We start from the raw sequence: 41,625 nt of genomic DNA, 5'->3' as shown, positions 1-41,625 counted from the left end.
GCGCGGTGGAGGCGGCGCGTCGGACCACACGTCGGGGGCGTACCAGACGTAGGGCAGGCGGCGCAGGGCGCAGATGGTGCGCGCCACCACGCCGGTGGTGGGCGGTGGCTCGACCAGGACGATATCGGGTCGGGAGGCCAGCCCCAGACGCAGCGCCAGAGGCATGTCGAAAGAGAGATAGGGTAGGTATCCGCGCAGGTATCCGCTGGCATCCCGCAGGGCCGGCCAGCGCGAGACGCGCACGCCCTGCGGGTCGTCGATCTGCGGGGCGGGTTGCCCGTCGCGCCCGGGCACGGTCGTGGTCAGGACCCGCACCGGCACGCCGTGACGGGCCAGGGCGCGTTCGACGCCATCGAGGCGGAAGGAGGCGGCGGCGGCCTCAGGCAGGTGGATGCGGGTGGCCAGTAGCGCCCCGCCTCGTGGGAACCGGGTCATGGCTTCCTCTCTGTTGCGCCCAGCACGTGGGCGACAGTGCGGGCCCGGGCCTGCCAGGTCTGTCCGGGCAGGACCCGACGCATACGGCGGCGCACCGCCTCGATCTCCCCAGGAGCCTGCCGCAGGCGGCGCAGCAGGTCGCTCAGGGCACCGGCGTCATAATCCAGGACCCAGCCGATCCCCATCTCCTCGACGAGTCGGCCGGTCTGGGTCCCGCGCACGGCGATGACGGGCAGCTCATGGGCCAGGTACTCGTAGAGCTTGTAGGGGACGGCGAAATCCCAGTAGGGGTTGGGCTCGGTGAACAGGACCCCGAGGTCTGCCCGCCGGTACAGGGGCTCCAGCTCGGCCCCCGAGCGGTGGACGACCTGCGCCCTGCCCGCCGGCAGGAGCGGGCCGTAGTGGTCGCGGCTGGCCTCCCAGGTCTCCTGGCGCACGCACAGGGTGATGCGGGTCCCGGGCGTGGAGGTCACGGCCCGGAGGCAGGCGTCCATCCGGTAGTTGTCCTGCAGGACGCCGACGAAGAGCAGCTCGAGGCCGCCTCCATCGTCACCATCATCATCACCGTCATCGTCCTGGCCGCGCGCGCCGCGGGGCTCGACATCGGGTGCCCCGGGCGGCAGAGGACTCATGCGGGCCGGGTCCACGTGGGGGACATGGCGGGCCATGGCCTGACTGGGCAGGAAGAGGTGGAGGCCCACCCTCTCGAAGGCCATGAGCTCGCTGCGGTAGGCGGCCTGGAGCCCGGCCTCCAGGATCGGATTGATGCCTTCGCGGAAACGGGGAAAGCGCCAGTAGACGTCGCGGTAGAAGACGCCTACGGGCACGCCGGAGCGCTGGCAGTGGTGGAAGAAGGCGGCGTCGAGGGCGGGGTGAACGGGGAGGTGACGTGGCTCGGTCAGCGCGTTGGGAATGGTCGCGTTCTCGCTGTAGACGAACTCGATCCCGGCTCCTGCGGCGATTGCCGCTCGCACCCGGGCCATCGCCCGACGTCGCTGCGCGGCGTAACCGGTGACGTCCATGACCCGGTAGCCGAGATCCGCGAAGGCCCGCCGCATCGCCAGGGGACGCAGCATGGAGGCGGCCACCCGATCCGGCTGAAGCGGAAAAGGAGCGTGGAAGACCATGAGCTTGTCTGCGCTCATGACGTCACCTCCGTCTTGTGCATGGGTCCCGGCGACCCACAGTGGGTAGGACTTCCGACCCGCAGGATGCTGAGCGATCATCTCACGCCTCACGAGAACCGATGAGGCGCTTCTCTATTGTCGGACAACGCTGAAGCCCAGTGGAATCCGCTGGGCGTCATCCGCGTCACGTGTCACAACTGTGACACACTGAGCGCCGGCAGACGGCGTAGGCACACCGGGCCGCCGAGGCTACTCGGCGCCGCTGACCGATCAGAGGATTTCAAGGGATTGAGGGCAACGGTGAGTGTTATCGACGTCGAGCTTCGGCTGACGAGTCCGCAGTGGCAGCAGACCGTGCCGTCGGGCGACACCACCGAGTCCCTGTGGGTGCGTTGCGACACACCCTGCCCTGATCCGACCGATCCGAAGGTCCTCGTCTCCCACCCCGGGCGTCTGACCGCCATCCGGATCAGCGACGATGAGGTGGTTCTAGCTCAGGATCGGCTGCGCTCCTGGCCCCTGTTCTGGGCCCTTGAGAACAGGGCCGACGGCGGCCGGCGGCTTGTCGTCAGCGATAACGCCACCGCCATGCGCGGGGCACTGAGCGCCCCCCGGCTGGATCCGCGAGCCCGCCGGGAGTTTCTGGACGCCGGTTTCGTCTCCGGCACCGACACGCTGCTGGTCGGCGTCCACCAGACCGAGCAGGGCGCGATCGTGCGCATCGACCGCGCCACTGGCCGGGTCCGCGCGGTCGACTACGCCCTGGCGCGGTTCTGCGAGGAGTCCGACATGGTCACCGACCCCGAGGAGTTCTCTGACCTGCTGCTCGCGGCGCTCGACGCCGGCATGGGCCGGGTTCTGGAGGACTTGTCGGACCGGCCGGGCTCGCCGCGACTCGTGCTGCCTCTGTCGGGCGGGCTGGACTCGCGGCTGCTGGTGGCGTGGCTGACGCTTCACGGCGCCCTGGACAGGGCGGTGGCCTTCACCTATGGGCGTCCCGGAACACGGGAGGTCGAGGTCTCGCGCAAGGTGGCTGAGGCGGTGGGCCTGGAGTGGCACGCCGTCGACTACGTCCCCGCCGAGCTGCGCGAGGCCTGGCAGACACAGGACGCGGCCGATTTCCTGGAGTACAGCTACGCCCTGGGGGCGCTGCCGCACGTGCAGGACTGGTACGCCCTGCGCAACCTCCTGGAGCAAGGCGTGGTGCGTCCGGGCGACGTCGTCCTGCCGGGGCACACGATCGTGGGCAACATGCACGACGAGCACCTCCTGGAGGAGCCGCACGTCACCCGCGGTCGGGTGGCCAAGGCGATCCTCATTCACCACCAGGAGCTCCAGGGGGACCAACGGCGCGCCTACGCCGACCCCTACCGGGCCGCCAAGGTCCGCGCCTTCCTGGCTCTGCGGCCCTTCACCGGCAGCCCTCGAGACGTGCAGAGCATCCTGGAGTCCTACAACGTTCGCGAGCGCCAAACCAAGTACATCAACAACTCCATGCGCGCCTATGAGCACCTGGGGCTGGAGTGGGCGCTGCCCATGCTGGACGCGGAGTTCTGGGACGCCTGGCACCGCGGCGCCGTGGAGCTGACGGCCACGCGGGACTTCTACGCGGTCTTCATCGGGCGCCTGTGGGCCCGGGCGACCGCACTGGCCGCCGGGACTGAGGCGGACGCCGCCGAGCGCGCCGACCGCGCCGAAGAGGCGGACCTGCCCTACTTCGCCGCCACCGAGGTCAGCGAAGAGACGCGCTCGCGGCTCAAGACCGCGCTGTCGCGCCTGCATCTGCTGGGCCTGGCCGAGCGCACCTTCTCGGCGTGGGCGACACTGCACTCGACTATGGCCTTCGAGGCGTTCATCACCGATGCCTCTCTACCGGTGGCGGCCGCCCAGCTCATGGGCGGGCGCAAGCTCCTGGGCTTCTGGACGCGCGCCTTCGTGAACGACACCTGGTGCCGGCGGTGCCGGCTGTTCACCGACCTGCCCGTGGCCACTCCCGCCGAGCTAGAGGCGATGGCCCCGGAGGAGTGAACCGACGTTTTCTTCATAGACGACGCGGCTACGTGTCGTCTATGAAGAAAACGTCGATGTGCGATCAGTGTGTGAGAGAACCACCGGCGACCTCCTCGTGGAGGCGGCGGTAGGCGGCGCCCACCTGAGCCGAGGAGAAGCTGTCCCCAATGGTGGCGGCGATGGCGGCCGCACCACGGGGGGCGAGACGCTCCACAGTCTCGACGACGGCGTCGGCCCACTGCCGGCTGCCGGCTCCCAGGGGCAGGACCGTGCCGTTGGCATCGGTGACGTACTCGGTCTGGCCCCCGGCGTCGGAGACGACGACGGGCCGCCCGCTCGTGATGGCCTCGGCCGCCGAGACGAAGAAGTTGTCTCCGCGGGTGGGGCCGATGAAGACGTCGGCGCGGGCGAGCTCGGCGCGCACGCCCGCGGCGTCGAGGTTGCCAGTCAGGCGGGTGCGCTCACCCAGGGCGGGGTCGGCGGCCAGACGCTCCTCAATGTCGGCGCGCAGCGGCCCCTCCCCCACGAAGGTCATCGTGGCCGGGACTCCCCGGGCGGTCAGCTCGGCCAGGACGTCGAGGCAGGCCATGGGGTCCTTGCGCTCCACGAGTCCGCCGACGGTGACCATGTTGATGCCGCCGGTGTCCTTGCCGCCGGGCGGCTCGGTCACCGCGTCCTGGGGCTCGACGATGCAGGGGACGACCGCGGTGGGCAGGCCGCGCCGCAGGGCGCGGATCGGGGCGGCCAGGTACTCGCAGACGGCGGTCACCAGGTCGGGGCGGGCCAGGCCGTGGCCGACGACGGGGATCGCGGCGCGCAGGGCGGGGCCGAGTGTGTCGGGGTTGGTCAGGCCGGACCAGTGCTCGGTGTGCACCCAGGGCAGGGTCAGGGCGCGGGCGTGGTCTAGGGCGGTCAGCGGCAGGAGGGAGCTCATCGCCATGGAGTGCAGGACGTCGGCGCCCTCGAGCGCGGGACGGAGCCGGTCGGCGACCCGGGCGACGGACAGCGGGTTGGAGGGCTTCATGGGGATGGACAGGACCCTCATGCCCTCCAGGGTGCGGTGGCGGGCGCCGTCGTCCTGGTGGGGCGGAACCAGGTGGATGATGCGCACGTCCTGTCCGGCGTCGCGGATCGCGGCGCTGTCGCGCAGGACGAAGGAGCCCGAGCTGGGTGCTCGATCGGTGGGGAGCCAGGTGGTGACGACGGTGACGCGCATGTCCCCATGCTAGGGCCTGTCTCGACGCGGGGAGTGCGGCCGTGTGGCATGAGTCCTCTGCTCCTGCACTCTGGTGGCGCGCGGCCGCGCATGGCCGCTGCGGCCCGTAGGATCGGCTCATGCGCGTTGTCTCCGTCGTCGGGGCCCGGCCCCAGTTCGTCAAGCTCGCCCCGGTTGCCCACGCCATGGCTGCGGCCGGGGTGGAGCACGTCATCATCCACACCGGGCAGCACTACGACCCGATGCTCTCCGACGTCTTCTTCACCGACCTGGGTATCCCGGCGCCCGACGTGCACCTGGGCGTGGGCTCGGGCGGGCACGGCGCCCAGACCGGGGCGATGCTCGCTGCGCTCGATGAGGCCCTGCCGCCCCTGTCCGCGGACTGGGTCCTGGTCTACGGGGATACGAACTCGACGCTGGCCGCGGCCCTGGCGGCCGTCAAGCTGCACATCCCGGTGGCCCATCTGGAGGCGGGGCTGCGCTCCTTCAACCGGGCCATGCCCGAGGAGATCAACCGGGTCCTGACAGACCATGCGGCCGACCTACTCCTGACGCCCACCGCGGTGGGGGCAGAACACCTTGCCGCCGAGGGGCTGGCGGGCAGCACCGTCGTCGTCGGCGATGTCATGACCGATGTGCTCCTCCAGGTGCGCGACCGGGTCTCGGGCTCCCCCAGCCCGGTCATGGAGGAGCTCTCGCTGGCTGAAGGCTCCTACTCCCTGGCCACGATCCACCGGGCTGAGAACACCGACGACGCCGGACGCCTGGAGGCCGTCCTGGACTCCCTGGCCCGGGTGGACCATCCCGTCGTCATCCTGGCCCACCCGCGCCTGGTGGCCAAGTGCGCCGAGCACGGCGTGGCCTTGGAGAGCCGGGGGTCGCTGCTGATTCATCCTCCGCTGGCCTATCCCGACCTCATCGCCTCGGCGCTTCATGCCCGCGGGGTCATCACCGACTCCGGTGGCTTGCAGAAGGAGGCTTTCCTCCTGCGGGTGCCGTGCACCACGGTGCGTCCTCAGACCGAGTGGGTGGAGACGGTGGAGCTGGGGTGGAACCGGCTGGTCGAGCCCGGTGAGGCGCTGGTGGAGGCGGCCTCGCGGCCGCGGCCGACCGAGCCCCGGGAGGCCGATGCGCACCCCTACGGCGACGGTCACGCCGCCGAGCGCGTCGTTGCAGAACTCACCGCCCACCTGCCCGGCTGACGGCCGGGGCCGACGGCGCACAGCGGGAACTCTCCCGGAGCACACTGGAGCCGGACGGCCGAGTTTGGGTTTTTGCATATTTCTGTATGCCTCGAGAACTGCGATTTATTGTGGGGACGTACTTTCATCATTGGTTACTGCTGACCGACATCAGTCACCAACATCAAAAAGTTGCGTTCCCAAGCTTTTCACCAAACATCGTAGAGTCTGAAACACAACACCAGATCATGCAGACAATCACGTTGTCACAAAATTTGCTTCTCGCCTATCCAGCCGACCACTAAGGCTGCTTGTTCACAAGACACACTTGCCGTGCGACAATACCGTCCAGAAATTTCTGAAACGAAACCACAGGCAGCATTAATCCGATATTTGAAAATAAATAGAATCTCAGAAAAACATTTCCTCTGATGGATCCCTCCACAACATATCCCTGAGGAATCACTAAATCAGCGACAACTGCGAGCTCATCGGAAACCTGAGCAGCATTATTTCTATATGAGAAAGTCGATTCTTTACTTAGAAGTAACCTCTGGTCAACTTCAGCACTCATCGCATCACGCAAACCAGACACATTCTCAAGACATCCACGAATTTTCGAAATTTTATTTTCGCGCGGTTTTATTGTTAACGATAAATATATTCTTACAATCCACCAGAATAACAACAGGAGACCTATCGTGACCAAAATAGTAGAACGAGAAACCACTACAAAAAAAGCAATCCAAGCCATTATCGAAGCAGCAAACCCTTGCATGCACATAATGACTGCATCAAAATTTATCCTTCCCACAGAAACGAAACTTGCCTTCACGTTAACAGCCACCAGCACTGCAAATTCAACGCCCAATGCCACCAACAGCAAACATGCATACACCCCAACAACGACCAGCACGGCTTTATATTTAACTTCGGAAGCTAGGTACCTTTGAATTAATGCTGCAAATAAAACCATCACCGCCACAACAACTCCACGATATCTACCAACAAAACACCTCAATCCCTTAATCTGTTTCGACAGAAATATTCTCGATGCCCCATAGAGGAAATGATATTCTCCACTAAGAACACCCTCACTGCCATTCCTACACCTCCACTCCGCAAGATTAGCCAACCGAATTAGGGTCCGCGCATAGCCACTTATCTTCCCAGCATCACTCTTTAAAAACAATGCAGGCCACACAGAGACAAACAAATACAACACAAGTAGGATAAAAAAATACATCATCGACACCCCCTTCCAATTTTTTGCCGCAACCACGAAACCCCAGCACACCACAATAACCCCGTACATACCGCAAAGCTGTAGCATCAGAAACATCGCAACATCTTCACAAGCAGAATTATCCAATACTTCCTGCAGCCAAGCACGATGCATCTGCACACCACCAGGAAGCTCCCGCATCGGCCAGAACATATTTCGCAGAGAAACAATCAACAAGGCCACTGCCGCTAAGAGAGAAAGCAGGGTCGAGAAGACAACACCATAGCCACTCTCTCCGATACACTTAAATAAATCTCTATACATCTTGAATATTTTTAACGGATTCGAATTAAAATCAGATTCAAGGCTGGCCCATAACTTCGGCCTCAACATCAGATGCGCGAAAACAGCCACAACGCACCACCACACCGTAGCCAGGAAAGTGGCCAACATACTTCCAAAGACCCCTGGCTTACGGGAAGACTTGAATGAACGAAACGGAGCGCTCTGCTTACCAGACAACACATCTTTGTCCACCATGCGTCATTTGTATCACCAGCACAAAGTCCAATCAACCTTGAAATAGAAACACCCTCAGAGCCCTCAGCAGAACTCGCTCGTCGATTCAACTATTGAAGGAGGTTTATTCACAGGATTCGCGGTCGGTTCCACCGTCCTCCTGTGACGCACGAGCGACTCGGTGTCCACACAGCGGATATAAGCGCCACAGTTACGTCATAGCACACACGAGAACCGCAGGATTCTAAGGCCTCCTCTGGGACACACTCTGACCGTGGAGTCAGTCATGTCCGCTGCGTGGACACCGAGCCGCTGACACACCGCAGGAGAACGGCAGATCCGACGACGGACCTCATGAATAGCCCTCGAGGCACTCTGAATTCAGCCCTCGAGGGCGATGAGGCCGTCGACGAATTCGCGGTACTGGCGCTGGGCGTCGGACATCTCGGCCCAGGTGGCGTGCGCGTCCTGGCTCATGGCCTTGTATTCCGCGTCGCCGAGATCCATGACAGACTCGATGGCGTCAGCGATCTGCTCGGCGGTGGTCTCCACCGGGATGAGTCGGCCGTTCTCGCGGTCGTGAACGATCTCCCCGGTTCCCCCGGCGGCCGTGGCCACCACCGGCAGCCCCGCCGCCTGGGCCTCCATGACAGCCACCGGCACGCCCTCGCCGTCGGAGCAGTTGAGGAAGCAGGAGAAGTCCGTCGTCGCATAGAGCTCACGGACCTCGGTGTTGGTCAGGTGCCCGGTAAAGGTGACCGGGGTCGAGTCGATCCTCTCCTTGGCCCGGGCCCGCATGGCGGCCAGGCGCTCGTCGTCGAACTCGCCGATATGGGTCCAGGTGACCTTCCGGCCGCGCTTCTCCAGCTCGGCGACGGCATCCACGATGAGGTGGACCCGTTTGTAGGGCGCCATGTGCGAGCAGGAGACAAGCTGGAAGGGCTCAGTCCGATGCCGCTCGTGGCGCGGTGCGGCCGGCACGCCCAGGCGGCGCACCTCGATGGTGTCCGCCTTCGGGAAGCGGCGACGCAGGAAGCCGGCCGCGTACTGCGAGATCGGGTAGACCCGGTCCACGGCCCGCATGACGAAGCGGCGCGAGGGGACGTAGCCGCGCGGTGCGTCGGCCTCGTCGACGTCGTAGGCGTGCGCCCGGGAGACGACCTTGACCGGTCTCCCCCTCAGCTCGCGGCGCCGCAGCATCCCGCCCAGAGCCGCCCCAGTGAAGAACCAGTAGGAGTAGATGGTCAGGTGACCTGCCCGCTCCAGGCCGAGGCCCGGCAGGAGCCGGCGCATCCGGCTGCAGGCGCTCAGGGCGATCGCCGCGAAGCGCACATCCATCCCGAAGCGCCCGAAGCTCTTCCACGGCGGTGTCTCCACCATCCGCTCCCGTCCCAGCAGGATCTGCGGGGCGCGCAGAATCGCGTGGAAGCGCCAGTCGGGTAGCCGGGAGGCCGGAAGCAGGGCACAGCGGGCGTTGGCCGGCAGCGCGCGGGTCTGACGGGCCCCCTCGCTCAGGCGAACCGGGACGACGACGACCTCGTCGTAGGCGGCGCACAGCGTCTCGATCTCCTGTTCGAGGAACTCCTCCCCCACCTCGTAGGGGTAGAAATCGGTGAGCAGGAGCAGACTGCGGGGGCCCTGTCGGCCGCTTCGACCGGTGGACGCACCAGTCGACTCCGTCCCGGATCTGCGGGGCGTGGTGGACGTCATCTCTCGCGTTTCCTTCCGGTTCGGCGGTTCCGGTCACGATCGGGCGCTGCCGCCCGATACCAGTGTGCCCGACGCGTCTTCAGCTCACGTCGCCTTCCGCCCCTCCGGAGGCGGCCGACGACGCGGCATCCTCCTGCCCGTCCTGGCGACTCTTGCGCTCCTCCCGGCTCTTGGACTCCTGGAAGCCGCCCACGCGCTCGCCGGCGTCGAACTGCTTGGCGGCGTGGTCCGCCAGAGCGGTGTTGGCCACCAGCAGTCCAGCCATCATTGCGCCCAGGACGTAGCAGGTGGCCAGCAGGTCCAGCGGGGACCAGTACAGCCAGGCCAGGGGCAGCGCCGTGTAGAAGACGTTGAACCCCAGCATCCAGTCCTGGTGCTCGGTGACGATGAAGAGATTCGAAATCGGAGAGGTGATGAGCATCATGAAAAGCCAGGGGGTCAGCGCGCGGGCGAAGCTCCCGGACTCGGCCCACTGCGCTCCGAACAGCAGCGGGAAGAACCACGGCGAAAGTGCGTAGATGAGCGCGAAGGGGAGGATCCCGATGAGCACCGCACGTCTAATGGTGACCCGGACCAGCGGGCGCATCTGCCCGGGCTCGATCGTGGAGAGCTTCTGGAAGAACACCCTGGCCACGGCGCCGTTGATGAGAATGAGCGGGGCATCGAGCACCCCCCACGCCATCTGGAACTGTCCCAGGGAGGCGACCGAGTAGCCCGAGATGAGCAGGGCGATGCCGTTGGTCCGCAGCGCATCGCCCAGGGCGTTAGGTCCGTTGAGCAGCGGCATGCGCCGGTAGCGGCGGGCCGCCCAGCGCAGGGAGGGCGCGTCCTCGGGGAGTCGGCGCCACAGGACTCTGGCCTGGCGTCCCAGGTTGGCGAAGGCGAAGAGCTGGCCCGCCGTGTGCCCGAGCACCAGCCCGGGCATCCCTCCCAGGCCCGCCACGCCGAGGATGAACTGGCCCCCGGTCAGGCCGATCTGCTGCTCGGCCTGGTTGACCGCGATCGTGCGGTAGTCGCTGTTGCGGTTGAACCAGTACTTGAACAGCTCCACGCCGGACATGAGGAAGGTGGTCAGCCCCACCAGGGGCATCCACAGGGCCACCTCGTGCCCCCACTGCCGGGCGATGACGCCGTTGAGCGGGAAGGAGGCCGCCGTGGCCAGCAGCGAGACCACGGTCAGGCACACCATGCCCAGGCGGGCCACGCTCAGCGCCTCGGTCTCCCGCTTGGGCAGCATGATCGCCATGTCATAGCGCAGCGCGGCAACCGCCACCAGGATCGAGGCCACCGAGATATAGGTGCCCAACAGCCCCATGTCATGAGGGGTGTAGACCCGGGCCAGGACGATCTTCATGAGGAAGGTGACGCCCTGGGCCACCGCCGTGCCCGTCACCAGCGTCAGGACGTGGCGCAGGAACGGCGAGGAGTCCATGACCGAGCGGACCCGGGCGAGCAGCCCCGCCACGGGCCCCACCGGTGCGGCCGAGCGGTTCAGAGCTCGACCGTCCGGTTCTCGCTCGCCGAGGTCAGGACCGCCTCGACGACGTCGAGCGTGGCCACGCCCTCGGCCATGGTGACGTGGCGCTGGGACACGCCGCGCACGGCGTCGCGGAAGCTCTCCTGCTCCAGGGCCAGCGGCTCGCGCTTGGGGATCGCGTAGCGGATGACGTCGCCCTCGCTGACCCCCCGGAAGACGGCGACCTGGTCCCAGGTGGAGGCCACGGTGCCGTTGGCGTGGAAGGTGAGGTCGCCGGTGAGGGTGTCGGCCACGAAGGCGCCCTTCTCCCCGGTGACGATCGTGATGCGCTCTTTGAAGGGGGTGAGCCAGTTGACCTGGTGGCTGACGACGATGCCGCCCTCCAACAGTCCGGTGGCCACCATCATGTCCTCGGTCTGGCGGCCGGAGCGGTGCGTGACCTGCGCGGCCACAGAGGTGTAGCGGGCGCCGGCCACCCAGGCGGTCAGGTCGATGTCGTGGGTGGCCAGGTCCTTGACGACGCCGACGTCGCTGATGCGGGCCGGGAAGGGACCCTGGCGGCGGGTAAGGACCTGGTAGACCTCGCCGAGCTCACCGGCGTCGAGGCGCTCGCGAAGCGCCCGCAGGGCGGGGTTGCAGCGCTCCACGTAGCCCACGGCTCCCACGAGCCCGCGCTCGGCGAAGGCGGCGGCCACGCGGCGGCCGGCGGCGGCGTCGTGGGCGATGGGCTTCTCCACCATGGTGTGGACGCCGGCCTCGGCCAGGGCCAGGGCGACGTCCTCGTGGTAGACGGTGGGCACGGCCACCATGGCGGCATCGAGTCCGGCATCGATGAGGGCGTGGACGTCGGGCAGGACCGGTAGTTCACCCGCCACGCCGAAGCGGTCGCCGCCGGGGTCTGCCACGGCCACGAGCTGCATGCCCTCGGTGGCGCGGATGACCCGGGCGTGGTGGCGCCCCATGGAGCCCAGGCCGATGAGCCCCACGCGCAGGGGGATGTCGGCCGTGCCCTTGTCGGGCAGGTGGTGGGCTTCGGGAAGGCCGGTCGTCGTGGCCAGGCCGTCGAGGGCGACGTTCTCGCACATGTCAGGCACCCGCCTTGACGGTGGCGGCCACGGCCTGGCCGATGCGCTCCAGGTCGGCCTCGTCCAGGGAGGGGTGGACCGGCAGGGACAGGCACTCGCGGGCGGCCTGCTCGGTTCCGGGCAGTTCCAGGCCCTCGGCGTAGTGGGCCAGGGAGGCCAGGCGGTGGTTGGGGATCGGGTAGTAGACGCCGCTGCCCACCTGCCACTCCTCTTTCAGGGCGGTCTGGACGGCGTCGCGCTCGGCGGCCGTGGCCCCCTCCAGGCGGATCGTGTACTGGTGGTAGACGTGCGTGTAGCCCTCGGGGACATGGGGGGTGACGACGCCGGCCACGCCCGCCAGCTCGGCGTTGAGGCGCGCGGCGTTGGCTTGGCGCGCGGCGGTCCAGCCGGCCAGCTTGGTCAGCTGGACGCGGCCGACGGCGGCGGCCACGTCCGTCATGCGGTTGTTGAGGCCCACGAGCTCGTTGGCGTACTGCTGCTCCATGCCCTGGTTGCGGATGAGGCGGCTGCGGCGGGCCAGCTCGGCGTCGGCCGTGGTGATCATGCCGCCCTCGAGGCTGGTCATGTTCTTGGTGGGGTAGAAGGAGAAGGAGCCCCACGCGCCGAAGGTGCCCACGGGCTTGCCGTCGATGGCGGCGCCGTGCGCCTGGGCGCAGTCCTCGAAGACGACCAGGCCATGTCGCTCGGCGATGGCCAGGATCTCGGGCATGTTGGCGGGCAGACCGTAGAGGTGGACCACCTCGATGGCCGCCGTGCGCTCGGTGATGGATGCCTCGACACTGGCCGGATCCAGGGTGAAGGTGACCGGGTCGATGTCGGCGAAGACCGGCACGGCGCCGCTGATGGCCACCGAGTTGCCGGTGGCGGCGAAGGTGAAGGAGGGGACGATGACCTCCGGGGCGCCCCCGGCGCGCGCTGCCAGCCGGCTGGCCAGGGTGGCCACGTGCTGGGCCGAGGTACCGGAGTTGACGGCCACGCACTCGACGCCGTCGACGACCTGGGCGGAGAACTCCTCCTCGAAGGCCTTGACCTGGGGGCCCTGGACCACCATGCCGGAGGCCAGGACGGCATCGACGGCGTCGCGCTCCTCCTGCCCGATGATCGGCTTGGCTGCTGGGATGAACTCGCGTGACATCAGTGGGTGACCTCTCGGATGGTGGTATCGGACTCAGAGCCTGCTTCTTGGTACAGGGTCCCGGAGACGGGGCAGCACCAGCGCGGGGCGCCATCGGGGCCGGCCTCGGCCGGGACCAGCGGCTCGCCGGCCCGCCCCACCCAGCCGATGCGGCGGGCGGGAACTCCGGCGACCAGGGCGTGGGCGGGTACGTCCTTGGTGACGACGGCGCCGGCGGCCACTGTGGCCCAGGCCCCCACGCGCACCCGGGGCCACGCACACGGCGCGGGCCCCGATCGAGGCGCCCTCGTCGATGGTGACCCCCACCGGCTCCCAGTCGGATGCGGACTTGAGGGTCCCGTCGGGATTGACGGCCCGGGGGAAGTGGTCGTTGGTCAGCGTGACGGCCGGGCCGATGAAGACGCCGTCGGCCAGGCGGGCCGGCTCGTAGACGAGGGCGTAGTTCTGCACCTTGCAGTTGTCCCCCATGACCACGCCCTCGCCGATGTAGGCGCCGCGGCCCACGATGCAGTCCCGTCCAAGGACTGCGTGCTCACGGACCTGGGCGAGGTGCCAGATGCTGGTGCCCTCTCCGAGCGCGGCATCCTGGGAGACGTCGGCGGACGGGGCGATTCGGGTAGCCACGGCGACTCCTGTACGGACGGCCCGGGCCGCCCTGACGATCGAGTGAAACCGGTCAACCTGCTGGTTGCCGGGGCCGTGCCACTCCGATCGCCAAGGCGACGGCGGACACTGCACGACCGGGCCCATCCTAGGGGACGCACCCGCCTCAGACGATGCCCGGAGGTGGCTCAAACGAGACCTGCCCCACCGGCGAGCGGGGCTCCGGTCCCCGCAAGACGGACAGCATCCGGAACTGGCGTGCGAGAATGCAGCGGTGACTACCCCCAACGCGACACGGGCCGACGGCCCCGCCCCGGTGCCCCGGGTCACCGACACCTGGCTCGTCATCCCCCTGTACAACGAGGCGACCGTCGTGCGCGAGGTCATCTCCCAGGCCCGCGAGATCTTCCCCTACGTGGTCGCCGTCGACGACGGCTCCAAGGACGACTCCGCTCGCGAGGCCGCCGCCGCGGGGGCCATCGTCGTACGTCACCCGGTCAACCTCGGCCAGGGCGCGGCGCTGCAGACGGGCTTCGCCTACGTCCTGGAGAAGACGAACGCCGACTACATCGTCACCTTCGACGCCGATGGCCAGCACTCCGCGACCGACGCCGCCGCCATGGTCGCGGCGGCTCGCGAAGAAGGACTCGCCGTCGTCCTCGGGTCGCGTTTCCTGGAAGGCCCCTCACCGGTGGGCTGGCTCAAGAGGCTCATCCTGCGCACGGCGGCAGCGGTCAGCTCGCGCACCTCCGGCATGCGGCTGACCGATGCCCACAACGGCCTGCGAGTCATCCGCCGCGACGTCCTGGCGCACCTGGACCTCAAACAGAACCGCATGGCGCACGCCAGCGAGATCATCCGCCAGATCGGCGCCTCCGGACTGCCCTGGCGCGAGTTCCCGGTGCACATCGTCTACACGGACTACTCCCGCTCCAAGGGCCAGTCCCTGTGGAACTCGGTCAACATCCTGGTCGACCTGCTCTTCTCCTGAGCGCTCTCGCCTGGCCACAGTACGGAAGGCACAGTCCATGATTCATCAGATCGTCACCCAGATCGCCCCGACCACGAACCGTCAGTTCTTCATTCAGGCCGCCCTCATCCTGGCGGTGACGGCCGTGGGCTGGATGATGCTGCGCACCCCCGGCGGCGCCCGCCACCAGGCCGGCCGCCGGCTGGCGACTCTGGCTTTCGTGGCCTTCGCCATCTTCACGATCGCCTTCCCCTCGGTGATGACCGCGATTGCGCACCGAGTCGGAGTCGGGCGAGGCACGGACCTGCTGCTGTACGCCATGGTCATCGCCTTCCTGGCGCAGATTCTGTCCTCCTTCCGCCGCAACGGGGCACGCGAGCGTCAGATCACGCACCTGGCCCGGCGCATCGCTCTCGACAACGCCCCCGAGCCGCCCGACGCGGCCAGGCTCTCCCCCGAGCACGCGGCGCCCCGCCGGAAGTGAGTCCCCGTTCGGTCAGTGCCGGGAGGCGAGGACCTCGAGCTCCTCGCGCAGGCGCAGCCCGCCGCAGAGCGCCCAGCGCACAGGCGCCTGCCACGGGGCGTCGTAGACCCCGGACAGGTAGTGGCGGGCAGAGGCGTGGTGGGCGCGGATCATCTTCTCGGGGCGGGCCTTCCAGCTGGCCCCCTGCTCGTGGATGACGACGGAGTCGCGGACCTGCACGTTGAGCCATCCGGCCCGTCCGACCCGCTCCCCCAGGTCCACGTCCTCGAAGAACATGAAGTAGCCGTCGTCGAATCCCCCCAGGCGTCTCCAGGCGGCCGCCGGCAGCAGCAGGCAGGCCCCCGAGAGCCAGCCCACCGTCCGGATGCCGCCGGGGCCGCCCTGCTCGGCGGTGTGGTAGGCCGCGGAGAAGGGATTGGTCGGCCAGACCTTGCCCAGGACGGCGTGGCCTGCGCCCTTGACCAGGGAGGGCAGGGCGCGCCCGGAGGGGTAGACGGTGCCGTCGGTGTTGAGCAGGAGCGGCCCCAGGCAGCCGGCCGCGGGATTCGCCAGACCCGCGTCGATGAGGACGTCGAGGCTGCCCGGTTCCCAGACGAGGTCGGGGTTGGCCACCACGACCCAGTCCTCCTGAAGGTCGGCGGCCGCCAGGTTGGCGCCGGCCCCGTAGCCGAGGTTGGTTCCGTCGCCGACGACGCGGGCCCCGTGGCGCTGGGCGGCGGCGGTGACGACGTCGTGTTCGGTCCCGTTGTCCGCGATGACGACGGTGAGCCTGCGCGCCGTGGCCGCGGCCAGGGAGGCCAGAAAGCGATCGAGCTCCTCACCGGGATTGAAGGCCACTGTGACGACTCGCACGCTCTGCTTATCAGGGGCGGTAGGGAGTGGCGCATCCACGGAGGCCGGACTTAACGGACCTCCCGATTGGCCGATTCCACCAACCGTGCAGCCAGCTTCCCTCCCCTCGACCCGGGCGTCCGACTGAGGAGCGGAGGGCTCCCCTATCGTATTCGGAGAGCCGAGGGACGCGCTCGAAGCGCTGATGGGCGTGGGTTCCACAACATTGGTCACAGAGAGAGCCTAGCGCCGTGACCCACGTGAGAGGCCTCACTCCTCTCAGGCGAATCTCATGCACCAGGTGTAGGGAGACCCATATGGATCTTCCCAATGATTCCCTATCATCGCTTCCGTGCCTCAGCTCAGTAAGCCGCGCGCGCGGCACTCCTCCAAAGAACTCGGACGCCGCCTGGCCCGCCGGCTAGGGCTCAGCGTCCTGGCGGTGTTGCTCTTCGTCGTCTCCGGCGCGGGCTTCGCATGGCACAACATCCAGTCGCGGATCACCTCTTTCAAGATCGAAGGGCTCCTCACCGAGGAGGAGCGACCCGGTACCAAGCCGCCGGACAGCTATGACGGCCGCGCCGTCAATCTTCTGGTGCTGGGCACCGACTCCCGCTCCGGCGACAACAACGTGGATGGTTCCGAAGGCAGTGACGAGGTCTCCGTGGCACGCTCCGACACGGCGCTGATCATGCACATATCAGCCGACCGCAAGCGCGTCGACGCCGTCTCCATCCCCCGCGACACGCTGGTGGACATCCCTGAGTGCAAGAGCCTTGACGGCGAGACCGCCGGCGCTGAGGAGGACGGCCAGTTCAACTCCGCCTTCGCCAACGGAGCCGGCACCGGCAATGACAAGAAGGCCGTCGCATCCGGAGCCGCCTGCACCCTTAAGACCGTGGAGAAGATGACGGACATCCGCATCGACGACTTCGTCGTCGTCGACTTCAACGGACTGTCCAAGGTGGTCGACTCCTTGGGAGGAGTGCACGTACAGGTGGACGAGGCGATCGATGATCCCGACTACACCGGCATGAAGCTCGACGAGGGCTGCCAGAAGCTGGACGGACAGACCGCCCTGCAGTATGCCCGTGTCCGCCACGGCGTCGGCGACGGCTCGGACATCTCCCGTATCTCCCGTCAGCAGAAGCTCATGAACGCCATGGCGTCCAAGGCGCTGTCCAGCAACCTGCTCACCCAGTCCGGCTTCCTGACCAGCACCCTGGAGACCCTCACTACCTCGGAGCACATCGGCCAGATCGGCAACCTGTCGGGCCTGGCCTACTCCGTCCAGGGCGTGGGCATGGACAAGATCAACTTCATCACCATGCCGAACGAGCAGGCAGCCGACGAGAACCGCGTCGTTCCCAGCGAGAACGCCAAGAAGGTCTGGAAGGCAATCAAGGAGGATAAGCCCATTCCGGCAGAGGCCGCGGCACCGGCGGCGACGGATGCGGGCGCCACCGCGGGCGACCAGGCCGCCTCGGAGGAAGGGCCCACCGGGTCCTCGGAGGCCGACGCGGCTACGACGCAGGCCCCGCAGACACAGGCCCCGCAGACGGGCACCTCCTCTCAGCAGCCCACTGCGAAACCAAGCGCCCAGGCGTGCCCCGCCTGAGGCAGGATCGTAGGCGTGACTCCGACAGACGACTCGCTCCCGCCCTCGATCACTCCCGGATCCGGTCGAGGAAGGCCTCCACGTCGGCAGCGTCCCATCGACGCGGTCAACCAGCGCAGCCGCGAACACAGAGAGGCACCCTCTAGCGAGGCCGGCACCGACCCCGCCGGTGGCGCACCGCGCCGCCCGTCTCCGCCAGTGTCCGGGCCGTCGTCGGACCCAGCCCGCCAGCCGCAGCGCCACTCGATCCTGGAGCATCGGGACAGCACCGCGAACACCTCATCACGGTCTGACCAAAGGTCCGCGTCCCAGTCGGCTCAGGCGGCTTCTCAGCAGCCTCCCTCCGTTCAGCCGCGCCAGGCGGGCGCGTCCCGAAACGGCAGTCACGCTCGGGCCGGGTCGAGCGCGGTGCCCCTGGAACCAGGGGCCGACGGGCAGAGCGCCACGGCCGAGCCCGAGCACACCCGGGCGATGCCCGCTCAACGCGGTGCCTATCCTGTAGGCGTTCAGGACCTTCAGTCCCAGGATGAGCCGGTTCCGGGCAGGTCAATGCCCGAGCCCGAGCCACCCCGCAAGCCGAAACGCCCCCGGCCGCGCTGGCGCCGGATCCTGCGCTGGACGATCATCGTCATTGTCGTCGTCCTGGCGCTCATCGCCGCCCGAGTCGCCTGGCTGTGGAATGACGTCTCCTCCCAGCTCCACCGCATCGATGCCCTGTCCGGGGCGACGGACACGCCGGGCGAGACCTGGCTCATCGTCGGGTCGGACGCGCGCGGCGGCGTCATCCAGGACGACACCGAAGGAGCCCGCGCCGACTCCGTCATGCTGCTGCACCAGGCGGCCAACGGGCAGACGAGCCTGACCTCCCTGCCGCGCGATACCTTCGTAGACATCCCCGAGTACGGGGAGAACAAGATCAACGCGGCCTACTCCTTCGGCGGCCCCAAGCTGCTGGTCCAGACCGTCGAGAAGCTCTCCGGCCTGACGGTGGACCACTACGTGGAGGTCGGAATGACCGGTGTGTCGCAGATGGTCGACGCCGTCGGCGGGGTCGATGTCTGCCTGGACTACGACGTCGCCGACGAGGACTCGGGACTAGTCTGGGACACCTCCCAGGGCCAGTGTCAGACGGTGGACGGGACGAAGGCGCTGGCCTACTCCCGGATGCGCAAGTCGGACCCGACCGGCGACGTCGGCCGTGGCCTGCGCCAGCGCGCCGTGATTTCCGCGGTAGTGTCCAAGGCGGCCTCGCCAACGACAGCCATCTCCTTCTCCCGCCAGGACGCGCTGGTCGACGCCGGCACGAACGCCCTCACCGTGGATGAGAGCGCCGGCACCATGAGCATCGCGAAAATGGTACTGGCCTTCCGCTCGGCCTCCGGCAGCGGTCTAACCGGCGCCCCGCCCATCGAGGACACGGCTTACAGCCCCGACGACGCCGACATCGGCGAGACGGTGCTGCTGCAGGACACGACCGCTCCCGACTTCTTCTCCAAGCTGCGCGACGGAAAGCTGACGGCGGCCGACTTCAACCAGTCCTGACGAATACATCGAATGCAAAGATGTGCGGGCCGGTTCCCTTTCCCGGGGGAACCGGCCCGCACACAGTGGTTTCGGGACTGCTCAGCCGAAGTGGGGCCGGTTGGGGTCCGCCTGCCAGGAGGTGTAGGAGGAGGCGACGATGTCATCCAGGTCGTGCTCGGCCTTCCAGCCCAGAACCTCACCGATGCGGGTGGCGTTGCCGATGAGCTGGGGCGGGTCTCCGGCGCGGCGGGCGAGCTCCTCCGGCTCCAGGTCCAGGCCCGTGGAGGCGATGACCTTGGAGACGACCTCGCGCACCGAAGCGCCCTGGCCGGTGCCGACGTTGAAGACGTGCTCGGCCATGTCCTGGCCGCTGGCCAGATAGTCCAAGGCGGCGATGTGGGCCACCGCCAAGTCCTTGACGTGGATGTAGTCGCGCACGCAGGTGCCGTCGGGGGTCGGGTAGTCGGTACCGAAGATCTTGGGGGTCTCGCCCTTGGAGAGGCGGTCGAGGACCATGGGGATGAGGTTGAGGGTGGCCATGTCTCCCAGGTCGTCCCAGCCGGCGCCGGCAACGTTGAAGTAGCGCAGCCCTGCCCAGCGCAGCCCCCAGGCCTTCTCTGCGTCGGCCATCATCCACTCGCCGATGAGCTTGGTCTCGCCGTAGGGGTTGATGGGGCGGCAGTCGATGTCCTCGGGCACGACCTCCACCGGGGGCATGCCGTAGACAGCCGCCGAGGAGGAGAAGATCATCTGGTTGACGTCGGCTTTCTCCATGGCCAGCAGCATGTTCGCCAGGCCGCCCACGTTCTGCTGGTAGTACCAGGCGGGGCGCTCGACCGACTCGCCCACCTGCTTGCGGGCCGCGAAATGGATGATGGCGGTGACGCCGCGCGAGTCCATGACCTCGGCGAGGGTCTCCGGGGCCTGGCCGCTGGCGACGTCGAGCTCGACGAGGGTGGCACCCTTGACTCGCTCCGGCGTCCCGTAAGACAGGTCATCGACGACGACGACCTCCTCCCCGCGCTCGAGGAGAAGTCGGACCACATGCGCGCCGATGTAGCCGGCGCCTCCAGCAACGAGAATACTCATGCCCTCAGTCTACACACACTCGCCCAGAAACGAACAGAAACGAACGCGAGATCCACGCGTCAGCGCGTTCCCCCTGTGCCCTCTCCTCATTTCTGAGACACTCGTCCGGCGCGGTTCCGGTGTGGGTCCGCTCACCCCGGAGGCGATGGTGGGCCGACGGAGGAGGCTTCAGGGGCACGTGTGTCCACGGTTCTGACATCAGTTCCGCACTGGCGCTGCACATCGAGGGGAAACCTCGGAATTCCATGGATTCTCGCTAAGCGCTTCTACGGCGGGTCCGTTGATGTCAGCGCTGTGGACACTAAACTGCCTGCGAGATCGACTCCGCATGGTCGTAGCGACCAGTCCGCCCCCTCCCCCCGGAGGGCGACCTTACGTTTCCTGCCTGACCTCCTCGGGCCCCGCACGGAGGCCTGAAGGACATGGTTCGACGCCGACTCCGCCCCACCCCCACCCCGAGTCACCTACTCCACGAAGGCCGGGATCTACTGGCCGGGGGTTGTGCGTACTGCACGAAGGCCCCACCTACCTGGAGTACACCCAACCCTCCTCCAGTAGCACCCAACCTTCGTGCATTGCGTCCAGACGATGCCGGGAGCCATCCGAACGACTGCGAGCAGCCCGGTCAGTCCCCTACCGGCGAGGCAAGCAACGGCAATCAGGACCGATCCACTCGCCCCACCGGTGCCTTGAGATGTCATGACATCCGAAACTCCCAGAAGTCATGAGACAACACAGATCGGTGCGCCCCTTGCCCACCCCCCTCGCACCTCGTAAACCCGTGTAGACTGACCCCACAACACCCCCAGGCCTCTCACTCGTCAGAGCACGCCCAAATCGGGGGTTTTTACATGCCAACCCCCTGCAATGAGAGGACAAACCGGCTCTTCGCGTTTGGGGGTGTGGTAGGTGAAGCCTATTGAAGTGTATAGGTGGGGCGGGCGCGTCGTTACGCCGGGTAGGGGTCGAGGTCCCCCGATGATGGGAGCTGCTACACACGCCACCTGAGAGACCTCGACGTGCCTGAGACTACCTTCACCTGCCCTGATCTGACGACCTTCCTGGGCCTGGACGCCCTGGGACTGACCGCGGTTGGCCAGTACCTCACAGCCAAGCGCGCGGTGATCGAGTGCCGCATGCCGATCGGGTTCGAGGACCCCTTCTGCAAGGCCTGCGGCGCTCAGGGAGTATCCCGTGGGACGGTGGCCCGACGCCTGGCCCACGTACCGGTGGGGTGGAGGCCCACGCAGCTGGTGGTGCGCCTGCGGCGCTTCGCCTGCACCCACTGCCGCCGGGTGTGGAGACAGGACACCTCCAGCTTGGCTGAGCCCAGGGCGCGGCTGACCCGCTCGGCGGTGGAGTGGGGGCTGCGGGCCCTTGCCCTGGAGTGCATGTCGGTCTGTCGGGTGGCAGCCGCTCTGGAGATCTCCTGGCACACCGCCAACAACGCGATCCTGACAAGCGCTCAGGCCACGCTGTTAGACGATCCCCACCGCTTCGATGGCGTGGAGGTCCTCGGCGTCGACGATTCCCCCGCGCGCTTCGCTCTCATGCGGGAGGTACCCCCTCTGTGTGGCGCCACACCAGGCGGGGCGACCGCTATGTCACCGTCATCATCGACCTGACCCCCGTACGCGACCGCAGTGGTCCGGCCCGGCTTCTGGACGTGGTCCCAGGCCGGTCCAAGAAGGTCCTCAAGACCTGGCTCTCCCAGCGCGACCAGGACTGGCGTGGGCGGGTCGAGGTGGTAGCCATGGACGGTTTTTCACCGGGTCCCGAGAGCGCCGCCGGCGAGGAGCTCCCACAGGCCCGGGCGGTGATGGACCCCTTTCACGTCGTGTCCCTGGCTGCCAGCAAGCTCGACCAGTGCCGCCGTCGCATCCAACGAGCGATCACGGGCCGGCGGGGCCGGGCGGGTGACCGGCTCTACCGGGCCCGGCGCACTCCGCTGACCGGGGCCGGCCTGCTCACCGACGCCCAGACCGAGCGTCTCGAGACCCTGTTCGCTGATGATCGCCACGCCGCGGTCCAGGCCTCCTGGGGCGTCTACCAGCGCCTCATCCAGGCCTACCGCACCGAGGACCCGGGCCTGGGAAAGTACCTGACGCAACGGCTCATCGACTCCCTGAAGCAGGCCATCCCAGAAGGGCTTGAGGAGATCCAGACACTGGCAAAGACCCTGACCGAAACAGCCTCCGACATCCTGGCCTACTTTGACCGCCCCCGTACCTCCAACGGCCCCACGTCAGGCGATCAACGGACGCCTGGAGCACCTACGCGGCATCGCCCTGGGATTTGCGCAACCTGGCCAGCTACACCATCCGCAGCCTCATCCACACCGGACGCCTCAAAGACCACCTGGCAGCAACCACCTAAACCAGCCGACAAGCCCCACCTACCACACCCTCAAACACGAAGAGCCATCAATCTGTCATGATTCAGGTCTGAGGCTGCACTCTCTTTTAGGCGAATATCAACGCATCCCACTGAATGCCCTGGGAATGAAAGCCGACTGGGACGCCGATGAGTTCTGGCAAGAGGCCTTCAAGGCCGGCTCCTGACACAGCCAGCGACCTTCGCGCTCGTCCCGCAAACGGTTGATCGTCAATCCTGCAGCCGCTCGCGCAGGGCGGCGCCCTTAGCGTGGGCGACCTCACCCAGGTCCTTCTGGAAGGCCCGCATGGCGGCGCCCAGGCGGTCGGCCTCCTGCCCCTGGCCAGACGCGAGGATGCGCACCGCCAGCAGCCCGGCGTTGCGGGCCCCGCCGATGGAGACAGTGGCCACCGGCACCCCGGCCGGCATCTGGACGATGGACAACAGGGAGTCCATGCCGTCGAGGTACTTCAGCGGCACCGGCACCCCGATGACCGGCAGTTCGGTGACGGCCGCCAGCATCCCGGGCAGGTGGGCCGCTCCCCCGGCACCGGCGATGATGACTTTCAGTCCCCGCCCGGCAGCGGCGCGGCCGTAGTCGATCATCTCGGTAGGCATGCGGTGGGCGGAGACGACGTCGGCCTCGTAGGCCACACCGAATTCGTCGAGGACTTCGGCGGCCGCCCCCATAACCGGCCAGTCCGAGTCCGAGCCCATGACGATGCCGACCACCGGCTGCTCCCCGCCTGCCGTGCCCGTCGTCGTTGCGCTGACCTCGCTCATGAATGTCCTCCTTGTGTTCCGTGTTCTACCGTGTCCTGCGTGCCGTGGTCTGAATGCGTCCGGCTCAGGCGTCCCCGCGCAGGATGGCGACGACGCCGCGCGCCTGCTCGACGACCTCGGCGACATCCTGATCCGGCCCGACTGTCATATTGACGTGCCCGAGCTTGCGCCCCGGGCGCCACTGCTTGCCGTAGAGGTGGATTCGGGCGTCGGGCTGGAGGGCCATGGCCCGGGTCAGGGCGTCAGCCCCCGGCTCGTGCTGGCCGCCGATGAGGTTGACCATGACGGTAGTGGGCGCCGTTGCATCGGTGGCTCCCAGCGGCAGGTCGAGAACCGCGCGAAGATGCTGGGCGAACTGGCTGGTGACGGCCCCGTCCTGGGTCCAGTGACCGGAGTTGTGGGGCCGCATCGCCAGCTCGTTGACGTACAGGCGCGTGGGTTCCCCGAAGGTCTCGACGGCGAAGAGCTCGACGGCGAGCACCCCGGTGACCCCGGCGCTCTCTGCCACCGCCCGACCGATGAGCTCGGCCTCCTCAACGGCGGCCGAGTCGAGACCGGGTGCCGGGGCGAGAACCTCGGCGCACATACCGTCCTCCTGAACCGTCTGGGCCACCGGCCATACGGCCACCTTCCCGCTGGGGCTGCGAGCCAGCAGAACCGCCAGTTCGCGGGTGAAGGGGATCGCCTGCTCCACCAGAAGACTGGTCACCGCGGCCCCGCCGAGGCTGCCTCCCCCACCGGCCCCCTGGCCGTCGCTCTGACCGGCGCGGGCGAGGGCCACCGAGGCGATCCACTCGGCCGCCTCCCCCTCGCGCAGGGACTCGGCGCTGCGTACCAGCAGGACGCCATGGCCGTCGTAGCCGCCGCGCGGCGTCTTGAGCACCACGGGCCAGCCATGCTCGCCGGCGAAGGTCTCCACGGCCTCGGTCATCTGCTCGGCGGTCTCCTGCTGAGGTCCGCCGACCTCGGCCCAAGCGGGCTGCGGAAGCCCAGCCTCGCCCATGGCCCGGCGCATGGCCAGTTTGTCGCGGGCGAGCATCAGGGCCTGCGGGGTGGGCTGGACGCTGATGCCCTCGGACTGGAGACGCTCCAGGAGAGCCGAGTCCTGATGCTCGTGCTCGAAGGTGAGGACCGCGGCCGGCTCCCCTCCGAGCCCCTGAGTACCGTCCCCGGCGACGACGGCGCGCACGGCCGCTTCGTCGTCGGCCGCACCGACAGGCGCATCCGGAGTCACCTGGCCGGTGGAACCGTCAGCGGCCTCTATCAGTGCCCTCAGGTGAATGCCCAGGGCGCTGGCCTCCTCCTGCATCATGCGGGCCAACTGCCCGCCCCCGATCACGGCAACAATGGGTGCGCTCACACCCCAAGGCTACCCGCCCACGGCGAGACCACACCGCAGGCGGACCGCCAGACCGTAGGGTGGGGGCCGTGACGCCACCCGCCGCAGACTCCTCCACCATCCAGCAGGTACCGCAGACCTCGCACGGCCCACTGTCCGGCCTGCCCCGCCCCCTCCAAGTCCTATCCGTTTGGGCGGCGGCGAGCATCCTGACCTTCCTCATCCTGCGCCTGGGCGCCCAAGACACACCGGCCACTCCCTGGGGCGGGGCCGCACCGTCCTGGGAGGAACACATGCGCTTCTGGGACGCCGGCTGGTACAACCGGATCATCGAGGAGGGATACCCCGCCCGGCTGCCCGTCAGTGCCGACGGACGGGTCACGCAAAACACCTGGGCCTTCATGCCACTGCTGAGCGGCCTGGCCTCCCTACTGGCTTGGACCGGATGGTCCTTCTACACGCGCGCCGCGATCGTATCGATCCTGGCCTCGGCGGGCGCGGCGGTCGTGATGGACCACTGGCTCTCACCGGTGACGGGGCGACAGAACTCCTTGTGGGCAGTGGCCCTAGTGTGGTCCTCGCCGTGCGCCGCTGTCCTCCAGGTCCCCTACGCCGAGTCCCTGGGATTGGGGCTGGTGGGGCTGACGCTGTGGCAGGCGAGCCGTGGGCGGGCGCTCGCGGCGATCCCCTTCGCGGTGGCCGCCTGCTTCGCCCGGCCCGTCGGCGTTCCACTGGGGGCGGCACTGGGGCTGTGGTGGGCATGGGAGGTGGCCTGCGCCAGGGGCTGGCTCCCACCGGCCCGGTTCCCCAAACTCCTGCCGGGGCACGCGCCCCAGAGCCCGAGCGGGCGCTGGCGCCTCCTGACCCTGGCGCTGATCACCTGCGCGGCTGCCCTGGCCTGGCCGGCTATCGCCTGGATGACCACGGGCCGCCAGGACGCCTACACGGCCACCGAGACCTCCTGGCGCGGCAATAGCCTGATCCCTTTCACACCATGGCTGACCCGGATGGGCGACTGGGTGGGCCCCCACCTGGGGCCGTTCCTGCTCGTCGTCGTCCTGGTGGCCGTGGCTCTGCTGCTGAGCGCCCCCGGCCTCCGTGCCCTGGGGCCCGCCGTCTGGTTCTGGTGCCTGGGCTACCTCCTCTACCTGCTGGCCTTCTTCGATCCGACGACGTCGGTGCTGCGCCTGCTGCTGCCCCTGGCCCCGGCGGGCTGGGCGCTGGCCGCCGCGGCCGGAACCACCCGACGGCGACTGGCGCTGCTGGCGGTCTGTGTCGTCGGCCAGCTGGTGTGGGTCTCCTGGGTGTGGGACTTCGGCAGCGTCAGCGTTCACTGGGTTCCGTGACCGGTTTCAGCTTGCGTGACGTGACTGAGACCGACATAGGATGCCGATCATGACGCGCTCCCCCAGCATTTCCTTGACGCAGCGGCTCATCGCCCTCATCAAGGAGTTCATGCAGTTCGGCATGGTGGGCGCTGCGGCCTACGTGATCGATGCCAGCCTGTTCAACCTGTTCCAGCACGGCCCCACAGGCTTCCTCGCCGGGCACCCGAACTCCGCTCAGCTCCTGGCCTCCTCCACCGCGACTATCTTCTCCTGGCTGGCGAACCGCTACTGGACCTACCGGGGCCGCACCCGGAGGAACGTCGCCCGTGAGGCCACCCTGTTCGCCCTGGCCAACCTGGGCGGAATCGTCATCTCCCAGTTCTGCCTGCTCTTCACCCACCATGTGCTGGGACTGACCTCACCTTTGGCGGACAATATCGCAGCCTACGTCGTCGGTTTCGGACTGGGGACCGCCTTCCGGTTCGTCTTCTACCACTACATCGTTTTCACCGGTCATAAGGACCGCGACGACGACGCCGACGGCATCGGTCGTCCTGGCGGCAGTACCGGCACCGGCGGTGACGACCCTGCCGGTGACGACATCGAGTCCCGACTCCCGGCCGCAGTCCGTCCCTGAAACACGGGGGCGAGTGGGCGCGCCGAGGCGCATCGGCAGCGGAGTGCCCGATTCCACAGTCCGGAGGGGACCACTCTCACGGCACGGTTGCCGGAACGCCGCTTAGCCTTGCACGGTGACTGCCCTGACCGTCTTGGCCCCGGCACTGAACCTGCCCGCCGCCCACGCCCCGATGCTCGGCCCCGAATGGCTCGACGCCGCCAACCTCATCACAACGATCGTCAAATGGTTCGGCCCCTGGGCCATCGTCGGCGTTATGCTCGTCATCTTCGCCGAAACCGGCCTGCTCATCGGCTTCTTCCTGCCGGGCGACTCCCTGCTCTTCACCCTGGGGATGTTCGTGGGCACCGGAGCCGTCGGCGTGCACATCTGGGTGGCGGCGCCCCTCGTGTTTCTGGCCGCCATCGCCGGCAACCAGACCGGCTACCTCATTGGCCGCAAGGTGGGACCCGCGATCTTCAACAAGCCCGACTCGCGCTTGTTCAAGCAGGAGTATGTGGACCGAACCTCGGCCTTTTTCGAGCGCCACGGCGGCAAGGCCGTCACCCTCGCCCAGTTCGTGCCGATCGTGCGCACCTTCACGCCCGTCATCGCCGGCGTGGGTAAGATGCACTACCGCCACTTCATCACCTTCAACGTCCTGGGCGCCGCCTTCTGGGCATTCGGCATCACCTGGCTGGGCTACTTCCTGGGTTCCTTCCAGTGGATCCGGGAGAACATCGACGCCATGATCCTGGTGATCGTCTTCATCTCGGTCGCGCCGATGCTCGCTTCCGCCATCTCGAAGTTCATCAGGTCCCGTCGTCAGAAGTCCTGACGCACCCCACTCCTCCCATCCCCCTCCACCGCGGACGCGCCTTAGGCCGCAGACTGTCCCGCAAGGCCAGTCTTCGAGTCCTATGGCGCGTCCGCGCATTGCGCGAGCGGTCAGAACCGACGGCGTCGGCCCACGGAGACCAGCGCCCCTTGCGGCAGGACGTTGTTGGGGTCCAGGGACTTGGGGACGGCGTTGAGCAGGATGGAGAAGACGGCCGGACTGCGCTGGGACAACTCGATGCGGCCGCCGTCGGCCTCGACGAGGTCCTTGGCCAGCGCCAGGCCCACGCCGGTGGAACCGTAGCCGGAGACGTGCCGCTCGAAAACATGCGGGGCGATGTCCTCCGCCACGCCCTCGCCCTCGTCGGCGATATCGATGAAGACGGCGTGACCGCCGTTGGCGCTGCGCACGCTCACCGAGGTCGTCCCGGCCCCGTAACGCAGGGAGTTCTCGACGACGGTGGCCAGCACCTGGGCCAAGGAGCCGGGTGTGGCCAGGACCGGGTGGCTGATCTCGTCGCGGAAGGTGATGGTGCGCCCGGCCTGCTCAAAGGCAGGCTCCCACTCCTCGCGCTGCTGAGCGAAGATATCCTTAAGGTGAAGGGCCTCGGTCGTTCCGCCACCGGTCCGGCGTGAGACCTTGAGCAGGTCCTCGACGACGCCGGTGAGCCGCTCGACCTGCTCCAGGCAGGCGTGGGCCTCGGCTCTCACCTCATCCTCACTGGCGAGCAGCCCGATCTCCTCCAGACGCAGGGACAGGCTGGTCAATGGCGTGCGCAGCTGGTGCGAGGCATCGGAGGCGAACTGGCGCTCGGCGGCAATCCGCCCGGCCACGCGCTCGGCCGAGCGTACGAGCTCGGCCTGGACCAGGTCGATCTCCTCGATCCCCGAGGAGCGCAGCCGCGGGCGGACCTGACCGCTGCCAAGCTGCTCGGCCTCGGCGGCCAGGTAGATGAGGGGTGCAGAGATGCGCCTGGCCGCCCGGGAGGCCACGACGGAGGCCGCCGTGAGCGCGGTTCCGGTGAGCACCAGGACCGTAAGGATAACCGTGCCGATGATAGTGACCCGGTTCTCGCCCCCGGCGGTGCGCAGCGCGCTGGCGATCCAGGCGCCCCCTAGTGGCAGTCCCAGCAGGAGGATGGCCACTGACACCGCTGCCATCGTCATCGTCATGGCGTAGCGGCGCATGGCTGTCCTCCTTCAGACACGATCAGGTGTCCGGGGCGGCTCCCTTGTGCGGCGGCATCCGGGATTCCGCCCCGGTCAATGGCTCATCAGCGGCTCAGCCGACGGCCAGGTGGTAGCCGTCCTCCTGGGCCAGCAGAAGCGCGGGCCGCTCCTCGTCGTCGCCGAGCTTGCGGCGCAGCCAGGTGGCGTGCATCTGAAGGGTCTGGGGGCTCCCGGTGGGATCCTCGCCCCAGACCTCCTTGAGGATGTCCTCCCCGGAGGCGACGTCTCCCCCGGCGCGCACCAGGACGCGCAGCAGCTCGAACTCGCGAGTCGTCAGCTGCAGCTCCCGTGAGCCGACGAAGGCCCTGTGGGCGGCGACGTCGACCCGAATCTCCCCAAAGCTCAACTCGTCCTCCGTGGCCTCACCCGAGGCGCGACGCACCTGCGCCCGCACCCTGGCCAGCAGCTCGGCCAAACGGAACGGCTTGGTGACATAGTCGTCGGCTCCGGCATCCAGGCCGACGACGAGGTCGGAGTCCTCGCTGCGTGCGGTGAGCATGAGGATCGGGATGGTCAGGCCCTGAGCGCGCACCTGACGGGCCACGTCCAGACCGTCGATATCTGGCAGGCCGAGGTCCAGGACGATGATGTCGGCGGCCGAAACCTCCTCGAGGGCACCTTTACCGGTGCCGTGAGTGAGAACCTCATAGCCCTCGCGCCCGAAGGCGCGGGCAAGGGGCTCGGAGATGGCAGGGTCGTCTTCGACGAGCAGAACAGTTGTCACATCCGCGATGTTAGGCGACGATGCACCCGCCCGCCATCGTCCCAGGGGCGGAGAAGATACCGGGACGTGACCAGCACCAAGGCGGCGAACCTGCCGCTCCTCGACAAGCAGAACGGGTTTCTCAGGAGATACAGCGGCAAACCGCGATCCGAGCGTGACCCCTCAACAGATGGGTGACCAATGGATAACGAGATGATAACGGAGGTTTCGGGCCACCCGGCTCGTCTCAGGACCGGGTCGGCGAGATCCTTTCCAGGGACCAGGGGATGATCTGCCCGAGCCCTTTGGCCACGACCTCATGGCACTGCCCCACCCGGTACCTGCCGGCCTGCGGCGAATGGAGAATGGCCATAGCGGTCGCCTCGTCCAGGCGGATACCGCCTGGCTCGGCCGTGTCCACGAGCCGTGACGCCAGATTGACGGTGGGCCCGAACACATCCCCGGAGCGGGAGATGACCCGCCCCTCGACGAGGCTGGCCCGGACCCGGATGGCGTCGGGACCCTTCTGGAGCTCGTCGACCAGGGCGGTGACGACGTCGGCGGCGATCAGCAGGTCGTCGGAGATGTACATGACGGCATCGCCGATCGTCTTGACCACACGCGCGCCCCGCGAGGTGATGACGTCGCGGGCCGTGTTCTCGAAGCCCTCGAGCATGTGGGTCAGGGCCGCCTTGCTCATGCCCTGGGCCCGCTGGGTGAAGGAGACGATGTCGACGAATCCCAGGGATCGGATGAGCGGATAGAGGTCGGGGCCGGTGTCCTCGCGTCCCCGGGCAGAGACTTCTGCATCGGTACGTCCCAGGATGGAGGCCATATGACGGCGCCATACATAGGTCAGTTGCCGGGACAGGAGGTCCACCAGGCCGTCGATACGATCCAGGGCGACCAGCCGCGCCGAGGTGTCATCCAGGTCGAGACGCTCACCGAGATCGGTGACGAAGGTCTCCAACTCCCACAGGACCAGACGGTCCATCGTATAGGACTGGGCCCTCAGAAGCTCGAGCACACTGGCCGAGGCCAGTGCGGAGTCGCAGGTCTCACCGAGCAGCGTCGCAGTGTCCCGCAGCGCATCAACATCCTGCTGAGTGAAGTGGACCGCATCCGGCTCGACATCGGCGAACCCCATGGCCCGCCAGAACTTCCGCGCCATCTCCAGGCTGGTTCCGGCCCGCTGGGCCACCTCGCTTAGGGTGAGGCTGGGGACCTCCCCCAGCAGCAGGTGCTCATGCCCCGCCAGGGTGTCCCGTCCCTTGGGGTCGACCCCGACGGAGGCCCTGCCCTTCACACGTCGGGAGCCCCCGTGAGCCTCCTGCTGAGCGCCTCCCCGAACCTCCTGCGGGTCCGACGTGCGCCCTTTACTCGCTTGGCTGTCTAATATCACCCAGCCAGAGTAGCGCAGATCACACGAGGATGCTCATCGGGAGATTCATTACCCGGAACAGCACCTGTCCACGACCCATCGGGGTCATTCCTCGACGCGCACCAGGGTCACGTCACCGGCGCGGACCTCGATATCACCGCCCTGGTCACGCAGCACCAGGGCGGGGGTGACGTCGACGGCTAGCCCGTCGAGCTCGCCTCCGGGCGCCTGGACGCTGACCCGCTGCCCCAGGGTGGTCAGGGCTGCGCGCAGCTCGCCCCCGAGGACTCCCTCCCCGGCGTCGACATCGCCGTCCACCGCCTCCCATTGCTCCAGACGCCTGACCAGCTGGTGGCCGATCACCTCGAGAATGGCCTCTGCGGCATCGGCGTCCGCATCGAAGGCACCGAGTGTGCGCAGGGAGCCCGCCCATGCCACCGGCAGGTCCTCGGCCTCCTGAGCGATGTTGACGCCGATACCGAGGACGACCACGGGGGCCTGATCGCGGGAGGCGGGAACCTCCTCGGATGCCGGTCGCCGAGCGGCAGGGGTCTCGGAGGGATCCTGGGTGATGAGCTCGCTGAGAACTCCGGCTATCTTGCGGGATCCGGCCCAGCCTGGTATTACGTCAACGGTTGACGAATCCTTGGGCTCGGCAACGACATCGTTGGGCCACTTGGTGCCCAGCCGCCACTCGAGCTCCTCGACGAAGGGCGCTAGAGCGTCTCGGACGGCCAACCCGGCCAACAGCGGCAGCCAGGCCAGGCGCTCGGCCGGAACGAGGGGACGCAGGACCACGGAGACCAGGAGCGCGCCGTCGTTCGGAGTGATCCAGGAATGGCCGGATCGCCCCCTGCCGGCGGTCTGGCGCAGTGCGCGCAGGGCGGACAGGTGCGGCCAGGAACTCGCTTCGGGCCCCGTCAAGGCATCGCGCAGATCATCCTGAGTGGAACCGGTGACGGGGACGGTGACAAGACGCTCGAAAGGGCTGCTACCTGAACTCATGAAACGAGCCTAATCGCCGAAACCGTATAGGGTGACAACGTGATTCTCCTGGCTTCACGATCCTCCGGCCGCTTGTCGACCCTGAGGGCCGCCGGTGTCGAGCCGTTGGTGCGAGCCTCCTCGGTCGATGAGGAAGCCGTGCTCCACGAGCTGGCCGATCGACGCCGGGCGACGGGTTTGCCCGCTCCGAGCGCCGCCGAGCAGGTGCAGGCCCTGGCCCGGGCGAAGGCACTCGACGTAGCGGCGGACATCGACCCGCAGGAGGCCGAGGTGGTCGTGGGTTGCGACTCCATGCTGGAGATCGACGGCCGGGTCGTCGGCAAGCCCACCGATGCTAAGGACGCCCGCGAGCGCTGGCGAGTGATGAGCGGGGGCACCGGCACCCTGTATACGGGGCACTTCCTGGTGCGCACCACCAATGAGGCCATCGCCGAGGGGGTCAGTTCGGCCACTGTCCGCTTCGGCTCTCCCTCCCGGGACGAGATCGAGGCATACATCGCCAGCGGCGAACCGCTGTGGTGCGCGGGCGCCTTCACCATCGATGGCCTGGGTGGCGCCTTCATCGAGGGGATCGACGGCGATCCGCACGGGGTCGTCGGCATCTCCCTGCCGCTACTGCGCCGGCTCCTGGCTGATCTGGGAGTGCGCTGGACAGACCTGTGGGCGCCGTCGGCCGGTCGCGGAACCGACTGACGACGCCCACCGGATCGCAAGACAGTCAATGAGGAGAGCGTCAGGACGCTGAGGAGGTCGACGACGCTGAGGGCGCAGCGGATTCCGGGGCCTGCGCGATGACCTTCATGAGCTCGGCCATGGCGACCTGCTGCTCACGGCTGAGACGGTCGATGACGTGGCGGCGCAAGCCGTCGAGGTGCACCGGCGCGGCCTCGCGCAGGAAGTCGACCCCGGCCCGGGTCAGCATGCAGTTGACGCCACGGCGGTCCGAGTCGCAGGACGCGCGCTCGACGTATCCCACGTTCTCCAGGCGTCGAACGGTGTGAGTCAGGCGGGAGCGGGAGTGGGAGACGTGCTCGGCGAGGGTCGACATGCGCAGGGTCTGATCGGGCGCCTCGGACAGGCGCACTAGGATCTCGTACTCGTGCATGGAGATGCCGCAGCCCGCTTCGAGCTCGCGGTTGAGGCGGGCGGTGACGGAGGTGGATGCTGCCAGGAAGGAGCGCCAGGCATCCATCTCGATCTCATCGAGCCGGTGGAAGCCCTCCTGCTGCTCCAAGAACTCTTCCTGACCGCTGGTGCCGGCTGACATCTGGCCGAGCCCGGCCCGGCCTGCCGCCCCGGCAAACTCCTGACTGTAGGTGGCTTCGACAGCCTCCTGGTCGCTCTGAGTCCACTTCATCTCGACGTCCTCGGTGTAGGCCGTCGGCTTCACCATCGTCCGTTCTGCGGTAATCACCTTATCGACTCCTCTCAGCACCGACCCGGACGGGTCGAGAACCCTTTAGCGCTCACTTGCCATCTGCCTTTGGCTTTCACACAAGTGCAACTCCACTTCTTTTTTATCACACCCGGTCAGACCGTCAGCACTTCAGTACAGTCACTCAGAACATCCAACAACCACGAGAACACCATCCACAACACTGATCTTTGCTTGAAACTACGCGGATCGAGCTGAGCTCCGTCCACTTCGGAAAGGAATTCGAACACTGTCTTCATGTCACCCTGACATCCATCAGATTGACATTCGAATTACCTACCTTTGTCACGTCATCATCCCCACTGACCGATGATCGAAGGAGGTTAACAATTCGCCTCCACCTTCTCATCTCGTCGCCACCAAGACAACAGTGAATCGCCGTCAGAATTTCCTTCAGCAGGTAATCATTTTTCCCTCACGGGGCGATGGGGCATCGATCAGCGCCTGCGGCCACTCCGGCATCCAGTGCCGGGAGGGCTCCGTCACCGGCGCTGCAGGACGAGGCGCCCACACCGGGCGATGTCACCGCTACCGGGATCGACAACGAGCGTCGTCCACGCCTCTCCTCCATCCAGACAGTGCGCAGGTACATCGGCAGCACCAATGAATCTCAGGCGAATCTGCTGGTGGGGCGAAGGCCGGGCAACCGCAAGACTGAGCGCACCAAGCAGGAGGCCGTGCGCCACGACGTCATCGGGACCGGCTTCCAGACCGAGCTCAGCAGCCCTGCCGGGGAGGAGATGGATCGCGTTGCGGTCCCCGGTCGCCTCCGCCCAGGCGACGACGTCGTCATAGGCGAGCCGGTAGATCCTGTCACCGGATGGCGGATCAAATCCGGCCTCAGACTCCGTGAGTTTCCTCGTCGCCGCCGGTTGATCGGCCGGGCCGCGGCGGGCGAGCTCGTGGGTGACCCTCCAGCGCCGTCCGACGCTCTGTACTTCGGCGGTTACCCGGATGAGCTCCCAGCCCGCGCGGACGGTCCGCTGGACCGACAGCCCCTCAGGGCGCCGGGAGGTCCCCGGAGCCCCGTCACCTGCACCGCTCGGACTCATGAGGCAGCGACGGTGCAGCAGACCATTCCAGGCGGCGGTCCCGCCGTGGGCCCGCAGACGCCCCTGGAACCGCTGCATGGCCTGGACAGGAGGAAGCGACAGTGTGGCGCCCCTCAGCGCAAGACGGCGGAGCTGCGTCTGAGACAGCCCGGATGATCCCGTCTCGAGAACCCCGGCGAGGACCGCTGCGAGCCGCTCGACGTCGTCCCAAGGGCTGAGGCCGTTCACGTCACCGATGCTAGGCGGCATCCGCTTCAGAGACGACGATGCCCCGCCGACATCATGTCAACGGGGCTCGATCCTGAGGCCGCAGGAGACCGCGACCAGGGCCGGAACGCGCTGCTCAGCGGGTCTCGCGGTGCTCGGTGTGCTTACCGCAGCGAGCGCAGAACTTGGAGATGCTGAGACGGTCGGGGGTGTTCCGACGGTTCTTCTTGGTGATGTAGTTGCGCTCCTTGCACTCCGAGCAGGCCAGAGTGATCTTGGGGCGAACGTCGGCGGACTTGCTGGCCACGTTTGTCTCCTCGTGTCGATCCTCGAGCATGCGACGGGTGCGCTGTACTCGAAAGCTTGCGTAGCGGGGGAGGGACTCGAACCCTCGACCTCACGATTATGAGTCGTGCGCTCTAACCAGCTGAGCTACCTCGCCATATGACCACAATGGGGGCCAATGGCCCCCGCTGCGAGAGCCCCGAAAGGGAATCGAACCCTTGACCTTCTCCTTACCATGGAGACGCTCTGCCGACTGAGCTATCGGGGCAACGAGCCGAATCGTAGGCAGATCCGAACTGCTCTGGCAATTCGGCCCGCCGTGGCTTCGCTCACTGCGGCCCTCACCGCAAGGGTGAGGTGCGATCAACGAGTGATCGGCGTGGCGGGTGAGGGATTCGAACCCCCGTAGCATTACGCGGCTGATTTACAGTCAGCTCCCATTGGCCGCTCGGGCAACCCGCCTTCGGCTCCATGCTCCGACCTCCCGGCCATCGCTTGGCGCCGTGGAAGAATAGCAAGGCAGCGGCGCGCAGCGCCAATCGCCCCCGTAGGACCCTCCTCACAGAACAACCCGCCTAGACTCGGGTCGACTGAAGTCCCACCCCGGAAAGGACTGCCGCCATGGCCAACGACTCCTCCTTCGACGTCGTCTCCCGCCTCGACCGCCAGGAGGTGGACAATGCCGTTAACCAGTGCGCCAAGGAGATCTCCCAGCGCTACGACTTCCGCGGCGTCGACGCCTCCGTGAGTCTGTCCGGTGACACCATCACCCTGGAGGCCAACACGGCCGAACGGGTCCTGGCGATCCTGGACGTCCTGGAGTCCAAGCTCTTCCGCCGCGGCGTCTCCCTCAAGGCCCTGGACCTGGGGGACAAGGAGCCGCGTCCCTCGGGCAAGATCTATCGTCTGGCCTGCCCCCTGCGCGAAGGACTCACCCAGGAGGTCGCTAAGAAGATCACCAAGGCGATCCGCGACGAGGGTCCCAAGAGCGTCAAGGCCACGATCCAGGGCGATGAGGTGCGTGTGACCTCCAAGTCCCGTGACGACCTCCAGACGGTCATCGCTCTGCTGAAGAACCTCGACGTCGACGCCGCCCTCCAATTCGTTAACTACCGATAGAACCAATAGAACTGCGGTCGAAGCACCGCGCTAGGCTGACAGAAGTGCCAGGACGGCCTTGACGCGGCGGTGGACGGCAGCGTCGGGCAGCAGACCGAGCTTGGCGAAGATCCGCTGGGTATGCTTCTCCACGGCGCCCTCGGTGACCACCATGATCTCGGCGATACCGGCGTTGGTGCGGCCCTCGGCCATAAGCGCCAGCACCTCGCGCTCACGGGGCGTGAGCTCGGCGAGCGGGTCGTCGCGCCGTCCGCGCTGGAGAACCTGGGAGACGACGTCGGGATCCAGGACGAGCTCACCGCGCGCCACCCGCTCGACCGCGCTGAGGAAGGCGTCGATGTCGCCGACCCGGTCCTTGAGGAGGTAGCCGAGGGCGCCTCCGCCATCGGCCAGGAGATCAGGCAGGTAGCCTGCGACGACGTACTGGCTCAGCAGCAGGATGGGGGCACCCGGCCACTGGTCGCGGATGCGGGTGGTGGCACGCAGGCCCTCGTCGGTGTGGGACGGAGGCATGCGGATGTCGGCGACGACGACGTCGGGCCGCAGCCGCAGCGCCTCACTCACGAGGGCCTCGCCGTCCCCCACTCCCCCGACGACCTCGTGCCCGCCGTCGGTCAGGATGAGTGCCAGTCCCTCGCGCAGGAGGACGGAGTCATCAGCGATCAGAACGCGCACGGGATCATCGCCTCCACTGTGGTCGGCCCGCCGGTCGGGGATGTGAGCGTGAGCCTACCGTCGACGCCGCTTAGGCGCTCGACCAGGCCGGCCAGGCCGTGGCCCTTGGCGGTCGATGCCCCACCGATACCGTTGTCGCTGATCCTCACCTGCAGGGAGCCGTCGACGACGCGAGCCTCGACACCGGCGGCCGTGGCCCCGGAGTGCTTGTTGAGGTTGGCCAGGGACTCGCTGACCACGAAGTAGGCGGCTTGGGAAACGTGGTCGGGCAGATCCTGGGACAGCTCGGTGCTCACAGTGACCGGGACAGCGGAGCGGGTGGCGGCCTCGGTGATAGCGGCGGCCAAGCCGCGGTCGACGAGAACGGGCGGGGCGATGCCGCGGGAGAGCTGGCGCAGCTCATCGAGGGTCTGCTGGGTCTGGTCCATGGCGCCCCGGATGATCGCGGAGGCTGCCACCGGGTCCTTCTCGGCCTGACGCTGGGCCCGGGCCAGGTCCATGCGCAGGCGTACGAGGCGCTGTTGGGGGCCGTCGTGGATGTCGCGCTCCAGGCGGCGGCGGGTGTCGGCCTCGGCCCGTTGGACGGCGGCACGGGAGGTTTGCAGGCGGCTGACCTCACTGCGCCAGGAGAGCATGCCGCGGATGAATCCTGTCTGCATGGCGGCCAGGCCCCGTAGGACGAAGGGGGCGGTCAGGGAGAAGATGATGCCGCAGGCGAGATCGATGACGACATCCCAGAGCAGGGGCGGGTACAGGCCCAGAAGATCGGACAGACCCTGGCGTTGGTCTCCAAGGATTGATTCGGTAATGACATCGGCGATAGGGGCGAGGAAGCCACCCACAGCCAGGGCCAGCCACACAACAGTGAGGATCCAGGTGACGAGGGACACCGGGAAGTAGACGATGACCCACAGCAGGTCCACCCAGCGCTGGGGGTCGCGCAGGCGTCGCAAGAGCCGACGGCGCGCGGAAGCCTCCGGAACAGGAGACAGATAGCCGCCCGGCCTGGGCTCACGCTCGTCCAGGCGCGCCACGCCGAGGCGGGCCAGGTTGGCGAAGCCCCCGGCGATGCTCAGGGCCAGGACCAGGAGGAGGAGACCGACCCCGATAATGACGGTACCGGTGCCGGCAACCGTCAGCGGAAGCACGAGGCAGAAGGCGAGCAGGCTCAGTGGCCAGCTCAGGAGGAGGAAGGCGGCGTCCCTGCCGAGTCGGCGGTAGCGCGCGGCCCATGTTGATCGGTTCATGCCCCATATCCTCCTCAGGCCTGGAATCATGCCCAATCCTGTCACCTGGCGAGGCTTTGGTGGGGCTAGCCCGACATGTCAGTCTGCGAGTCGGGTGACCAGGCTGTGGGCGATCTCGTCTGCCCATCTCCCATAGCGAGCCTCGCAGGGGCTGCTCAGGCAGTACAGGAGGTTGCCCAGGCGGTCGAGGAGCTCGTAGGCGTCTCGACGGGCCAGCAGCTGCTCGGGATCCAGTGCCAGCCGCGAGCGCAACAGGTGGCGCGAGTACCGCGAGTACTCAGTGACGAAGGCGGCGATGTCGTCGGGCGTCATAGGCAGGTACCAGGGCCCGCCGGTCACCCGGCCGCCGATGAGGGCCAAGTCCTTGGCAGTATCGCCGGGGCCCGACCACTCGAAGTCGATGAACCGCGGGACGCCGTCGGGACCGAGGATGACGTTCGGAACGACGACGTCACCGTGGATGAGCGGGTGGGTGGGGACGGTCTCGAAGGCGGGGTCGAGTCGGGCGAGCTCATGGCGCCAGGCGGGCAGAAGCGCGGTGACGCGAGGGTCGGTGAGAGTGACCGGGTGGCGATCACTCCACCAGACGAGCATCTCCTCCCCCTGCTCGCCAGCGCCCGGCACCCGGGTGGCCAACGGCGCAGGGCTGGCCTCACCAGCCGCATCGGTCGGGGTAGCCGGGACCGCAAGCGCCTCGTGCAGGCGGGCGATCTGGTGGGCGAGGGCGGTCGCGAGCTGCCGGTTCCAGTCGGTGGCGCGCAGAGCCCGGCCGGGAACGTGGGTGGTCACCATGTAGGGGGTGCCGAGCGGGTTGTCGACTCCGGTCTCCAAAGCGATGGCACTGGTTCCGAGCTCGGACGGGACGCGCCTGAGGGTCTCGAACTCGGCCGTCATCGAGCGGGGTATCTCATGGGGCGAGCGCCGGGGAACACGCAGGACCCGTGCCTGGTCACCGGAGCCGATTCGCCAGGCAACGTAGCTCTCTCCAGCTCCTAGCCGCTCAACCGGTCCGGACGTCGCGCCGCGCAGCTCACCGCCGCCGACGGCCCCCTGGATACGTCGGGCGAGATCATCGTCGGTTTCGGTTGGGAGTGGGCTGCCCACTCCCCTATCCATCATCACCTGGCTCAGTCCGCGAGGCCGAGATCGATGATGGCCTGGGCGGCCTCGGCGGCGGTGAGCCGGGCGGTGTCCAGGCGGAGGTCGGCCTCGGGCCAGGGAACATAGTCGCGGTGCTCGATCTCCCGCCAGTCCGGGAGCTCCAGGCCGCCGATGTCGCTGCTCCGCCGCTGGGCTCGGCGGCGGTGCTCGATCGTATCCGAGCAGACGAGCTCGACGGCGAGAAACCGGTATCCCCGGGCCGAGGCGGTCTCCTCCCACAGGCGGCGGGTGATGGGCAGCGGGTTGACGCATTCGACCAGAACATCACCGCCCGAGGCCAAGATGTCTCGGGCGACGGCGGCGGCCGCGTAGTAGCCAGCGCCTCCAGGCGCGCCGGGAATCATCTCGCCGCTGTCTCGCAGGGCCTGCTCGATGGAGTCGATGCGCAGCCAGGTCGGCGGTTGGCTCTGCGGCTGTCCCTCGGCCCGCAGGCGCAGGACCTCCCGGCACACGGCGGTCTTGCCGACTGCCGGCAGTCCGCCGACGACGGTCAGGGTCACCGTCAGTACCCGGCCATCTGCTCGAGGCGGGCGATGCGCTTGTCCATGGGAGGGTGGGTGGAGAAGAGGTTGCGCAGGCTCCCAAAGGGGTTGGCGATCATCATCGAGGAGACCGGCTCGAGGCGCGGGTCCTGTCCCATGGGCACGCGCGAGATGCCCGACTCGAGCTTGCTGAGCGCGCTGGCCAGGGCGAGCGGGTCCTGAGTGAGCTCGGCGCCGTCATGGTCGGCGTCGTACTCGCGGGTCCGGGAGATGGCGAACTGGGTGATGGTGGCGGCCAGTGGCGCCAGGAGGGAGAGCAGCAGGACGGCGATGATGTTGCCGCCGTCCCGGTCGCGCCGGTTGCCGCCGCCGAACCACAGGGCCATGGTGGCTACTGAGGAGATGATGCCGGCGATGCCCGCGGCCACCGAGGAGGTGAGGATGTCGCGGTTGTAGACGTGAGAGAGCTCATGGCCCAGGACGCCGCGCAGCTCGCGCTCATTGAGGAGCTGGAGGATGCCCTGGGTGCAGCACACGGCGGCGTGCGACGGGTTGCGGCCGGTGGCAAAGGCGTTGGGGCTCATCGTGGGGGCCACGTAGAGGCGCGGCATGGGCTGGCCGGCAGCGGCGGAGAGCTCGCGCACAATGGCGTACATCTGGGGCTGCTGGTCCTCGGTGACCTCGATGGCGCCCATGGAGCGCACCGCGATCTTGTCGGAGTTCCAGAAGGCGAAGGCGGTCTGGGCGACGCCGATGATCGGCACGATGAACAGCCAAATGGATGAGCCCGTGCCCCGGGTCAGTGCGTAGCCGAGAAGGAGAAGCAGGCTCCACATGCCGCCCAGGAGGACGGCGGTCTTGAGACCGTTGTAGTGGTGAGTCCTTGTCATGGGTGGAGACTATGGGATGAACCTGTGTCCCACCTATGTCTGGTCGCGCGGGACCACTCGCGCGGTGATGAGGCCGCAATCCAGGCAGCGCAGGGCATCGCGGAAGTCGTCGGGGTCGAAGGTGGTTCCCGGCGCCTCGCGCACGAGGGTCCAGTATTTCTCCGTCGAGTCGAGGACCGCGTACCCGGTGTCACGGAAGCCGGCGCGCTCGTAGAAGGCGAGCCGGCGACGTCGCTGCTCGGCATTGTCGGCCTCGGCGATGACGGGCTCGATGTCCAGGACGATGCTGCAGCCGGGGTGACGGCGCTCGAGCTCGGCCAGGAGGCGGGTGCCCAGGCCTCGGCCGCGGGCGGCGTCGTCGACGGCGAGGTAGAAGAGGTAGAGCAGCCGGGAGCCGGGGCGGCGCACGGTCCAGGTCAGGGCGACAGGATCCGGCGAGGCCGCACGGGTCGGTCCGGCGGGCTGGTCCCACCAGGCGACGAGGTCGATGCCGCGCCGCAGGCTGAGCAGGTGGATGAGTGCCCAGGGCAGGCGCTCATCCTCGGGGAAGGCGCGCAGGTAGAGGTCGTGCGCCCAGCGGTCCGTGCCGCTGGCAACGCGGATGCGACGGGTTCTCACCGCTCAGCTCAGCAGGTCGACGACGTCGGCCGTGGGGATGTCCAGAGCCTCGCCGACCCCGGCGGTGTAGAGCGTCCCGGCATGCGTGCTCAGGCCGCGCGCGAGATCGGGGCGCGCAGCGATGGCGCCGCGCCAGCCCTCGTCAGCCAGGGCGAGGGCGTAGGGCAGGGTGGCGTTGGTCAGCGCGTAGGTGGAGGTGTGCGGGACAGCGCCAGGCATGTTGGCCACGCAGTAGAAGATCTTGCCGTCCACCTCGAAGGTGGGCTCCGAGTGCGTAGTGGGGCGAGAGTCCTCGAAGCAGCCGCCCTGATCGATGGCGATATCGACCAGCACGCTGCCGGGTCGCATGGTTTCCACCGTGGCGCGCGTGACGAGGCTGGGGGTGCGGGCCCCGGGCACGAGGACGGCGCCGATGACCAGGTCCGCCCCGGCGCAGGCGCGGGCCACGTCGAGCTCGGTGGAGAAGCGGGTGCGGATGGCCCCGCCGTCGATCTCCTCAATGTGGCGCATGCGCAGGGGGTCGACGTCGAAGACGGTGACGTCCGCGCCCATGCCGGCGGCGAGACGCGCGGCGCTCAGGCCGGCGGTGCCGCCGCCCAGGACGACGACGTTCCCGCGCC

Annotated in this window: 36 protein-coding genes, 3 tRNA genes and 3 pseudogenes; 12 read left to right on the top strand and 30 right to left on the bottom strand. The window is 67.7% G+C overall.

Annotation, left to right across the window (positions count from 1 at the left end; genetic code table 11):
* Both HMPREF0975_RS09695 and HMPREF0975_RS09690 read right to left on the bottom strand, forming a co-directional pair.
* Positions 1-435, bottom strand: a pseudogene (locus tag HMPREF0975_RS09695) (glycosyltransferase WbuB); the annotation flags it as partial.
* Positions 432-1,580, bottom strand: a complete 1,149-nt coding sequence (locus HMPREF0975_RS09690) for a glycosyltransferase (RefSeq protein WP_009233981.1) — start codon at positions 1,578-1,580, stop codon at positions 432-434. The gene HMPREF0975_RS09690 and the pseudogene HMPREF0975_RS09695, both read right to left, overlap by 4 nt.
* 282 nt (positions 1,581-1,862) lie before the next feature.
* On the opposite strand from HMPREF0975_RS09690, the gene HMPREF0975_RS09685 reads away from it, so the two are divergent.
* A complete protein-coding gene (locus HMPREF0975_RS09685) occupies positions 1,863-3,590 on the top strand; it encodes an asparagine synthase-related protein (RefSeq protein ID WP_009233980.1) in 1,728 nt (575 codons plus the stop codon).
* A 64-nt stretch (positions 3,591-3,654) separates the two neighbouring features.
* Here HMPREF0975_RS09685 and HMPREF0975_RS09680 read toward each other — a convergent pair whose 3' ends face one another.
* On the bottom strand, positions 3,655-4,788 hold the full coding sequence (locus HMPREF0975_RS09680; protein ID WP_009233979.1) for a glycosyltransferase family 4 protein: 1,134 nt from the start codon (positions 4,786-4,788) through the stop codon (positions 3,655-3,657).
* Positions 4,789-4,907: 119 nt separating this feature from the next.
* On the opposite strand from HMPREF0975_RS09680, the gene wecB reads away from it, so the two are divergent.
* Positions 4,908-5,990 (top strand): non-hydrolyzing UDP-N-acetylglucosamine 2-epimerase, encoded by a 1,083-nt coding sequence (gene wecB, locus HMPREF0975_RS09675; RefSeq protein ID WP_009233978.1) that lies wholly within the window; start codon positions 4,908-4,910, stop codon positions 5,988-5,990.
* 280 nt (positions 5,991-6,270) lie between these two features.
* On the opposite strand, the gene HMPREF0975_RS15635 is transcribed toward wecB, so the two are convergent.
* The 6 genes and pseudogenes from HMPREF0975_RS15635 to HMPREF0975_RS09650 form a co-directional block, all read right to left on the bottom strand.
* On the bottom strand, positions 6,271-7,734 hold the full coding sequence (locus HMPREF0975_RS15635; protein WP_009233977.1) for a hypothetical protein: 1,464 nt from the start codon (positions 7,732-7,734) through the stop codon (positions 6,271-6,273).
* A 360-nt stretch (positions 7,735-8,094) separates the two neighbouring features.
* Complete coding sequence (locus HMPREF0975_RS09670) at positions 8,095-9,423, bottom strand: glycosyltransferase (RefSeq protein ID WP_009233976.1); 1,329 nt, start codon at positions 9,421-9,423, stop codon at positions 8,095-8,097.
* A gap of 79 nt (positions 9,424-9,502) precedes the next feature.
* Complete coding sequence (locus HMPREF0975_RS09665; RefSeq protein WP_049939756.1) at positions 9,503-10,855, bottom strand: lipopolysaccharide biosynthesis protein; 1,353 nt, start codon at positions 10,853-10,855, stop codon at positions 9,503-9,505.
* 59 nt (positions 10,856-10,914) lie between these two features.
* A complete protein-coding gene (locus tag HMPREF0975_RS09660; RefSeq protein WP_009233974.1) occupies positions 10,915-11,985 on the bottom strand; it encodes a Gfo/Idh/MocA family protein in 1,071 nt (356 codons plus the stop codon).
* A gap of 1 nt (position 11,986) precedes the next feature.
* Positions 11,987-13,120: a DegT/DnrJ/EryC1/StrS family aminotransferase gene (locus HMPREF0975_RS09655; protein WP_009233973.1), complete on the bottom strand. Its 1,134-nt coding sequence runs from the start codon at positions 13,118-13,120 to the stop codon at positions 11,987-11,989.
* A pseudogene (locus HMPREF0975_RS09650) lies at positions 13,120-13,744 on the bottom strand (acyltransferase). Before HMPREF0975_RS09650 ends, HMPREF0975_RS09655 begins: the two are co-directional and overlap by 1 nt.
* Before the next feature lie 253 nt (positions 13,745-13,997).
* On the opposite strand from HMPREF0975_RS09650, the gene HMPREF0975_RS09645 reads away from it, so the two are divergent.
* Both HMPREF0975_RS09645 and HMPREF0975_RS09640 read left to right on the top strand, forming a co-directional pair.
* On the top strand, positions 13,998-14,714 hold the full coding sequence (locus HMPREF0975_RS09645; protein ID WP_009233971.1) for a glycosyltransferase family 2 protein: 717 nt from the start codon (positions 13,998-14,000) through the stop codon (positions 14,712-14,714).
* A 37-nt stretch (positions 14,715-14,751) separates the two neighbouring features.
* Positions 14,752-15,177 carry a DUF2304 domain-containing protein gene (locus tag HMPREF0975_RS09640; RefSeq protein WP_009233970.1) on the top strand — a complete coding sequence of 142 codons (426 nt, stop codon included), beginning with the start codon at positions 14,752-14,754 and terminating at the stop codon, positions 15,175-15,177.
* Between the two features lie 12 nt (positions 15,178-15,189).
* Here HMPREF0975_RS09640 and HMPREF0975_RS09635 read toward each other — a convergent pair whose 3' ends face one another.
* Complete coding sequence (locus HMPREF0975_RS09635; RefSeq protein WP_039892923.1) at positions 15,190-16,029, bottom strand: glycosyltransferase family 2 protein; 840 nt, start codon at positions 16,027-16,029, stop codon at positions 15,190-15,192.
* A gap of 331 nt (positions 16,030-16,360) precedes the next feature.
* Here HMPREF0975_RS09635 and HMPREF0975_RS09630 point away from each other — a divergent pair, with 331 nt between their 5' ends.
* Both HMPREF0975_RS09630 and HMPREF0975_RS09625 read left to right on the top strand, forming a co-directional pair.
* Positions 16,361-17,626, top strand: coding sequence for an LCP family protein (locus tag HMPREF0975_RS09630; protein ID WP_009233968.1), 1,266 nt, complete (start codon positions 16,361-16,363; stop codon positions 17,624-17,626).
* A gap of 408 nt (positions 17,627-18,034) precedes the next feature.
* On the top strand, positions 18,035-19,168 hold the full coding sequence (locus tag HMPREF0975_RS09625; protein WP_232212503.1) for an LCP family protein: 1,134 nt from the start codon (positions 18,035-18,037) through the stop codon (positions 19,166-19,168).
* A gap of 81 nt (positions 19,169-19,249) precedes the next feature.
* Here HMPREF0975_RS09625 and galE read toward each other — a convergent pair whose 3' ends face one another.
* Positions 19,250-20,239, bottom strand: coding sequence for a UDP-glucose 4-epimerase GalE (gene galE / locus HMPREF0975_RS09620; RefSeq protein ID WP_009233966.1), 990 nt, complete (start codon positions 20,237-20,239; stop codon positions 19,250-19,252).
* A gap of 1,019 nt (positions 20,240-21,258) precedes the next feature.
* On the opposite strand from galE, the pseudogene HMPREF0975_RS14950 reads away from it, so the two are divergent.
* Positions 21,259-22,615: pseudogene (locus HMPREF0975_RS14950) on the top strand (ISL3 family transposase).
* Positions 22,616-22,843: 228 nt separating this feature from the next.
* Here HMPREF0975_RS14950 and purE read toward each other — a convergent pair.
* Entirely contained in the window at positions 22,844-23,395 is a 552-nt protein-coding gene (gene purE, locus HMPREF0975_RS09605) for a 5-(carboxyamino)imidazole ribonucleotide mutase (protein WP_009233963.1), read from the bottom strand.
* A 64-nt stretch (positions 23,396-23,459) separates the two neighbouring features.
* On the bottom strand, positions 23,460-24,755 hold the full coding sequence (locus HMPREF0975_RS09600) for a 5-(carboxyamino)imidazole ribonucleotide synthase (protein ID WP_049939725.1): 1,296 nt from the start codon (positions 24,753-24,755) through the stop codon (positions 23,460-23,462).
* 68 nt (positions 24,756-24,823) lie between these two features.
* Between HMPREF0975_RS09600 and HMPREF0975_RS09595 the strand changes: the two genes are divergently transcribed.
* The 3 genes from HMPREF0975_RS09595 (at position 24,824) to HMPREF0975_RS09585 (ending at position 27,516) form a co-directional block, all read left to right on the top strand.
* On the top strand, positions 24,824-26,080 hold the full coding sequence (locus HMPREF0975_RS09595; RefSeq protein ID WP_009233961.1) for a hypothetical protein: 1,257 nt from the start codon (positions 24,824-24,826) through the stop codon (positions 26,078-26,080).
* 49 nt (positions 26,081-26,129) lie between these two features.
* The gene (locus tag HMPREF0975_RS09590) at positions 26,130-26,699 is read left to right on the top strand and encodes a GtrA family protein (protein ID WP_009233960.1); all 570 of its coding nucleotides are present in this window, start codon (positions 26,130-26,132) and stop codon (positions 26,697-26,699) included.
* A 115-nt stretch (positions 26,700-26,814) separates the two neighbouring features.
* Entirely contained in the window at positions 26,815-27,516 is a 702-nt protein-coding gene (locus HMPREF0975_RS09585) for a VTT domain-containing protein (protein ID WP_009233959.1), read from the top strand.
* A gap of 110 nt (positions 27,517-27,626) precedes the next feature.
* On the opposite strand, the gene HMPREF0975_RS09580 is transcribed toward HMPREF0975_RS09585, so the two are convergent.
* The 4 genes from HMPREF0975_RS09580 to HMPREF0975_RS09565 all read right to left on the bottom strand — a co-directional run bounded on the left by HMPREF0975_RS09580 (position 27,627) and on the right by HMPREF0975_RS09565 (position 31,834).
* The gene (locus tag HMPREF0975_RS09580) at positions 27,627-28,703 is read right to left on the bottom strand and encodes a sensor histidine kinase (RefSeq protein WP_009233958.1); all 1,077 of its coding nucleotides are present in this window, start codon (positions 28,701-28,703) and stop codon (positions 27,627-27,629) included.
* A 94-nt stretch (positions 28,704-28,797) separates the two neighbouring features.
* Complete coding sequence (locus tag HMPREF0975_RS09575) at positions 28,798-29,469, bottom strand: response regulator transcription factor (RefSeq protein WP_009233957.1); 672 nt, start codon at positions 29,467-29,469, stop codon at positions 28,798-28,800.
* Positions 29,470-29,695: 226 nt separating this feature from the next.
* The gene (locus HMPREF0975_RS09570) at positions 29,696-30,754 is read right to left on the bottom strand and encodes an adenylate/guanylate cyclase domain-containing protein (protein WP_009233956.1); all 1,059 of its coding nucleotides are present in this window, start codon (positions 30,752-30,754) and stop codon (positions 29,696-29,698) included.
* Positions 30,755-30,934: 180 nt separating this feature from the next.
* Positions 30,935-31,834, bottom strand: coding sequence for a biotin--[acetyl-CoA-carboxylase] ligase (locus HMPREF0975_RS09565; protein WP_009233955.1), 900 nt, complete (start codon positions 31,832-31,834; stop codon positions 30,935-30,937).
* A gap of 39 nt (positions 31,835-31,873) precedes the next feature.
* On the opposite strand from HMPREF0975_RS09565, the gene HMPREF0975_RS09560 reads away from it, so the two are divergent.
* Positions 31,874-32,527 carry a Maf family protein gene (locus HMPREF0975_RS09560; protein WP_009233954.1) on the top strand — a complete coding sequence of 218 codons (654 nt, stop codon included), beginning with the start codon at positions 31,874-31,876 and terminating at the stop codon, positions 32,525-32,527.
* A 40-nt stretch (positions 32,528-32,567) separates the two neighbouring features.
* Here HMPREF0975_RS09560 and HMPREF0975_RS09555 read toward each other — a convergent pair whose 3' ends face one another.
* From HMPREF0975_RS09555 to HMPREF0975_RS09530, 6 genes are all read right to left on the bottom strand, one after another.
* Positions 32,568-33,248, bottom strand: a complete 681-nt coding sequence (locus HMPREF0975_RS09555; protein WP_009233953.1) for a MarR family winged helix-turn-helix transcriptional regulator — start codon at positions 33,246-33,248, stop codon at positions 32,568-32,570.
* A 503-nt stretch (positions 33,249-33,751) separates the two neighbouring features.
* Entirely contained in the window at positions 33,752-34,549 is a 798-nt protein-coding gene (locus HMPREF0975_RS09550; RefSeq protein ID WP_232212502.1) for a hypothetical protein, read from the bottom strand.
* Between the two features lie 115 nt (positions 34,550-34,664).
* A complete protein-coding gene (rpmG, locus tag HMPREF0975_RS09545) occupies positions 34,665-34,835 on the bottom strand; it encodes a 50S ribosomal protein L33 (RefSeq protein WP_009233951.1) in 171 nt (56 codons plus the stop codon).
* Between the two features lie 61 nt (positions 34,836-34,896).
* Positions 34,897-34,970 (bottom strand) — tRNA-Met (locus HMPREF0975_RS09540).
* A 38-nt stretch (positions 34,971-35,008) separates the two neighbouring features.
* Positions 35,009-35,081 (bottom strand) — tRNA-Thr (locus HMPREF0975_RS09535).
* Between the two features lie 112 nt (positions 35,082-35,193).
* A tRNA-Tyr gene (locus HMPREF0975_RS09530) sits at positions 35,194-35,275 on the bottom strand.
* Between the two features lie 159 nt (positions 35,276-35,434).
* Between HMPREF0975_RS09530 and HMPREF0975_RS09525 the strand changes: the two genes are divergently transcribed.
* On the top strand, positions 35,435-35,932 hold the full coding sequence (locus HMPREF0975_RS09525; RefSeq protein ID WP_003787109.1) for a YajQ family cyclic di-GMP-binding protein: 498 nt from the start codon (positions 35,435-35,437) through the stop codon (positions 35,930-35,932).
* A 30-nt stretch (positions 35,933-35,962) separates the two neighbouring features.
* Here HMPREF0975_RS09525 and HMPREF0975_RS09520 read toward each other — a convergent pair whose 3' ends face one another.
* The 7 genes from HMPREF0975_RS09520 to HMPREF0975_RS09490 form a co-directional block, all read right to left on the bottom strand.
* On the bottom strand, positions 35,963-36,607 hold the full coding sequence (locus HMPREF0975_RS09520) for a response regulator (RefSeq protein ID WP_009233950.1): 645 nt from the start codon (positions 36,605-36,607) through the stop codon (positions 35,963-35,965).
* On the bottom strand, positions 36,595-37,854 hold the full coding sequence (locus tag HMPREF0975_RS09515; RefSeq protein WP_009233949.1) for a sensor histidine kinase: 1,260 nt from the start codon (positions 37,852-37,854) through the stop codon (positions 36,595-36,597). The genes HMPREF0975_RS09520 and HMPREF0975_RS09515 overlap by 13 nt, the downstream gene beginning before the upstream one ends.
* 78 nt (positions 37,855-37,932) lie before the next feature.
* Positions 37,933-38,970: a phosphotransferase family protein gene (locus HMPREF0975_RS09510; RefSeq protein ID WP_009233948.1), complete on the bottom strand. Its 1,038-nt coding sequence runs from the start codon at positions 38,968-38,970 to the stop codon at positions 37,933-37,935.
* A gap of 11 nt (positions 38,971-38,981) precedes the next feature.
* Complete coding sequence (locus HMPREF0975_RS09505; protein ID WP_009233947.1) at positions 38,982-39,515, bottom strand: AAA family ATPase; 534 nt, start codon at positions 39,513-39,515, stop codon at positions 38,982-38,984.
* Between the two features lie 2 nt (positions 39,516-39,517).
* Positions 39,518-40,387 carry a zinc metalloprotease HtpX gene (htpX, locus tag HMPREF0975_RS09500; RefSeq protein ID WP_009233946.1) on the bottom strand — a complete coding sequence of 290 codons (870 nt, stop codon included), beginning with the start codon at positions 40,385-40,387 and terminating at the stop codon, positions 39,518-39,520.
* A 33-nt stretch (positions 40,388-40,420) separates the two neighbouring features.
* Positions 40,421-41,005, bottom strand: a complete 585-nt coding sequence (locus HMPREF0975_RS09495) for a GNAT family N-acetyltransferase (protein ID WP_009233945.1) — start codon at positions 41,003-41,005, stop codon at positions 40,421-40,423.
* 3 nt (positions 41,006-41,008) lie between these two features.
* On the bottom strand, positions 41,009-41,625 hold a 617-nt coding region (locus tag HMPREF0975_RS09490; RefSeq protein WP_009233944.1), incomplete at its 5' end, for an alanine dehydrogenase.

The organism is Actinomyces sp. oral taxon 849 str. F0330 (assembly GCF_000239715.1).
In the GTDB taxonomy this organism is placed as follows: Bacteria; Actinomycetota; Actinomycetes; order Actinomycetales; family Actinomycetaceae; genus Actinomyces; species Actinomyces johnsonii.
This window is presented reverse-complemented; position numbering and strand designations above follow the sequence as displayed.

Coding starts and splice junctions, on each gene's coding strand:
- purE (WP_009233963.1), bottom strand. CDS start 23,395: ATGAGCGAGGTCAGCGCAACGACGACGGGCACGGCAGGCGGGGAGCAG.
- HMPREF0975_RS09665 (WP_049939756.1), bottom strand. CDS start 10,855: ATGGACTCCTCGCCGTTCCTGCGCCACGTCCTGACGCTGGTGACGGGC.
- htpX (WP_009233946.1), bottom strand. CDS start 40,387: ATGACAAGGACTCACCACTACAACGGTCTCAAGACCGCCGTCCTCCTG.
- HMPREF0975_RS09670 (WP_009233976.1), bottom strand. CDS start 9,423: ATGACGTCCACCACGCCCCGCAGATCCGGGACGGAGTCGACTGGTGCG.
- HMPREF0975_RS09565 (WP_009233955.1), bottom strand. CDS start 31,834: ATGAGTTCAGGTAGCAGCCCTTTCGAGCGTCTTGTCACCGTCCCCGTC.
- wecB (WP_009233978.1), top strand. CDS start 4,908: ATGCGCGTTGTCTCCGTCGTCGGGGCCCGGCCCCAGTTCGTCAAGCTC.
- HMPREF0975_RS09680 (WP_009233979.1), bottom strand. CDS start 4,788: ATGCGCGTCACCGTCGTCACCACCTGGCTCCCCACCGATCGAGCACCC.
- HMPREF0975_RS09655 (WP_009233973.1), bottom strand. CDS start 13,120: ATGTCACGCGAGTTCATCCCAGCAGCCAAGCCGATCATCGGGCAGGAG.
- galE (WP_009233966.1), bottom strand. CDS start 20,239: ATGAGTATTCTCGTTGCTGGAGGCGCCGGCTACATCGGCGCGCATGTG.
- HMPREF0975_RS09690 (WP_009233981.1), bottom strand. CDS start 1,580: ATGAGCGCAGACAAGCTCATGGTCTTCCACGCTCCTTTTCCGCTTCAG.
- HMPREF0975_RS09660 (WP_009233974.1), bottom strand. CDS start 11,985: ATGTGCGAGAACGTCGCCCTCGACGGCCTGGCCACGACGACCGGCCTT.
- HMPREF0975_RS09580 (WP_009233958.1), bottom strand. CDS start 28,703: ATGCGCCGCTACGCCATGACGATGACGATGGCAGCGGTGTCAGTGGCC.
- HMPREF0975_RS09515 (WP_009233949.1), bottom strand. CDS start 37,854: ATGAACCGATCAACATGGGCCGCGCGCTACCGCCGACTCGGCAGGGAC.
- HMPREF0975_RS09510 (WP_009233948.1), bottom strand. CDS start 38,970: ATGGATAGGGGAGTGGGCAGCCCACTCCCAACCGAAACCGACGATGAT.
- HMPREF0975_RS09525 (WP_003787109.1), top strand. CDS start 35,435: ATGGCCAACGACTCCTCCTTCGACGTCGTCTCCCGCCTCGACCGCCAG.
- HMPREF0975_RS09640 (WP_009233970.1), top strand. CDS start 14,752: ATGATTCATCAGATCGTCACCCAGATCGCCCCGACCACGAACCGTCAG.
- HMPREF0975_RS15635 (WP_009233977.1), bottom strand. CDS start 7,734: ATGGTGGACAAAGATGTGTTGTCTGGTAAGCAGAGCGCTCCGTTTCGT.
- HMPREF0975_RS09590 (WP_009233960.1), top strand. CDS start 26,130: ATGACGCGCTCCCCCAGCATTTCCTTGACGCAGCGGCTCATCGCCCTC.